52 protein-coding genes and 1 tRNA gene (1 of these 53 cut by a window edge) are annotated in these 54,400 nt (G+C 68.6%); 17 read left to right on the top strand and 36 right to left on the bottom strand.

Translation table 11 applies throughout. The features are described from left to right. The 8 genes from AC0IZJ_RS10720 to AC0IZJ_RS10685 form a co-directional block, all read left to right on the top strand. Positions 1-1,571, top strand: partial view of a TOMM precursor leader peptide-binding protein gene (locus AC0IZJ_RS10720; RefSeq protein ID WP_471849431.1) — the 3' portion only. It extends 388 nt beyond the left edge of the window; only the last 1,571 of its 1,959 coding nucleotides appear in the window; its start codon lies off the left edge, out of view; its stop codon occupies positions 1,569-1,571. Further along, complete coding sequence (locus AC0IZJ_RS10715) at positions 1,568-3,058, top strand: nitroreductase family protein (RefSeq protein ID WP_471849429.1); 1,491 nt, start codon at positions 1,568-1,570, stop codon at positions 3,056-3,058. The genes AC0IZJ_RS10720 and AC0IZJ_RS10715 overlap by 4 nt, the downstream gene beginning before the upstream one ends. A 10-nt stretch (positions 3,059-3,068) precedes the next feature. After that, complete coding sequence (locus tag AC0IZJ_RS10710; protein ID WP_471849427.1) at positions 3,069-4,085, top strand: lantibiotic dehydratase C-terminal domain-containing protein; 1,017 nt, start codon at positions 3,069-3,071, stop codon at positions 4,083-4,085. A gap of 17 nt (positions 4,086-4,102) precedes the next feature. Beyond that, on the top strand, positions 4,103-5,266 hold the full coding sequence (locus AC0IZJ_RS10705; protein WP_471849425.1) for an ABC transporter permease: 1,164 nt from the start codon (positions 4,103-4,105) through the stop codon (positions 5,264-5,266). A 22-nt stretch (positions 5,267-5,288) separates the two neighbouring features. Beyond that, complete coding sequence (locus AC0IZJ_RS10700; protein ID WP_471849423.1) at positions 5,289-6,485, top strand: ABC transporter permease; 1,197 nt, start codon at positions 5,289-5,291, stop codon at positions 6,483-6,485. Continuing rightward, positions 6,482-7,564 (top strand): efflux RND transporter periplasmic adaptor subunit, encoded by a 1,083-nt coding sequence (locus AC0IZJ_RS10695; protein WP_471849421.1) that lies wholly within the window; start codon positions 6,482-6,484, stop codon positions 7,562-7,564. The genes AC0IZJ_RS10700 and AC0IZJ_RS10695 overlap by 4 nt, the downstream gene beginning before the upstream one ends. A 22-nt stretch (positions 7,565-7,586) precedes the next feature. After that, a complete protein-coding gene (locus AC0IZJ_RS10690) occupies positions 7,587-8,330 on the top strand; it encodes an ABC transporter ATP-binding protein (protein WP_471849419.1) in 744 nt (247 codons plus the stop codon). 355 nt (positions 8,331-8,685) lie between these two features. Further along, on the top strand, positions 8,686-9,399 hold the full coding sequence (locus tag AC0IZJ_RS10685; RefSeq protein ID WP_471849417.1) for an autoinducer binding domain-containing protein: 714 nt from the start codon (positions 8,686-8,688) through the stop codon (positions 9,397-9,399). Positions 9,400-9,429: 30 nt separating this feature from the next. Here the strand turns inward: AC0IZJ_RS10685 and AC0IZJ_RS10680 are convergent, their stop codons facing one another. Both AC0IZJ_RS10680 and AC0IZJ_RS10675 read right to left on the bottom strand, forming a co-directional pair. Next, entirely contained in the window at positions 9,430-9,840 is a 411-nt protein-coding gene (locus AC0IZJ_RS10680) for a DUF4902 domain-containing protein (RefSeq protein WP_471849415.1), read from the bottom strand. A gap of 105 nt (positions 9,841-9,945) precedes the next feature. After that, complete coding sequence (locus AC0IZJ_RS10675; protein ID WP_471849413.1) at positions 9,946-10,686, bottom strand: acyl-homoserine-lactone synthase; 741 nt, start codon at positions 10,684-10,686, stop codon at positions 9,946-9,948. Positions 10,687-10,908: 222 nt separating this feature from the next. Here AC0IZJ_RS10675 and AC0IZJ_RS10670 point away from each other — a divergent pair, with 222 nt between their 5' ends. Further along, entirely contained in the window at positions 10,909-11,355 is a 447-nt protein-coding gene (locus AC0IZJ_RS10670; protein WP_471849411.1) for a DUF2141 domain-containing protein, read from the top strand. 85 nt (positions 11,356-11,440) lie between these two features. On the opposite strand, the gene AC0IZJ_RS10665 is transcribed toward AC0IZJ_RS10670, so the two are convergent. The 6 genes from AC0IZJ_RS10665 to petA all read right to left on the bottom strand — a co-directional run bounded on the left by AC0IZJ_RS10665 (position 11,441) and on the right by petA (position 15,612). Next, positions 11,441-11,516: transfer RNA gene (locus AC0IZJ_RS10665), tRNA-Thr, on the bottom strand. A gap of 27 nt (positions 11,517-11,543) precedes the next feature. After that, on the bottom strand, positions 11,544-12,050 hold the full coding sequence (locus AC0IZJ_RS10660) for a ClpXP protease specificity-enhancing factor (protein ID WP_471849409.1): 507 nt from the start codon (positions 12,048-12,050) through the stop codon (positions 11,544-11,546). Continuing rightward, positions 12,050-12,667 carry a glutathione S-transferase N-terminal domain-containing protein gene (locus AC0IZJ_RS10655; protein WP_056192820.1) on the bottom strand — a complete coding sequence of 206 codons (618 nt, stop codon included), beginning with the start codon at positions 12,665-12,667 and terminating at the stop codon, positions 12,050-12,052. The genes AC0IZJ_RS10660 and AC0IZJ_RS10655 overlap by 1 nt, the downstream gene beginning before the upstream one ends. A gap of 138 nt (positions 12,668-12,805) precedes the next feature. After that, positions 12,806-13,576 carry a cytochrome c1 gene (locus tag AC0IZJ_RS10650; protein WP_471849407.1) on the bottom strand — a complete coding sequence of 257 codons (771 nt, stop codon included), beginning with the start codon at positions 13,574-13,576 and terminating at the stop codon, positions 12,806-12,808. Between the two features lie 24 nt (positions 13,577-13,600). Beyond that, a complete protein-coding gene (locus AC0IZJ_RS10645) occupies positions 13,601-15,007 on the bottom strand; it encodes a cytochrome b (RefSeq protein ID WP_471849405.1) in 1,407 nt (468 codons plus the stop codon). Between the two features lie 8 nt (positions 15,008-15,015). Beyond that, positions 15,016-15,612: a ubiquinol-cytochrome c reductase iron-sulfur subunit gene (gene petA / locus AC0IZJ_RS10640; protein WP_471849403.1), complete on the bottom strand. Its 597-nt coding sequence runs from the start codon at positions 15,610-15,612 to the stop codon at positions 15,016-15,018. Between the two features lie 177 nt (positions 15,613-15,789). Here petA and mscL point away from each other — a divergent pair, with 177 nt between their 5' ends. Together mscL and AC0IZJ_RS10630 are read left to right on the top strand one after the other, a co-directional pair. Beyond that, positions 15,790-16,209 (top strand): large conductance mechanosensitive channel protein MscL, encoded by a 420-nt coding sequence (gene mscL, locus AC0IZJ_RS10635; RefSeq protein ID WP_471849401.1) that lies wholly within the window; start codon positions 15,790-15,792, stop codon positions 16,207-16,209. Positions 16,210-16,337: 128 nt separating this feature from the next. Then, complete coding sequence (locus AC0IZJ_RS10630; protein ID WP_471849400.1) at positions 16,338-18,767, top strand: DUF1631 family protein; 2,430 nt, start codon at positions 16,338-16,340, stop codon at positions 18,765-18,767. Positions 18,768-18,998: 231 nt separating this feature from the next. Here AC0IZJ_RS10630 and pdxA read toward each other — a convergent pair whose 3' ends face one another. Further along, positions 18,999-20,018, bottom strand: coding sequence for a 4-hydroxythreonine-4-phosphate dehydrogenase PdxA (gene pdxA, locus AC0IZJ_RS10625; RefSeq protein WP_471849398.1), 1,020 nt, complete (start codon positions 20,016-20,018; stop codon positions 18,999-19,001). Between the two features lie 69 nt (positions 20,019-20,087). Here pdxA and AC0IZJ_RS10620 point away from each other — a divergent pair, with 69 nt between their 5' ends. Next, positions 20,088-21,008: a M14 family metallopeptidase gene (locus AC0IZJ_RS10620; RefSeq protein ID WP_471849396.1), complete on the top strand. Its 921-nt coding sequence runs from the start codon at positions 20,088-20,090 to the stop codon at positions 21,006-21,008. Here AC0IZJ_RS10620 and AC0IZJ_RS10615 read toward each other — a convergent pair. Then, positions 21,005-21,751 carry a Nif3-like dinuclear metal center hexameric protein gene (locus AC0IZJ_RS10615; protein ID WP_471849394.1) on the bottom strand — a complete coding sequence of 249 codons (747 nt, stop codon included), beginning with the start codon at positions 21,749-21,751 and terminating at the stop codon, positions 21,005-21,007. The genes AC0IZJ_RS10620 and AC0IZJ_RS10615 overlap by 4 nt on opposite strands. Positions 21,752-21,773: 22 nt before the next feature. Between AC0IZJ_RS10615 and AC0IZJ_RS10610 the strand changes: the two genes are divergently transcribed. Continuing rightward, a complete protein-coding gene (locus AC0IZJ_RS10610) occupies positions 21,774-22,961 on the top strand; it encodes a S1C family serine protease (protein WP_471849392.1) in 1,188 nt (395 codons plus the stop codon). On the opposite strand, the gene tatC is transcribed toward AC0IZJ_RS10610, so the two are convergent. From tatC to argB, 12 genes are all read right to left on the bottom strand, one after another. Then, positions 22,937-23,740 (bottom strand): twin-arginine translocase subunit TatC, encoded by an 804-nt coding sequence (tatC, locus tag AC0IZJ_RS10605; RefSeq protein ID WP_471849390.1) that lies wholly within the window; start codon positions 23,738-23,740, stop codon positions 22,937-22,939. The genes AC0IZJ_RS10610 and tatC overlap by 25 nt on opposite strands. Then, a complete protein-coding gene (gene tatB / locus AC0IZJ_RS10600) occupies positions 23,740-24,219 on the bottom strand; it encodes a Sec-independent protein translocase protein TatB (protein ID WP_471849388.1) in 480 nt (159 codons plus the stop codon). Before tatB ends, tatC begins: the two co-directional genes overlap by 1 nt. A 15-nt stretch (positions 24,220-24,234) precedes the next feature. Beyond that, the gene (gene tatA / locus AC0IZJ_RS10595) at positions 24,235-24,471 is read right to left on the bottom strand and encodes a Sec-independent protein translocase subunit TatA (protein WP_471849386.1); all 237 of its coding nucleotides are present in this window, start codon (positions 24,469-24,471) and stop codon (positions 24,235-24,237) included. A gap of 122 nt (positions 24,472-24,593) precedes the next feature. Continuing rightward, complete coding sequence (locus AC0IZJ_RS10590) at positions 24,594-24,941, bottom strand: histidine triad nucleotide-binding protein (RefSeq protein ID WP_471849384.1); 348 nt, start codon at positions 24,939-24,941, stop codon at positions 24,594-24,596. Beyond that, complete coding sequence (locus AC0IZJ_RS10585; RefSeq protein WP_471849382.1) at positions 24,938-25,267, bottom strand: phosphoribosyl-ATP diphosphatase; 330 nt, start codon at positions 25,265-25,267, stop codon at positions 24,938-24,940. The genes AC0IZJ_RS10590 and AC0IZJ_RS10585 overlap by 4 nt, the downstream gene beginning before the upstream one ends. After that, positions 25,260-25,649: a phosphoribosyl-AMP cyclohydrolase gene (hisI, locus tag AC0IZJ_RS10580; RefSeq protein WP_471849380.1), complete on the bottom strand. Its 390-nt coding sequence runs from the start codon at positions 25,647-25,649 to the stop codon at positions 25,260-25,262. Before hisI ends, AC0IZJ_RS10585 begins: the two co-directional genes overlap by 8 nt. 4 nt (positions 25,650-25,653) lie before the next feature. Beyond that, the gene (locus tag AC0IZJ_RS10575) at positions 25,654-26,079 is read right to left on the bottom strand and encodes an NUDIX domain-containing protein (protein ID WP_471849378.1); all 426 of its coding nucleotides are present in this window, start codon (positions 26,077-26,079) and stop codon (positions 25,654-25,656) included. Further along, positions 26,076-26,942: an ATP-binding protein gene (locus AC0IZJ_RS10570; protein WP_471849376.1), complete on the bottom strand. Its 867-nt coding sequence runs from the start codon at positions 26,940-26,942 to the stop codon at positions 26,076-26,078. Before AC0IZJ_RS10570 ends, AC0IZJ_RS10575 begins: the two co-directional genes overlap by 4 nt. A gap of 23 nt (positions 26,943-26,965) precedes the next feature. Beyond that, entirely contained in the window at positions 26,966-27,589 is a 624-nt protein-coding gene (gene slmA, locus AC0IZJ_RS10565; RefSeq protein WP_471849374.1) for a nucleoid occlusion factor SlmA, read from the bottom strand. Between the two features lie 10 nt (positions 27,590-27,599). Continuing rightward, entirely contained in the window at positions 27,600-28,286 is a 687-nt protein-coding gene (locus AC0IZJ_RS10560) for a response regulator (RefSeq protein ID WP_457421402.1), read from the bottom strand. Between the two features lie 65 nt (positions 28,287-28,351). Next, positions 28,352-29,047: a pyrimidine 5'-nucleotidase gene (locus AC0IZJ_RS10555; protein ID WP_471849372.1), complete on the bottom strand. Its 696-nt coding sequence runs from the start codon at positions 29,045-29,047 to the stop codon at positions 28,352-28,354. Then, the gene (argB, locus tag AC0IZJ_RS10550) at positions 29,044-29,949 is read right to left on the bottom strand and encodes an acetylglutamate kinase (protein WP_471849370.1); all 906 of its coding nucleotides are present in this window, start codon (positions 29,947-29,949) and stop codon (positions 29,044-29,046) included. The genes AC0IZJ_RS10555 and argB overlap by 4 nt, the downstream gene beginning before the upstream one ends. A 65-nt stretch (positions 29,950-30,014) precedes the next feature. Between argB and AC0IZJ_RS10545 the strand changes: the two genes are divergently transcribed. Genes AC0IZJ_RS10545 through AC0IZJ_RS10535 form a run of 3 tightly spaced genes read left to right on the top strand, consistent with a single transcriptional unit; the run spans position 30,015 to position 33,213 of the window. Next, a complete protein-coding gene (locus AC0IZJ_RS10545) occupies positions 30,015-30,908 on the top strand; it encodes a cation diffusion facilitator family transporter (protein ID WP_471849368.1) in 894 nt (297 codons plus the stop codon). Beyond that, the gene (gene dtd, locus AC0IZJ_RS10540) at positions 30,905-31,345 is read left to right on the top strand and encodes a D-aminoacyl-tRNA deacylase (RefSeq protein ID WP_471849366.1); all 441 of its coding nucleotides are present in this window, start codon (positions 30,905-30,907) and stop codon (positions 31,343-31,345) included. The genes AC0IZJ_RS10545 and dtd overlap by 4 nt, the downstream gene beginning before the upstream one ends. Further along, positions 31,345-33,213 carry a sensor histidine kinase gene (locus AC0IZJ_RS10535; RefSeq protein ID WP_471849364.1) on the top strand — a complete coding sequence of 623 codons (1,869 nt, stop codon included), beginning with the start codon at positions 31,345-31,347 and terminating at the stop codon, positions 33,211-33,213. The genes dtd and AC0IZJ_RS10535 overlap by 1 nt, the downstream gene beginning before the upstream one ends. Here AC0IZJ_RS10535 and AC0IZJ_RS10530 read toward each other — a convergent pair. The 10 genes from AC0IZJ_RS10530 to AC0IZJ_RS10485 form a co-directional block, all read right to left on the bottom strand. Beyond that, the gene (locus tag AC0IZJ_RS10530; protein WP_471849362.1) at positions 33,203-33,883 is read right to left on the bottom strand and encodes a response regulator transcription factor; all 681 of its coding nucleotides are present in this window, start codon (positions 33,881-33,883) and stop codon (positions 33,203-33,205) included. The genes AC0IZJ_RS10535 and AC0IZJ_RS10530 overlap by 11 nt on opposite strands. Before the next feature lie 65 nt (positions 33,884-33,948). Further along, on the bottom strand, positions 33,949-37,245 hold the full coding sequence (locus AC0IZJ_RS10525; protein ID WP_471849360.1) for a hypothetical protein: 3,297 nt from the start codon (positions 37,243-37,245) through the stop codon (positions 33,949-33,951). 2 nt (positions 37,246-37,247) lie between these two features. Continuing rightward, positions 37,248-37,982, bottom strand: coding sequence for a carboxylesterase family protein (locus AC0IZJ_RS10520; protein ID WP_471849358.1), 735 nt, complete (start codon positions 37,980-37,982; stop codon positions 37,248-37,250). Then, positions 37,979-40,951 (bottom strand): glucosidase family protein, encoded by a 2,973-nt coding sequence (locus tag AC0IZJ_RS10515; RefSeq protein ID WP_471849356.1) that lies wholly within the window; start codon positions 40,949-40,951, stop codon positions 37,979-37,981. The genes AC0IZJ_RS10520 and AC0IZJ_RS10515 overlap by 4 nt, the downstream gene beginning before the upstream one ends. Before the next feature lie 614 nt (positions 40,952-41,565). Continuing rightward, entirely contained in the window at positions 41,566-42,378 is an 813-nt protein-coding gene (locus tag AC0IZJ_RS10510; protein ID WP_471849354.1) for a carbohydrate ABC transporter permease, read from the bottom strand. Further along, entirely contained in the window at positions 42,375-43,271 is an 897-nt protein-coding gene (locus AC0IZJ_RS10505; RefSeq protein ID WP_471849352.1) for a carbohydrate ABC transporter permease, read from the bottom strand. The genes AC0IZJ_RS10510 and AC0IZJ_RS10505 overlap by 4 nt, the downstream gene beginning before the upstream one ends. After that, the gene (locus AC0IZJ_RS10500; RefSeq protein ID WP_471849350.1) at positions 43,268-44,548 is read right to left on the bottom strand and encodes a sugar ABC transporter substrate-binding protein; all 1,281 of its coding nucleotides are present in this window, start codon (positions 44,546-44,548) and stop codon (positions 43,268-43,270) included. The genes AC0IZJ_RS10505 and AC0IZJ_RS10500 overlap by 4 nt, the downstream gene beginning before the upstream one ends. Positions 44,549-44,555: 7 nt before the next feature. Continuing rightward, the gene (locus tag AC0IZJ_RS10495; RefSeq protein ID WP_471849348.1) at positions 44,556-45,980 is read right to left on the bottom strand and encodes a glucoamylase family protein; all 1,425 of its coding nucleotides are present in this window, start codon (positions 45,978-45,980) and stop codon (positions 44,556-44,558) included. 51 nt (positions 45,981-46,031) lie between these two features. After that, positions 46,032-48,971 carry a TonB-dependent receptor gene (locus AC0IZJ_RS10490; protein ID WP_471849346.1) on the bottom strand — a complete coding sequence of 980 codons (2,940 nt, stop codon included), beginning with the start codon at positions 48,969-48,971 and terminating at the stop codon, positions 46,032-46,034. 41 nt (positions 48,972-49,012) lie between these two features. Beyond that, entirely contained in the window at positions 49,013-50,020 is a 1,008-nt protein-coding gene (locus AC0IZJ_RS10485; protein WP_471849344.1) for a LacI family DNA-binding transcriptional regulator, read from the bottom strand. 367 nt (positions 50,021-50,387) lie between these two features. Between AC0IZJ_RS10485 and AC0IZJ_RS10480 the strand changes: the two genes are divergently transcribed. Further along, a complete protein-coding gene (locus AC0IZJ_RS10480) occupies positions 50,388-50,891 on the top strand; it encodes a VOC family protein (protein WP_471849342.1) in 504 nt (167 codons plus the stop codon). A 71-nt stretch (positions 50,892-50,962) separates the two neighbouring features. Here AC0IZJ_RS10480 and AC0IZJ_RS10475 read toward each other — a convergent pair whose 3' ends face one another. The 4 genes from AC0IZJ_RS10475 to AC0IZJ_RS10460 are packed head-to-tail and all read right to left on the bottom strand — an operon-like array spanning position 50,963 to position 54,282. Next, positions 50,963-51,931 (bottom strand): tripartite tricarboxylate transporter substrate-binding protein, encoded by a 969-nt coding sequence (locus AC0IZJ_RS10475; RefSeq protein WP_471849340.1) that lies wholly within the window; start codon positions 51,929-51,931, stop codon positions 50,963-50,965. A gap of 16 nt (positions 51,932-51,947) precedes the next feature. After that, entirely contained in the window at positions 51,948-53,120 is a 1,173-nt protein-coding gene (locus AC0IZJ_RS10470; protein WP_471850009.1) for a phenylacetate--CoA ligase family protein, read from the bottom strand. A 59-nt stretch (positions 53,121-53,179) separates the two neighbouring features. Beyond that, positions 53,180-53,479 carry a hypothetical protein gene (locus AC0IZJ_RS10465; RefSeq protein WP_471849338.1) on the bottom strand — a complete coding sequence of 100 codons (300 nt, stop codon included), beginning with the start codon at positions 53,477-53,479 and terminating at the stop codon, positions 53,180-53,182. After that, positions 53,476-54,282 carry an ABC transporter ATP-binding protein gene (locus AC0IZJ_RS10460; protein WP_471849336.1) on the bottom strand — a complete coding sequence of 269 codons (807 nt, stop codon included), beginning with the start codon at positions 54,280-54,282 and terminating at the stop codon, positions 53,476-53,478. Before AC0IZJ_RS10460 ends, AC0IZJ_RS10465 begins: the two co-directional genes overlap by 4 nt. Between the last annotated feature and the right edge of the window lie 118 nt (positions 54,283-54,400).

Raw genomic sequence — 54,400 nt, 5'->3', positions numbered from 1 at the left:
AGTCACAGGCGCCGCTCAGCCCCGCCGGCCGCGCCACCTTCACGCGGCTGCTGGGCCAGGCGCTGGCCGAGCCCGATCAGCTGCGCGGCCGCGTGCTGCGTCTGAACTGGGAGCGCCTGGCCACCGACAGCCACCGCCTGCACCGCCATCCGCACTGCCCCGATTGCCAACCCCTGCCGGCCGACCACGCCGAGCTGGCGCGCGTGGACCTGCAAGCGCGCCCGCTGGCCGGCAGCAGCCGTGGCCGCGTGCCCAACCCCAAGCTCAACGTGGCGGCGCTGCGCGAGAACTTCCTCGACCACCGCACCGGCGTCATCAAGCACCTCTTCCACGACCTCAGCTCCGAGCTGATGCCCATGGTGGTGGCCGAGATGAGCTTGCCCGGTTCGACGGTGGCCGAAAGCGGCTACGGCCGCACCGAGAGCCGCGAGGGCTCGGAGCTTGTGGCCATGCTGGAAGCGCTGGAGCGCTTCTGCGGCCACGAGCCGCGCCGCCACGGCGCGTCGGTGCGCGGCAGCTTCGACAGCCTGCGCGCGCAGTACGGCGACGCGGTGGTCGACCCGCGCGATTTCGTGCTGCACGAGGCCGAGCAGATGGCCCAGCCCAGCTTCACCCACGAGCCCTACAGCGACGCCCTCACCTTCAACTGGAGCTGGGGCTGGTCCATGCGCAAGAGCCAGCCGGTGCTGGTGCCGCAGCAGATGGTCTATTACCGCCTCGGCGACGCGCCGGGCCAGCCGCTCAACCGCTTCGTGTACGAGACCTCCAGCGGTTGCGCACTCGGCGGCTGCGTCGAGGAAGCCGCGCTCTACGGTCTGATGGAAGTGCTGGAGCGCGATGCCTACCTGACGGCCTGGTACGGCCGCATCGCCCCGCGCGAGCTGCTGCTGGACGACGTGCAGGACGACCGCGTCGCGGCACTCGTCGTTCGCGCCCGCGCCCAGGGCTACGAGGTGCATGCCTTCGACATGCGGCTGGACATCGACGTGCCGCTGGTCTGGGCGCTGATCGTCGACCCGCGCGCGGATGCGCCGGTGAAGAGCTACTGCGCCTCGGCCGGGCACGCGCAATGGGAGCAGGCGCTGTTCGCCGCGCTGGTGGAGGTGACCACCTCGATGGGCGTCTACCAGGTCACGATGCCGGCCCTGCGCGAACGCGCGCTGGCCATGGCCGACGACCCCTGGCTGGTGCGCGGCATGGCCGACCATGTGCTGCTCTACAGCCTACCCGAGACCTACCCGCGGCTGGATTTCCTGTTCGACGGCCCTCCCGCCCAACCGCTGCCCGCGCCAGCGCCCGCCGCCACCGACCTGCGCGACGAACTGCTGCGCCGCGTGCAGCAGACGCTGGCCGTGGCCAGTGACGTGATCCTGGTGAACCAGAGCTGGGCGCCGATGGAGGCGCTCAACCTGCACTGCGTCAAAGTGCTGGCGCCGGGGCTGACGCCGGTCACCTTCGGCCACCAGCACCGCCGCTGCGCGCTGCCACGGCTGAACTCGGCCCGCCATGCACGCGGCCTCGCGCCGATGACGCAGGGCGACATCAACCCTGAACCGCACAACTTCCCATGAGCATGTTGGCGCTTCAGGCATGCCCGCTGCTGCCACTGCCCCAGGCCTGGTGGCTGGGCACGCATAGGCGAATGGACTTGCTGGACGTGCCGTCGTTTGGGTCGGTCCGTCCGGCAGCGCCGACGCTGGCCTCGCGCGTGACCGTGCAGCGTCGCCTGCACCGCCTGCCCAGCCGCCTGCCGGCCGAGTTGATGAGCCTGGGCGACCACCTGCAAGGCCGTGCGCCGGCGGTGGCGCTGGACGCGCTAACGGCGCTGTCGCTGCTGCTGCGTCACCTCGCGGCGCCCATCAGCTACCAGGCCGACAACCCCTACGCCATCCACCGCGCCGTGCCCTCGCCTCGCTGCGCCTACCCCTGCCGCGTGTTCGTCATCGAGCGTCACGACACGGGCGTGCGCCAGTGGATCTACGAGGGCGATCACCACGCACTCGCCCAGGCCCCCGGCCCCTGCGACACGCAGGCGCTGCTGGGCGAACACGAGCTGGCCGTCATCGGCGTGGCGCGGCACTGGATGCTGGCAGACAAATACGGCGACTTCGCGCCCTTCAACGCCATGCTGGAAGCCGGCATGGCCCAGTCGCAGCTGCAACACCTGGCCCAGGCCCTGGGCTGGGCGGGCGAGCCGCTGGAAGGCCACCCCGCAGCGCTGCGCGCCGCCAGCCGGCTGTGCGAGCACCCGCTGGAGACGGTGGCCTATGGCCTGCGGATGAGCCCGGCTACGGGCCAGCGCTGGGTGCCGTCGTGGCCCGGTGATGCCGTCGAGACGGACGTGGCCGGCCACGCGCCCTCGCCGCTTCTCGCCGAGCAGTTCGACCTGCTGCCCAGCCTGGCCGCACAGTTCGCGGCCATCGGCCCGGCGTGCGCTTCACTCCCGCCCATAGCGCAATCACCTGTTCACGCGCCGGAGACGGGCCTGCTGCAACTGATGCGCGCCCGCAGCTCGGGCAGCGACCGCAGCGGCCTGGCCCCGCGCCTGGCACCGCTGCCGGCCGGCACGCGCGACCGGCTGCTGGCCCTGTGGCGCAAGCTGGCCGCGCGCCGCCAAACCCTGCCGGGTGAGGCCGAGTTGCAGCCGCTGCTGGCCTGGCTCGACGACGCCGCTGGCGAGTCCGGCCTGTTCACGCCTGCAGGCGATCAGTTCAGCGCGCTGCCCGCCACCCAGCTCAAGGCCTTGCTTCAGGACGCCCTGCCCCACCCCGGCGTGCCGCACAACTTGCTGGGCCTGAAGTGCCACGCGCTGTGGTGCGCCGACCTGGACGCCGCCCAGGCCCGCCACGGCAGCGCCGCGCTGCGCCGCCTGCACCTGGCGGCCGGCGCGCAGGCACAGGACTTCAGCCTCGCCGCCACCGCCTTCGGCTTGTTTGCCCGGCCGCTTCGCATGATGCGCGAGGCGGTGCTCGAAGGCGGCCTGGCCCTGCCCGGCCCGCTCGTCTACCAGGTGATGTGCGGCCTGAACCGCAGCACCAACACCCGCTGGGAACTCTAGGAGCCCCGTCATGACCGACCGAAACGCAAACGCACAGGTCCACGCCAACGACTGGTTCGCGCTGCACATCTTCCTGTCCGACGCGGCCGCCGCCGACCGCTTCCTGCTCGACTGGGTCACGCCCCAGGTGCGCCAGCTGATCGGCAGCGGCGCTGCGACGGGCTGGTTCTTCCTGCGCTACTGGGAAGGCGGCCCCCACCTGCGGCTGCGCCTGCGCGGCCTGTCGCCGGCGGGCCGCGCGCAGTTGCTGGCCGACGCCCGCGCCGCCGTACCCGCCTATCTGAGCGCACAGCCGCCAACACGCGAGGCCTATTACCGCAACCACTTCTTCGACGGCCAGCCGCTCGACCTCGCGCAGCTGCCGTGGTTCGACGAAGGCAGCGTGCAGGTGATGCCGTACGAACCGGAATGGCGCCGCTACGGCGGGTCGGCGGGCCTGCCGGTCAACGAAGGCCTGTTCGACCTCGGCAGCACGCTGGCGTTGAGCCTGGTGCGGGCCAGCCCCGGCGACGTGTCGCGCCGCCTGCAGCTGGCGGCCAGCCTGATGCCCTTGTTCGCGCAGGCCTGGCAGCCCGACCTCGCCGGCGTGGCGCGCTTCCTGGACGACTACGTGGCCTACTGGACCATGAGCTCGGCCGAGGTCAAGGCCTTCAACGCGCCGGCCACGCAAGCCCCGGCACCGACGACCGAGCAGTGCCAACGCCTGGCGCAGCAGCTGCGGGCTGCGCGCGATGGCGCCGGTTCACGCAGCCCGGCCGCGCTGCTGATGGCGGGGCTGGATGCTGCGGTGACGCAGTGGGACATCCAGCGCCACCAGGGCCTGCTGATCTCGCCCATCACCAACGCCCCCGTGGCCGACGACGCCCAGCACCGGCTGGCGCTGCAGGCCATGCTGGCCTCGCAGCTGCACATGCTCAACAACCGCCTGGGCCTGGCGCCGCTGCAGGAGGTGGCGCTCGCCCGCATCCTGGCCCGCACCGCGCATGCGCTGGTGCGCGACGCCGCCCCCCAACCCCTGGCCGCCTGAAGCGCTAAGGAGCCGTCATGAAAGAACTCTGGGTCGTCCTCGAACAGCTACGCCACCAGCGGCTGCACACCTTCATCCTGCTGGCCAGCATCGCGCTGACCTTTGCGGCCTACGCCGTACTGGGCTCGTTGCGCTATTCGCTGGACAGCGGCGAAGAGTCGGTCTCGGGCCAGCGGCTCATCATCGCGCCGCAGTCGGGCCTGATGGCGCAGCTGCCGATCGCGCAGAAGGCCCGCATCGAGGCGCTGCCCGGCGTGGCCATGGTGGGCCACGCAACCTGGCTGGGCGCCTACTACCAGGACCAGCGCCAGATGCAGATGGTGTTCGCGGTGCAGCCCCAGGCCTGGCTGGCCCAGCACCCCGACATGATCGTGGCGCCCGGCGTGGCCGAGGCCTTCTTCGCACAGCGCGACGGCATCCTCGTCAGCCGTGGCCTGGCCGACCGCTACGGCTGGAAGGTGGGCGACGTGGTGCCGCTGGGCAGCATCCTGTTCCAGCCGCCGGCCGGCGAGCCCGCATGGCGGCTGCGTGTGGCGGGCACCTTCACCAGCGCGGACAGCGGCGGCGGCCGCAACTTCATCCTGATGCATTACGACACCCTCAACGAGGCGCGCACGCTTTGGCGCGACTCCGTGGGCTCGTTCATGGTGACGGCCAAGCCCGGCGTCTCCGTGCAGGGCCTGGCCAACGAGATCGACGCGGCCTTCGCCACGACGTCCGACCCGACCAACAGCAACACCGACCAGGCCTTCCACAGCGAGTTCTTCGCCCAGTTCGGCAACGTCACCTTCATGATCAAGGCGGTCATCGCGGCAGCTTTCGGTTCGCTGATGCTGGTGGTGGGCAGCACGCTGGCGCTGGCGGTGCGCCAGGGCACGCGGGACATCGGCGTGCTCAAGGTGCTGGGCTGGTCGCACGCCCGCGTGCTGCGGCTGGTGTTCTGGCGCTCCGGCGCGCTGGTGTGGATAGGCTCGGTGATCGGCATCGGCGCGGGCGCGCTGTTCAACCTGCTGGTGACGCGCCGGCTCTCCCAGTTCATGCCCGACGTGGTGCTGCCCTGGGCCGTGGTGGGCGAGGCTGCGCTGATCGCGGCGGTGGTGAGCCTGCTCACGGGCCTGATCCCTGCGCTGCTGGCCCTGCGCATCCGCCCGCTGCAGGCTTTGACAGTCGACAACGGTTGAGCCCACGCGCAACCTCACGGCCATGAACACGAAGCTCTCCTCCCCCTGGCGGCAGTGGCCGCCGCTGATGCAGGTCTCGCTGGCGAGCCTGTGGCGCAACAAGTGGGCCAGCGCCACGGTGGCGCTGTGCGTGATGCTGGTGGTGCTGGTGCTGCTGGGCTTTCTGGCGATGGCCGACGGCTACCAGCGCAGCCAGCGCAACACCGGCTCGACCGAGGTGGCGGTGATGCTCGCCGAGGAGGCCACCAGCGAGCCCGGCAGCCGTCTGACGCGCGAGCAGGTCTCGCTGCTGTCGGCCGGGCCGGGCATCGCTCAGCGCGACGGCCAGCCGCAGGTGTCGGCCGAGTTCAGCATGACGGTGGCGGTGGCGCGCGGCGAGCGTGGCCGCCAGAACTTCAACCTGCGCGGCATGGACGCGCAAGGCCTGGCCCTGCGTGCCGGCCTGCAGATCGTGCAGGGTCGCCTGTTCACGCCGGGGCGCAACGAGATCGTCATCGGCCGTCGACTGGCTGCCCAGGGTGACGAGCTCGGCGTCGGCCGCACGGTGCGCCTGGCCGGCCGCGACTGGCAGGTGGTGGGGCTGTACGCGCTGGACGCCGCCTTGTTCGAGACCGAAGCCTGGGCCGATGTTGGCGCAGTGCAGGCCGCCTATGGGCGCCAGGGGCAGTTCCAGTCGCTGCGTGCACACCTCGCCGGCCCTGATACCGACGCCAGCCTCGCCGCCCTGCAGCAGCACGCCGCGCAGGACAGCCGGCTCAAGCTGAGCGTGCAGACCGAGCGGCAGTTCTTCGAGCAGCAGGCCGCGGGCACCCACAACTTGCTGGTCTACCTGGGCTGGCCGCTGGCGGCGGTGCTCGCGGTGGGCACGGTGGCGGGCACGCTGAACACCTTGTCGATCACCGTGCACGCGCGTCGGCACAGCCTGCGCGTGCTCAACCTGCTGGGCTACAGCAGCCGCGTGGTGGCGCTGTGCGTGCTGGCCGAGGCGCTGATCCTGTCGGCCCTGGGCGCGCTGTGCGGCGCGGTGGTGGGCTGGCTGGCCTTCAACGGCGTGCAGGGCGTGACCGTGGGCGCCGGCTTCTCCAGCGTGCATTTCGATTGGCAGCTGGACGCCGGCAGCGTGCTGGCCGCCCTGCTTCTGGCGCTGGCGGTGGGAGCCCTGGGTGGGCTGCTGCCGGCCTGGCGCGTGTTGAACAGCCGTCAAGGAGCCGCCTCATGAGCGCCCCAACCCTCTCCCTCGATGCCGGCGCGGAGCGCCGCGCGCAACTGATGGCGACGCTGCGCCTGTCGCACCACGGCCAGGCCGGCAGCGAAGCACCTGCGCCCGCACCTGCGGTGAGCGCACCCGCCCCGCGCAGTCGCCGTGTGCCCGCCTGGGCCGTGGCCGCGCTGAGCCTGCAGACGGTTGCCTTGGCCGTGTTGCTGGTCCCCGGCCTGCAGCGCGACGTGGACCTGCCCGGCCTGCCGGCCGCCCAGGCCACCACCGCCCCGCCGCCGACCGTCGCCCCGCCGCGCCCGGCCACCGCAGGCGTGCGCTTCGAGGCGTCGGGCTTCGTGGCCGCCACGCGCACGGCGACCGTCTCGGCGCGCACGCTGGGCCAGGTGTCCGAAGTGCTGGCCGACGAGGGCACGCTGGTCAAGCGCGGCCAGGTGCTGGCGCGCATGGCCGACCAGCAGGCCCGCACCGAATTCGGCCTGGCGCAGGCGCAACTGGCCGCAGCGCGTGCCCGCCAGAGCGCCGCCCAGGCCCAGTTGCACGAGGCCCAGCGCGACCTGGACCGCGAGCAGTCGCTGCGTGACCAGAACTTCACCAGCGAGTCGCGCCTCAGCAAGAGCCGCACGGCGCTGGAGGTGGCGCAGAGCAACCTCGCCAGCGCCAAGGCCGACGTGGCCCTGGGCGAGCTGCAGGTGCAGCGCCAGGCGCAGGCGCTGGACGACTACACCGTGCGCGCGCCCTTCGACGGCGTCATCCTGGCGCGCAACGCCCAGGTCGGCGAGATCGTCGCCCCAGGCGGCGCGGGGGGCGGCTACACCCGCACCGGCATCTACACCATCGTCGACATGCACTCGCTGGAGCTGGTGGTGGACGTCAACGAAGACCTGCTCAGCAAGGTCGAGCCCGGCCGCAAGGTCAGCGCCGAGCTGTACTCGCACAAGGGCTGGCAGATCGCGGGCGAGGTGCTGCGCGTGATGCCCAACGCCGACCGCGCCAAGTCCACCGTGCGCGTGCGCATCAAGCTGCTGGACGCCGACCCGCGCATCCTGCCCGACATGGCCGTCAAGGTCCTGTTCCTCTGATTCGACTGCCCAAGGAACCGCCATGAGCACCGCCCCCGCCCTGTTCTCGCTGCAAGGCGTCGTCAAGCGCTACCAGCGCGGCGACGACGTCGTCTCCATCTTCAACAACCTCGACCTGGACATCCACGCCGGCGACTTCCTCGCCATGATGGGCCCGTCCGGCTCGGGCAAGAGCACGCTGCTCAACCTGCTGGGCGGCATCGACCGCGCGGACGCCGGGCGCATCCTGTTCCGCGGCCAGGCTCTGGAGGCGATGAGCGAGGCCCAGCTCTCGCAGTGGCGCGCAGCGAACGCTGCGTTCATCTTCCAGCAGTACAACCTGCTGCCCATGCTGAGCGTGGCACGCAACGTCGAGCTGCCCCTGATGCTGACGGCCCTGTCGTCCGCCCAGCGGCGCGAGAAGGTGGCCGCTGCGCTGGAGCTGGTGGGCCTGCCTAGCCAGGCCGCACGGCTGCCGTCGCAGCTCTCGGGCGGCCAGCAGCAACGCGTGGCCATTGCGCGCGCCATCGTCTCGGACACGGAAATCATCCTGTGCGACGAGCCCACCGGCAATCTCGACCGGCACACCTCCGACGAGGTGCTGCAGATCCTGTCGCTGCTCAACCGCGAGCTGGGCAAGACCATCGTCATGGTCACCCACGACCCTCAAGCCGCCGCCGTGGCGTCGCGCCGCATGCATCTGGACAAGGGCCAGTTCCTGGCGCTGCCCGACACCGCAGCCAACGCCGCGCGCGTGGCCTCACCGGGCATGGCGCTGGCCGCCTGAAACGCCGACTGCGCCTGTGAAGGCGCGCCGACATCGTGCGGGTCTTCCCGTCACCACGAGCAGTGACGGGCTCATCCCGAGCGCGCCTGCCCGACGGCTCGCCGACGATAGCCATCGGAACCTGGTTGGCCCGGCCGCTCGTCATCGGTTGACGCCGCGGGGCCGCTCGTCACCGGGGTTAGGGGAACGCCCCCTAGCTTCAAGACATTCGGCGTTTTCCAGCAGATTTCCGTCTCGTCGAGTCCTTATCATCGCGCCGCACTGGGAGCGACGAGTCAGACCTCGAAGAGGGTGGCGCACGAGAAACCGAGCTTGGGTTTGCGTGTCGCCCGGTCCACCGCATAGGAGTTCAGCAATGGATTGGCAAGCAGCAGATTTGCTGGATGGCATCGCAGCCCAGGCCACGCCCGAGGCCTGCTTCGTGCTGATCGCCGATCACGCGGCGGACATCGGCTTCGAGTTCTGCACCCACGGCATGCGCCTGCCGGTGCCGATCACGAAACCGCGCACCACCATGCACAGCAACTACCCCTCGGCCTGGCTGCAGCGCTATCACGAGCAGGGTTACATGGAGAGCGACCCGACCGTCGCGCACGGCATGCGCTCGTCATCGCCGGTGATCTGGAACGATGCGTTCTTCTCCAGCACGCCGCAGATGTGGTCCGAGGCCCAGAGCCACGGCCTGCGCCACGGCTGGGCGCAGTCGCGGCGCGACCCCGAAGGCACCTACAGCATGCTGATCATGGCGCGCTCCGAAGGGCCGTTGACCGATGCCGAGCTGGCCCGGCTGACGCCGCGCATGCAGTGGCTGGTGCACACCGGCCACGAGGCGATGAAGGCCAGCGGCCAGGACCCGGCCCGCGACCAGGCCACGGCCGAGTTGACCGACCGCGAGATCGACGTGCTGCGCTGGACGGCCGAAGGCAAGACGTCCGCCGAGGTGGCGGACATCCTGAACATCTCGGAGCGCACCATCAACTTCCACATCAACAGCGTGGTCGCCAAGCTGGGGGCCTGCAACAAGACCAGCGCGGCGGTGCGCGCGGCGATGCTGGGCCTGCTCTGGTAATGCGTTAGAGCGGTGGAGCGCCGCTCAGGTTCAGTGCCGAGAATCGGGCGGCATCGTCAGAGCCAGGTCGAGGCTCTCGGCAATCACCCGCTCCCAGTTCGCCCGGGTCATCAGCCGGGCCACGCACAAGCGCGTGCACTCGACGCCCAGGTCTTCACCCTGGGAGTCGACGACGCGCAGGTTGGTGCGCAGGCTGCTCCACTGCGCCTGCAGGCGCTGGGTCTCGGGGCTGTAGGTCCAGTCCCAGCTGAAGCTCAGGGCCGGTTGGCGGTTGGCGCTGGCCCATTCCGTATAGCCCGAAACGGTGCCGGCTTTGGCACCAGGATCGAGCGGGTTGCCGTCCAGCTCCGAGTACAGGTGGACATGCTGCAACTCGAGCAGGTCCTCGGTTCGCAGGCGGATCAGCGGGTCAATCATCGTGGCGGGCGTGGAAGCAAACATGGCTGTCACCGATGGGTTCTCGGTCGGAGCACTCGACGCGCAGCATAGCCGCGCGAATCAGGCCCTCATCTGGGGCGGCTCCGGGCCGAAGGTCAAGGGGCGGAGTCAGTGGATGGTGGTGGGTGAAGAGTCGGAGCTGACCGGGGCCAGCGCCTCGGGCCGCGCAGCGACACCCAGTTGCTCGAATGCCAGGGCTTGCAGCTCCTGCAGCACATGCAGGCCTTCGCCGCGGGCCGCGCGGACCGGGGCCTCTTCGGCCAATGCCGCTGCTTCGATGCGGGCCAGTGCCGCGATGGAGGCGTCGCTCACCGCGATGACGAAGGCGATCACCGGCTTGCCGCCGCACATCTCTGGCGGGCCCAGACGCTGGCACTCGACACCGGCGCGTTGCAGCAGCCGCTCCACCGGCGGCGTCGAGACCGCCAGCAGATGGGTCACGCCGCGTTGGGCGCAGAACCGCAGCGCCTGCAGCAGCACGCGCTCGGCCATGTAGTCGGGCGCGGTGGGTGCCTCGGCACCATTCACCGGCATGGCGGCAAAGCGCGACAGCTCCCAGATCTGCGGGCTGCGCGGCGTCGGCAGGCCGTTGAGCAAACGCGGGAAAACTTGTTCGAGCAGGTAGGGGCCGGTGGTGGGCAGCAGGCGGCCGCAGCCGACGATGCCGCCGTCGAGCCGGCGGGCGACGACGTGAACGGTTTCTGCGTGATCGAACTGGTCCTGCTCGTAGCCGGGCTGCGAGGGCAGCTCCCAACCCAGGCGCTGAACGAACACCTCGTAGCGGTAGGCAGCGAGCGAGTCATAGAGGGCCTGGGGAATTTCTGCGGCGGGTGCACAAACGAAATTCATTGGGGTGGCTCCGTGGATCAGCGCGAATTGCGTGGAACGGATGTTTGTCCAACGCGCCCCGGCGCCCAACTGTCAAAGTCTGCAAAACGGCTTGTCAGAGGGGGTACCTGTCAAATCCTGCAATCGGCTTGCGGCCTGTCAGAACTGGCAGTAGAGCCGCCCGGCGGGCCTTCCTAGACTGCTTCGCAAGCGGGCATGGGGCCCGACGATTCGGAGCCAAGCATGACCATTTCCAGAACCCAGTCCCTCCTCACGACCGTCCTGTTAGCAAGCGGCAGCCTGGCCCACGGCGCGGAGGCCAGTGCCGAGTTTGTCGTGATGGGCGCCAACAGCAGCCAGGGCACGATGCGCGCGATGCTGTGTGCCGAGAACGAGCGCTTTCCCAACGGCTGCAAGCTGACGGCCCGCGTGCCGGCGCGGGTGGAGGGCACGAGCCTCGTCTTCGGCAAGCTGCCGCCCGGCCGCTATGCCTTCTCGGTGGTGCACGACGAAGACAACTCGGGGCGCCTGGGCGTCTCCAGCGTCAGCGGCAAGCCCAAGGGCATCGGCTTCAGCAACAACGTCACGGGGCCAGGGGGCGTTCCGACCTTCAATCTGGCCGCAGTCAACGTCAAGGACGCGGGGTTCAAGCAGGTGGTCACATTGCGCGGGTTTGGCGCCCGGCGCTGATGCGCGGTCACCATGAAAAAGACCCCCAAGTCGGCGAACGACTTGGGGGTCTTGATGCTGCGCGAGCCGTTGTGACTCGGGAAATTGGTGCCGGCTATCGGATTCGAACTGATGACCTACCGCTTACAAGGCGGTTGCTCTACCAACTGAGCTAAGCCGGCGAAAAACAGAAGGCGGATTCTAAACCGTCACTTCACCCGCTTGAGCGAAGGCCGTGGGCCACCGCTCGGTGCATCGGGAGGGGTGTCATCGCCCTCGTCGTCACCGGTCTCGCTGGCGAGACGCAAGCCGCTGCGGCGCGGTTCCGCAGGCGCTGCCGTGACCGGTGTCGGCGGCATGCCTTCGGCCGGGGCCTCTGGCGCCGGGAAGGCCATGCCCTGGCCGTTCTCGCGCGCGTAGATGGCGACGACATGGTCCACCGGCACGATGATCTCGCGCGCAACGCCGCCGAAGCGCGCCTTGAACTGGATGAACTCGTTGCCGAGGTCCAGCCCGCTGGTCGCATCGAAGCCGACGTTCAGCACGATCTCGTTGTTGGACACGTACTCCATCGGCACCTGCACCGAACGGTCGACGTGGACCGCGACGTAGGGTGTGAAGCCGTTGTCCGTGCACCAGTCGTGCAGGGCGCGGATCAGGTAGGGGCGGGTGGACGTGCCATTGCCCGCACCGCCGGGAGCGGGGGTCTGGTCCATCAGCGGCGCATGACCTTTTCAGAGGGCGTCAGCGCCTCGATGTAGGCCGGGCGGCTGAAGATGCGTTCGGCGTACTTGAGCAGCGGCAGCGCGTTCTTGGACATGTCGATGCCGTAGTAGTCCAGGCGCCACAGCAGCGGCGCGATGGCCACGTCGAGCATCGAGAAGTCGTCGCCCAGCATGTACTTGTTCTTCAGGAAGATCGGCGCAAGCTGGGTCAGGCGGTCGCGGATCTGCGAGCGGGCCTTTTCGAGCTGCTTGTCGGTCGCCTTGGTCGTCGTGCCGCGGCCTTCGAGGATGTTCACGTGGGCGAACAGTTCCTTTTCGAAGTTCAGCAGGAACAGGCGCACGCGGGCGCGGGCCACCGGGTCACCGGGCATCAGCTGCGGGTGCGGGAAGCGCTCGTCGATGTACTCGTTGATGATGTGCGATTCGTACAGGATGAGGTCGCGCTCGACGAGGATGGGCACCTCGTTGTACGGGTTCATCAGGGCGATGTCTTCAGGCTTCGCGAACAGGTCAACGTCACGGATTTCGAAGTCCATGCCTTTCTCGAACAGCACGAAGCGGCAGCGGTGCGAGTAGGGGTCGGTGGTGCCGGAGTAAAGGACCATCATGGCTTGGGCTCCCGAGGGGTCAGTCAATCAAAAAAGCGCAGCGGTGTAGCCGCGCTGAAAAGCAAACGCAGTGGGTGGCCGTAGCGCGCCCCACTGCGTGGTTCGGCACCGCCGTGAGGCGGCACCGGGACTTGGCTGTTACTTCACGTCCTTCCAGTACGAGGCGTTGAGGCGCCAGGCAAAGATGGTCAGGAAGCCGAGGAAGATCAGCACGATGACGCCGAGCTGGAAGCGCTGCGCCTGTGCCGGCTCGCCCATCCATTGCAGGTAGGCGACCAGATCGGCCGTGGCTTCGTCGTATTGGCGCTCGGTCAGCGTGCCGGGCGTCAGTTGCTCGTAACCGGCGAAGACGTGAATCTTCTTGGCATGGTCGTGCGGGTCGGCGACCTCTTCAAACCGGGCGGCGCGCTGGCCTTGCAGCTCCCACATCACATGCGGCATCGCGACGCTGGGAAAGGCCAGGTTGTTCCAGCCCGTCGCCTTGGTGTCGTCGCGGTAGAAGTTCCGCATGTAGGTGTAGAGGTAGTCGGCCCCCGAACCCTTGGCGCCGTCGGCCCGCGAGCGGGCGATGACGGTCAGGTCAGGCGGGTTGGCGCCGAAGAATGCCTTGGCGTCCTTCGCATCCAGGCTGACCTTCATGGTCTCGCCGACCTTGTCGGCCGCGAACAGCAGGTTGTTCTTGATGTCGGCTTCGCTCAGGCCGATGTCGCGCATGCGGTTGTAGCGCATGTAGGCGGCCGAGTGGCAGTTCAGGCAGTAGTTGACGAACAGCTTGGCGCCGTTCTGCAACGCTGCCATGTCCGACATCTTTTCCTTGGGGAACTTGTCCCATTCGATGCCGCCGCCGGAGGCGTGCGCGGCACCGGCCAGGCTCAACGAGGCCAGCAGGATGGCAATCAGCTTTTTCATAGGTGTTCTTGCTCCGTGGCTCAATCAGTGGGACTGGAAGGTCACACGGTCGGGCACCGGCTTGGGCGTGCCCAGGCGGCTCCACCACGGCATCAGCAGGAAGAAGCCGAAATAGAACAAGGTGCCGACCTGTGCCACCAGCGTGCCGATGTCGCTCGGCGGCTGAATGCCGAGGTAGCCCAGCCAGACGAAGAGCACCACGAAGACGGTGTAGAGGACCTTGTGCCAGTCGGGGCGGTAGCGGATGGACTTGACCGGGCTGTGATCCAGCCAGGGCAGGAAGAACAGGATGACGACGGCGCCGCCCATGACGACCACGCCCCAGAACTTCGCGTCGAAGACCTTCAGCAGGAAGATCGCGACGGCTGCCAGCACCAGCAGAGCCACCTTGGCCGTTCCGCCAAACTTGCCCTTCAGGAAACTCACGACGGCAGCGATGCCGATCAGCACGCAGAGCACGTTGACCATGGTGTCGGTCGTCGCACGCAGCATCGAGTAGTAAGGCGTGAAGTACCAGACCGGGGCGATGTGCGCCGGCGTCTTCAGCGGGTCGGCCGGGATGAAGTTGTTGTACTCCAGGAAGTAGCCGCCCATTTCAGGTGCGAAGAAGATGATGGCGGTGAAGGCCATCAGGAACAGGCAGACGCCGTACAGGTCGTGCACCGAGTAGAACGGGTGGAAAGGCACGCCGTCCAGCGGCTTGCCGTTCGCGTCCTTGGGACCCTTCTTGATCTCGACGCCATCCGGGTTGTTGGAACCCACATCGTGCAGCGCCAGCAAGTGCGCCACCACCAGGCCCAGCAGCACCAGCGGCACCGCGATGACGTGGAAGCTGAAGAAGCGGTTCAGCGTCGCGTCGCCGACGACGTAGTCGCCGCGGATCATCAGCGCCAGGTCCGGGCCGACGAAAGGCACGGCGGCGAACAGGTTGACGATGACCTGGGCGCCCCAGTAGGACATCTGGCCCCAGGGCAGCAGATAGCCCATGAAGGCTTCGGCCATCAGGCACAGGAAGATCGCGCAGCCGAAGATCCAGACCAGCTCACGCGGCTTGCGGTAGCTGCCGTAGATCAGGCCGCGAAACATGTGCAGGTAGACGACCACGAAGAAGGCCGAGGCGCCCGTGCTGTGCATATAGCGGATCAGCCAGCCCCACGGCACGTCGCGCATGATGTACTCGACCGACGCGAAGGCAAGGTTCGCATCCGGCTTGTAGTGCATCACCAGGAAAATGCCGGTGACGATCTGGATCACCAGCACCAGCAGCGCCAGCGAGCCGAAGATGTACCACCAGTTGAAGTTCTTCGGCGCGTAGTACTCCGACATGTGGACCTTGTAGGCGTCGAACGCGGTCGGGAACCGGTTCTCCAGCCAGGTCATGGTCTTCACGCCTGCCGAGGCGCCTGCGGGAGCTTCCTTGAATTCAGCCATGATCGTCCTTATGCCTTCTTGTCTTCGCCGATCAACAGGCGGGAGTCGGTCAGGTACATGTAGGGCGGCACCTCGAGGTTGTCAGGTGCGGGCTTGTTCTTGAAGACGCGGCCGGCCATGTCGAAGGTCGAGCCGTGGCAGGGGCAGAGGAAGCCGCCCGGCCAGTCATCCGGCAGCGACGGCTGGGCGCCGGGCGCGAACTTGTCGCTGGGCGAGCAGCCGAGGTGCGAGCAGATGCCGACGGCGACAAAGTATTCGGGCTTGATCGAGCGGTACTCGTTCTTGGCGTAGTCCGGCGTCGGAAAAGCCTTGCGGTCAGAATTCGGGTCGGCCAGCTGACCATCGACCTTCTTGAGCGCTTCCAGCTGCTCGGGCGTGCGGCGCACGATCCAGACGGGCTTGCCGCGCCACTCGACGGTGAGCTTTTCGCCCGGCTTGATGCCGGAGATGTCGACCTCGACAGGCGCACCGGCGGCCTTGGCTCGCTCGCTGGGTGCAAAGGTGCCGACGAAGGGCACGGCAGTCGCGACGCCGCCCACGGCGCCGGCACAACCGGTTGCAATCAACCAGGTGCGTTTGCCTTGGTCCACTTGCTGGTCACTCATGAGGGTCCTCTAAGGAGACTTCTGATCAGGGGCAGCCCAGGATTCTAGCGGACGCTTCCGAACGCTCCAGCCGGGCTGGCGTCGGGACGAACGCAGGTTTACCCGGCTACTGACCCCGCCACGTTGGCGACAACAATCGCGCCACCTTTTCCCAACGCCCCAGGCAGGACCCAGCGCATGAGTTTCATCTCCGAATTCAGGGAGTTCGCCGTCAAGGGCAACGTCATCGACTTGGCGGTCGGCGTCATCATTGGCGGCGCCTTCGGCAAGATCGTCGACTCACTGGTCGGCGACGTCATCATGCCGGTCGTCAGCAAGATTTTTGGCGGCCTGGACTTCAGCAACTACTTCATCCCGCTGGCCGGTCAGACGGCCACGACGCTGGCCGACGCGAAGAAGGAAGGCGCCGTGCTGGCCTACGGCAGCTTCATCACCGTCTCGCTGAATTTCATGATCCTGGCCTTCGTCATCTTCCTGATGATCAAGCAGATCAACCGCCTCAAGCGCGACGAACCCGCTGCGGCGCCGGCCGAGCCGCCCGCCACGCCGGAAGACATCCAGCTGCTGCGCGAGATCCGCGATTCGTTGAAGCGTTAGTCGTTTTCAGACATCGCGCCCGGTAAGCAATGGTTACCGGGCTTTTTTTTGCCACGGATTTGACGACTCGCTGAAAACCCCAGACTGTTGCAGGCGCGATACTTTCGGCGGACTTGTGCCAATTTGTGATGAACGCGCCCGAGATACGCCTGAATCCGCACCTTGAAGCTTCGCTGACCCGCATCCGCCTTGCCGGCGAGCAGGCGGCCGAGCGCTGCGCGGAAGGGCTGGGCCTGTCAGCGCTGTCAGCCGGGCAGATCAAGAAGCGCGATGCGCTGCTCGCAGCTCAATTCGTTTTCCGTCAGCAGCAGGGCATCTTTTCGCAACGATTCGTGCAAAGCCTGCGCAAGCAGGTCTCGGCTGAACAGAACGATGCCAAGCCGGTGGCGGCGCCCACCGCCAAGAAGAATTGGGGCGAGCTCTCGCTGATGGACGACGACCAGGTCAACAACCTCGTCGCCGCCGACCGCATCGGCCTGGCCATCGGCCACCACAGCGAATGGGAGCTGCGCGAAGTCGAGTCCTACGTCTCCGGCATCCAGCTCGGCGAGCGAAACCCGCTGCGGCCGGAGCTCGTCGGGCAGGCGCTGCTGGACGCCGTGCAATCCATCACCGACGACCCGGTGACCCGCCAGACGCTGACCGACGAGCTGACGCGCTCGCTGGCCCAGGAGATGCGCGGCTGCTATGCCGACATCGCCGAGCTGCTGCGCTCGCGCGGCCTGCGGCCTCAAGACCTGCGCGTGCGCGGCGCAGCGGACGCCGGCGCGTCACGCCATGGCGCCTTGGGTGGCCCCAGCCAGCAGGGCGAGCTCGATTCCGCGCATGGCGGCATGTCGACACGAGGCGGCGGCTATGGCGGCTCCGGCCACGGCGGCCTCAGCCAGGCCGGCGGCCGTGGCGGCCCAGGTGGTTCGGGCTTCGGTGGCGGCGGTGGTGGCAGCTATGGCGGCCGCGGGGGTGGCGGCGGTGGCGGCGGTGGCGGCGGCATCGGCCGCGTCGACCCGCAGATGATGGATCTGCTGCGCCGCCTCGCCCAGGCGCCCGCGGCCTACGACAGCTATGACAGCGGCCATTCCAGCCGCATGGGGCTGGACACGCTCTCCGGCGAGCCCAGCGCCTGGGGCCAGTTGCCGATACCGACCAACCTGATCCACCAGCACCGCGACGAGCTGCGCCAGGCCTCCACGGGCCGGCTGGACCACATGGTCATCGACGTCGTCAGCAGCCTGTTCGACCAGATCCTGTCCGACCCCAAGGTGCCGCCGCAGATGGCGCGCCTGCTGGCCCGCCTGCAGCTGCCGGTGCTGCGCGCGGCGCTGGGCGACGAGACCTTCTTCTCGTCGCGCCGCCACCCGGTGCGCCAGTTCGTCAACCGCCTGGCGTCGCTGGCCTGTGCCTTCGACGATTTCAGCGACGACCCGGGCCGCTCCTTCCTGGCCCATGTGCGCGACCTCGTCCAGGACGTGGCCCAGGGCGACTTCGATCGCATGGACGTCTACACGGCCAAGCTGGACACGCTCGAAACCTTCATCGCCGAGCAGACCCGCAGCGCGTTGAAGGCCTCGGGCGACGCCGCCGCCGTCGTCGAGCGCCGTGAGACCGACCTGCGCCTGCAACAGCGCTACGCCCTGCAGTTGCAGCAGTCGTTGGCCAAGGTGCCGATGCAGGAGTTCCTGCGCAGCTTCCTGGCCGGTGTGTGGAGCCAGGCCATCGTGCTGGCATCACGCGAAGGCGCGCCGGAGCGCGCGCTGCGCCTGCGCACCCTGGGCCGCAGCCTGGTGATGAGCGTGCAGCCCAAGGCCGGCACGGCGGCGCGCTCGGACTTCCTGCGCGAGCTGCCCAACCTGATGCGCACCCTCAACGAGGGGCTGGACCTGATCCGCTGGCCCGATGGCCCGCGCAAGGACTTCTTCGGCGCGTTGCTGCCGGCACACGCCGAATCGCTCAAGGGCCAGGCGCCGAGCGCGCTCGACACCAACCTGCTCATCAAGCAGCTCGACCAGATCTTCGGCACCGCGCCGCCGGCCGAGGCCGACCTCGCCAAGCCCATGGCCGGCGAGACGCTGCCGGCCGACCTGGACGCCAGCCAGCGCCTGACACCGGCCGAGGCCAAGAGCCTGGGCCTGGTCGAGGAATCCGGCGTCGACTGGGACGGCAAACTGGACCTGGACCTGTCCGGCAACGACGCCGCCGCAGCGGCCTCGCCTTTGCAGGCTGTCGACATCTCCATCGATGGCCTGCCCGCCTCCGACGGCGCGGCCGAACCCAGCAGCGGCGCGCTGCTGATGGACAACATGCAGCTCGGCTTTGCCTACCAGATGCACACCGGCGAGGAGTGGCAGAAGATGCGCCTCGCCCACATCAGCGCCGGTCGCAGCTTCTTCATCTTCACGCACGGCAGCCGCCAGCAGCGGACGGTGACCATGACCGCCCGCATGCTGAAAAAACTTTGCGAGGCGGACCGGATGCGCGCCTACGAGCAGGCCTACCTGCTGGAGCGTGCCACGGCCCGCGCCCGCGCGCAGCTGGCGGCGCTGTCTACGCCGGCACGCTGAGTTGGAGTCTGTGCGGCAGTGGGCGTGGCCCGCGCCGGGGCAAGTTGCCGAGCCAGGCCAGGCGCCGGCGAGGCGTGCGTGGGGCACCCACAACGAGCCGGCAACGCCGCATGGCTCGGCAAATCGCCCCGGCCCTTTGGGTTGAGTCTGGCAAGGGCGCATGCGGCGTTGCTCGTCGTTGCGGGCACGAGCCCGCGGCCTCCTCGCGCCTTGCCTGCGCCCTTGCCAGACTCAACGCGGGCTACGCCCACTGCCGCACAGACTCCTGGCCATCGCGAGAGCGGCGCTGAGGCTGGCCGGGTCGGCAATGCCGCGGCCGGCGATGTCAAAGGCGGTGCCGTGGTCGGGGCTGGTGCGCACGAAGGGCAGGCCCAGCGTCACATTGACACCCTGCTCCACGCCCAGGTATTTCACCGGGATCAGGCCGTGGTCGTGCGTCATTGCCACGACGACGTCGAACTCGCCGCGGCGGGCGCGCATGAAGACGGTGTCGGGCGCGTAGGGACCGGTGGCGTCCAGGCCTTCGGCGCGCGCGTCGGCGATGGCCGGCGCGATGTGCTGAATCTCTTCATCGCCGAACAGGCCGCCCTCGCCGGCATGCGGGTTCAACCCGGCCACGGCGATGCGCGGCGCGGTGACGCCCATCGACCGCAATGCCGCGTCGGTGACGCGCAAGGTCTCCAGCACGTGGGTTCGCGTGACGCGCGCGATGGCGTCACGCAGCGAGCAGTGGATGGTGACCAGCACGGTCCGCAACTCCTCGTTGGCCAGCATCATGCGCACCGGCCCGCCACCCGCCAGGGCCTGCAGCATCTCCGTGTGGCCTGGGTAGGGTGAGCCCGCCGCGTGCAGGGCCTCCTTGTGGATGGGCGCGGTGATGAGGGCGCGCGCCTGGCCTGACTGGATCAACCGCACCGCCGCCTCGATGCACAACGCAGCCGCGGCGCCGGCGCGAGCATCGACCTGGCCCAACGGCGCGTCAGCGAGGCCGGCAGGCAGGCCCTCGGGTTGCCAGATCGGCAGACAGTTCGGGGGCACGCGAGCCAGCTCGCCGGGCGATTGCAAGTGCGCGACCGCCAGCCCGCCGCACGTGGCCGCGACGGCCCGCCGCAGCACACCCACATCGCCGACCACCACCGCATCGCGCGGCGCCTCGGTTCGCCACAGGCTGGCGATGATCTCTGGGCCGATGCCGCAGGCGTCCCCCATGGTGATGACGTGGGGCTGCGCTGGAGAGTTGTCCGGGGTCATGCGGCATTCTTTCATCACGCCCGGCGCGGCACTGGCAGACTGCGCGCCATCACGACCCGGACTCTTGACATGAATCAACCGTCTCCCTACCCCGTCGGCACACCCGGCCACGCCTGGGGCGCGTCGGAGGTCCTAGCCTGGCGCGCAAGGGTCGTCAAGCAGCGCAGTCATGCCGAAGACGTGCTGAGCGCCGTCGAGTCGCTGCGTGGAGACTTCGACGTCAGCGAATACGGTGCGCTGGACTACGACGGCGAGCACTTCCCGCTCGTCGCTCTGCGTAGCCAAGGCTGGCGCGACGAGTTGCCAACACTCGTCGTCACCGGCGGCGTACACGGCTACGAGACCAGCGGCGTGTTCGGCGCGCTGCAGTTCCTGCGCGACCACGGGCTGGAACAGGCCGGCCGCGCCAACCTGCTCGTGGTGCCATGCGTGAGCCCCTGGGCGTATGAGCGCATTCAACGCTGGAACCACGACGCGCTGGACCCCAATCGCAACTTCCGCGCCGGCAGCCCGGCCGGTGAATCGGCTGCGCTGGTGGACCTGCTGGCGCCGCTACACGGCCGCGTGCTGATGCACATCGATCTGCATGAAACGACGGACAGCGACGAATCGGAGTTCCGCCCGGCGCTGGCCGCGCGCGACGGCGAGGCCTTCGTGCCCGACGTCGTGCCCGATGGCTTCTATCTCGTCGACGACTCCGAGCACCCGCAGCCCGAATTCCAACGCGCCGTCATCGACGCCGTGGCTCAGGTCACGCACATCGCGCCGGCGGACGCCAACGGTCACATCATTGGCTGCCCATTGCAATCACCCGGCGTCATCAGCTTCGCCGTGGCGAAGAAAGGCTTGTGCGCCGCGATTACAGCGGCTCGCTTCAGCACCACGACCGAGGTTTACCCAGACAGCCCGCGCACGACGCCGCAGCAATGCGTCGCGGCACAGGTCACCGCCGTTCGCGCGGCCATCGCCTACGCGTTGGCCCACGCCTAGGCCGGGTTCGGCACGTCGATGAAGCTGTAAGCCACGCCCAGTTCAGCAGCGACACGCTCGCCCACGCCCTGCACACCGTAACGCTCGGTCGCATGGTGGCCGGCGGCAATGAAGGCGACGCCGGTTTCGCGGGCGTAATGGGCCTGGGGCTCGGAGATCTCGCCGGTCACGAAGACATCGGCACCCGCCGCTATGGCCGCCTCGAAGTAGCCCTGTGCACCGCCCGTGCACCATGCAACGCGGCGCAGCGGCCGGCCATCGCCCACGACCAACACGGGCTCGCGGCCGGTCAACGCAGTCAGCTGCGCCGCCAGCGTGTCCAGCGTCGTCGGCGCGGTGGTGGCGATGAAGCCCAGGTCCTGCTCGCCGAAGCGCGCGTCCGCTGTCCAGCCCAGGCGCCTGCCGAGCTGGGCGTTGTTGCCGAGTTCGGGATGGGCATCCAGCGGCAGGTGATAGGCGAATAGGTTGATGTCATGCTGGATGAGCCGTGCCAGGCGCTGCTTCATCCAGCCGGTCACGCGGCCGTCCTGGCCGCGCCAGAACAGGCCGTGGTGGACGAGGATGGCATCCGCGCCTGCAGCGATGGCGGCGTCGATCAGCGCCAGGCTGGCAGTGACCCCGCAGACGAGCCGGTTGACCTCGGCGCGGCCCTCGACCTGCAGGCCGTTCGGCCCATAATCTTTGAACCGTGCGGGCTCCAGCCATTGGTTGAGCTGGCGTTCCAGCGCGGCGCGATCGGTCATGGGCTTGTGAGGTGAATGGGTGTTGAAGCGGCTCTGGCTGATTTTCGCGCAGGCGGTCACGGTGGCGCTGGCCGCCCTCTTCGTCGTCTCGACACTGAAGCCGCAGTGGCTGCAGCAGGACCGCTGGCGGAAAGCGCCGAATGCGGTGACGGCCCAGACCGCCCGGCAAATCGCCCTGCCCCCGACGCCGCCTGCCTCGGTCGTGCGCACCGGCTTCGCCCAGGCAGCGCGGGCCGCGTCGCCGGCCGTCGTCAGCATCACGGCCAGCAAGGCGCCGCAGTCCGCGCGGTCGCGCGATCCGGTCTTCGGCTTCCCAGGGTTTCCTTTCGGCCCGCGCCAGCCGCGTGGCAATCCGCAGCTCGGCCTGGGTTCGGGCGTCATCATCTCCGGTGACGGCGTGCTGCTGACGAACAACCATGTCGTCGAGGGCGCGTCTGACATCGAGGTGCAGCTCAGCGACGGCCGCCAGGCGCGCGCCAAGCTGCTCGGCACCGACCCCGAGACCGACATCGCGGTGCTGAAGATCGAACTGCCCGACCTGCCCGCCATCGCGCTAGGCGACGCGGCCAACCTGCAGGTCGGCGACGTGGTACTGGCCATCGGCAACCCCTTCAACGTCGGCCAGACGGTCACCTCGGGCATCGTCTCGGCGCTGGGCCGCAACCAGCTCGGCATCAACACCTTCGAGAACTTCATCCAGACCGACGCGGCCATCAATCCTGGCAACTCGGGCGGCGCATTGGTCGATGCGGACGGCCGGCTCATCGGCATCAACACGGCCATCTTCTCGCGCACCGGTGGCAGCCTGGGCATCGGCTTCGCAATCCCCGTCGACGTGGCGCGCCAAGTCGCCACGGCCATCCTGAAGGACGGCTCCGTAGCGCGCGGCTTTATCGGCGTCACGACACGCGAACTGACACCCGAACTGGCTGAAGCCCTCAACGTGGGCGACGCCAAGGGGGTGCTGGTTGGCGGCGTCAGCAACGACGGGCCGGCCGCCAAGGCTGGCATCAAGCCGGGCGACGTGGTGACCCGCGTGGGCGAGCATGCCGTGACCACACCGGCCGAGCTGCTGGCCAGCATCGCGGCGCTCAAGCCGCGCAGTCAGGTAGAAGTCGGCGTGCAGCGCGCCGGCAAGGCAATGACCTTCTCGGTCACGCTGGCCCAGCGCGAGCGGCTCAAGCCTCAGCGAGCGTCCGAAGAGGACTGATCCGTACTTTCTTCGGGCGCCGCGGTGTGCCTGACGAAGTAGGTGGCCGCGAACAGCCCCACCTCGTAGAGCAGGCACATCGGGATGGCCAGCGCGAGCTGCGAGACGACGTCGGGCGGCGTGATGACGGCCGCGATGATGAAGGCGACGACGATGAAGTAGCCGCGCCATTCGCGCAGTTTCTCGACGCTCACGATGCCCATGCGCGCCAGCACGACGACGATGACCGGCACCTCGAAAGCCGCGCCGAAGGCGATGAACATGTTCATGACGAAGCCGAGATAGGCCTCGATGTCAGGCGCCGCCGTGATGCTCTTGGGCGCAAAGCTCTGGATGAACTTGAAGACCTGGCCGAAGACGAAGAAATAGCAGAAGGCCACGCCCGAGAAGAACAGCAGCGTGCTGGACACGACCAGTGGCATCACCAGGCGCTTCTCGTGCGAGTACAGGCCCGGCGCGACGAAGGACCAGGCCTGGTAGAGCACGATGGGCAGGGCCAGCATGAAGCCGGCCAGCATCGTGATCTTGATGGGCACGAAGAAGGGCGCGATGACGTTGGTCGCGATCATCTTGGTGCCTTCGGGCAGGTTGGCCACCAGCGGCGCGGCCAGCCAGTCATAGAGCTGGCTGGGGCCAGGAAAGAGGCACAGCGCGCCGAAGCACACGGCAATGGCCAGGACGGCGCGCAGCAGCCGGTCGCGCAACTCCATCAGGTGGGCGACGAAGGGCTGCTCGGTGCCGGTCAGTTCGTCGTGGTCGGGCTTCTGGAAGGAACTCATCAACGGATACCGGGTGGCCTGAAGCGCGCCACGCGGGCTGCGCCGGACTGCGTATGGCGGCGCACGCCGGCCTTCTGCTTGAACCACATCGGCGTGCTACCGCGCTTGAGGCGCCAGTTCTTCTTCGGGTGGCGGTACTCGGGCGGCGGCGGGGCGATGCTGTGGTGCTCGTAGCTGCCGCTGCCATCGCTGGTGACGTCGCTCCAGGTCTGGTTGAACGCGCTGGTGGCGCTGTCCACTTCCTGACGCACGCTCTGAGTCACGTCGCTCACTGCCGTCTGGAACTGGGACTTCATCTTCTGAAGCTCCTCCAGCTCGATGGAACGGTTGACCTCGGCCTTGACGTCCGCGACATAGCGCTGCGCCTTGCCGAGCAGGGCACCCACCGTGCGGGCAACGCGCGGCAGCTTCTCGGGGCCGATGACGATCAGCGCCACCGCGCCGATCAGCGCGATCTTGTCAAAACCGAAGTCAAGCACTCGTCAGGCTCGACATCACGACTTGGTCTTGGCGTCGACGTCCACGGTGTTCGGGTCGTTGACCTTGGTGGCCGTGACCTGCTGCTGCGGCTTGGCCAGGTCTTCGGACGTCGTGCCGTCTTTCACACCGTCCTTGAAGCCCTTGACGGCAGCGCCGAGGTCCGAGCCGACGTTGCGCAGCTTCTTCGTGCCGAAGATGGCGATGACGACGACCAAGACGATCAGCCAGTGCCAAATGCTGAATGAACCCATGATGCTTACTCCTTGAGGACTGGCTCAAATTCTAGGTGAGGGATGACCCTAGCCTTAGGGGTCATTTTGCGGCCGTGGGCCTTGAGGTGGCGTAGTGCGCAGGCGCTACGTTTGGTCGCAAATCAGCCTTTCAACCACGGGCGCGGCCCCCCCATCACATGCAGATGCAGGTGATACACCTCCTGGCCGCCGTCAGGACCGGTGTTGATGACATGGCGGAAGCCGTTGGTCACACCCAGCTCCTTCATGAGCTTCGGGCCGAGCGCGACCATGTGGCCCAGCAGGCCGGCCTCGGCCGCAGTCACTTGGGCCATGGAGGCGATGTGGCGCTTGGGAATGATCAGGACATGCACCGGCGCCCAGGGATGGATGTCGTGGAAGGCGAAAACCTGGTCGTCTTCATAGACCTTCTTGCTCGGAATCTGGCCGGCGACGATCTTGCAGAAGAGGCAGTTGGGGTCGGCAGTCATGGCTTGTTGACTCCTCGTTGGGCGAATTCCGTCAGGCCGGACAGGCCTTCTCGCCGGGCCAGCTCATTGAGCACGTCCTCCGGCTTGAGGCCGAAATGCGCCAGCGCCACCAAGCTGTGAAACCACAGGTCTGCCACCTCGTAGACGACCTTCTGCGGGTCGCCGTCCTTGGCCGCCATCACCGTCTCGGTGGCTTCCTCGCCGACCTTCTTCAGGATGGCGTCCAGGCCCTTGTCGAAGAGCTTGGCGACGTAGCTTGTCGACGGATCAGCGCCCTTGCGCGACTCGATGACCGCGCCGACGCGGGAAAGGATGTCGTCACTCATAGATCTTGCTCGGGTCTTTCAGCACCGGCTCGGTGGCACCCCAGACGCCGTTCTCCAGCTTCTGGAAGAAGCAGCTGTGGCGGCCCGTGTGGCAGGCGATGCCCGGCTCGTGGCCAAGCTGGGTGATGGTCAGCAGCACCACGTCGTTGTCGCAGTCCATGCGGATGCCGTGCACCTGCTGAAAGTGGCCGCTCTCCTCGCCTTTATGCCAAAGCTTGGCGCGCGAACGGCTCCAGTAGACGGCCTGGCCGCGCTCGGCCGTCAGCGCCAGCGCGTCGCGGTTCATCCACGCGAACATCAACACGTCGCCCGTGCCCTGCTCCTGGGCGATGACGGGCACCAGGCCCTTGTCGTCCCATTTCACTTCGTCTAGCCAGCTCATGTTTTCAGTCTAGGTGAGTCGGTCCGGCATGGCTGCGCTCTTGCGCAAACCAGTTCAACACGGGGATGGTGCCGGGCAGCACGGGCTTGACTTGCACCGGCAGGCTGGCCCAGGCCATTTGCTGGCCTTCCAGCATCTGGAAGTCGCCGGTCCAGTCGAACACCTTGCAGAAGTTCAGTCGCACCCGGGCGTGGGGGTAGTCCATGACCAGCGTCTGCCAAGGGTGCGCCGCGCCGATCTCGATGCCCAGCTCCTCGCGCAGTTCGCGCGCCAGCGCCTGCTCGATGCTCTCGCCGGCCTCCACCTTGCCGCCCGGGAACTCCCAGTAGCCGGCGTAGACCTTGCCCTCGGGGCGCGAGGTCAGCAGGAACTGGCCGTCAGGCGCGACGAGCACGCCGACGGCGACCTCGGTGATCTCACGCTCGCTCATTCAACCCGCCCCGCCATGTCACGCGCGAACTGGTAGGCGACCCGGCCCGAGCGCGAGCCGCGCTCCAGCGCCCAGATCAAGGCCTGCTGGCGCGCGCCGCTGATGGCCGCCTCGTCCAGCCCGAAGTGCCGCAGCCACTGGCCGACGATGGCCAGGTATTCGTTCTGACTGAAGGGGTAGAAGCTGATCCACAGGCCGAAGCGCTCGGACAGGGAAATCTTCTCCTCGACCGCCTCGCCGGGATGGATCTCGCCATGCTCGCCGTGCTTGCCTGCGAGGTTGTCGACCATCTTCTCGGGCAGCAGGTGGCGCCGGTTGCTGGTGGCGTAGATCAGCACGTTGTCGGTGGCTGCGGCCACAGAGCCATCGAGCACGCTCTTCAGCGCCTTGTAGCTGGCCTCGCCTTCGTCAAAGCTGAGGTCGTCGCAGAAAACCACGAAGCGCTCGGAGCGGGCAGCGACCTGCTCGACGAGGTCCGGCAGGTCGACGAGGTCGGCCTTGTCGACCTCGATGAGGCGCAGGCCCTGGGCCGAGAACTCGTTCAGCACCGCCTTGATGAGCGAACTCTTGCCCGTGCCCTTGGCGCCCGTCAGCAGCACGTTGTTGGCCGGCCGACCGGCGACGAACTGCGCCGTGTTGCGCAGCAGGCGTTCCTTCTGTGGCTCAACCTCCTGGAGGTCGGACAGGCGGATGCGGCTGACGGCGCGCACCGGCTCCAGCACCAGGGCGCCATGGCGTCGGCGGGCGCGGAAGGCGGTGGATGCGGCCCAGTCGGGCGGCATGGCGGCGTGGGGCAGGACCGCCTCGAGGCGGGTCAGCAGACCCTCGGCGCGGTTGAGAAAGGATTCCAGAGCGGCAGACATGCTGCCAGTTTAGGCGGGCGACCTCAGCCGATCGCCTTGAGCGACGCTTCCAGCTGCTCCGTCGGCAGCCGCTTGAAGCCCGAGCGCGCATAGCGCTGCAGCCGGCCGATGATGAAGCTGACCCACACCGACGCCTGCACGTTGGCCTGCACGGTGGGCGTGAGCGAGCCCTGGGCCTCGGCGGCCGTGCGCAGCACCTGGCGCAGCGACGACTCGATGCGGTCGAAGAACTGGTTGATGCGGGCCGTCAGCCGCTCGTTTTCGTAGACCAGCGCGTCGCCCACCATCACGCGGGCCATGCCGGGGTTCTTCTCGCCGAACTGCAGGACGAGGCTGGCGATGCGCCCGGCCGCGCCCGGGGGCGGCAAGGGATGAGGCCCGTCGACGATCTGATGGACGAGGCCGAAGACGCTGCTCTCGATGAAGTCGATGAGCGCCTCGAACATCTGCGCCTTGCTGGCGAAGTGGCGGTAGAGGGCCGCCTCGCTGACGTCCAGCTTCGCGGCCAGCGCCGCCGTCGTGATGCGATCGGCGCCGGGCTGCTCCAGCATGCTGGCCAGCACCTGCAGGATCTGCGTGCGGCGCTCGCCGGGTTTGGGGCGCTTCTTGGGGGTGGTGGGTGCGGCGGCGGGCTGGTCAGCGTCCATGCCGCAGATGCTAATCGCGCAGCCAGCCCAGGCGACGCGCTTCGTAGATGGCTTCGACCTTGGAGCGGACGTGCAGCTTGCGGTACACGCGCTTCACATAGGTCATCACCGTGTGCGGAGAGACCTGCATGAACTGCGCGATCTCGTCGAAGGTGAAGCCCTTGGCCGCCAGGTGCAGCACGCGTGATTCCTGCTCGGACAGCGCAACGACTTCCTCGTCGGCCATCGTCGCGGCCATGGCCTCGGGCGAGGGGCCGGTCGAGCCCTGTGCACCGGGCGCCAGGCGCACCAGCAGGCGGCGGGCAATGATGGGGCTGATGGGGCTGCCGCCAGCCCGCAGTGAGCGCAGTTGGCCGGGCAGGTCCAGCGCCAGGCTGTCCTTGAGCAGATAGCCCGTGGCACCGGCCTCGATGCTTGCCACGACATGCTGCTCGTCGCCGAACACGGAGATGACCATGACCTCGCACTGCGGGCGGGTCTGGGCGGCATGGCGGATCAGCTCGATGCCGCTGCCGCCGGGCAGGTCCAGGTCGACGAGCAGCACATCGGGTTGCAGCTGGTCGAACATGCGCCGGCCCTGGGGCAGATCGGGGGCGATGCCCAGCAGTTCGATGTCGGGCACGCTGCCCAGGGCGTGAGTGAAGGCCTCCCGGAAACGGGCCTGGTCTTCAACGATAAGGACCGAGAACGGGGTCATTGACTCTGCTGCTTCTTCAAAGGCGGTAAGGCGACATTGTCGCGGTCAGGACAAACCTTGCCCATTCATGTCTTCCTGCAGAACTGGGGGGAACGGGCCAGTGCGGCCAGCGAGCGCACGCGCCGGCTCACATAGGCGGGGCGGTGCTGCAGGCGCCGGCCATCGGCGGCCTTGCGCAGCCAGCGCTGCATCCAGACGGTTGCCATGCCGAGGCTGCGGGCCGCTTTCTGGTGGATCAGCGTGTCCTCCACCAGCACGCAGCGCGACGCCGGGACGCCCAGCCTGGCCAGCACGACGCGGAACATGCGCGTATCCGGCTTGGGCCGCGACTGGCCGAAGCAGGCCATGTCCTCGATGCAGATCAGCTTCTCGAAGACGCCACGCAGCCCGATGACGGCCAGCACGCGCTCGGCATAGGCGCGCGGCGCGTTCGTCAACAGGAACTTGCGCCCCGGCAGACGGCGCAGCGCGGCCAGATCGTGAGCGTGGCCATGCAGCTCGGCTTCCAGCCCGGGCAGCAGATGCGTCTCCCGCAGGAAATGCGCGGCCTTGACGCCGTGATGCCGCTGCAGACCCGTGAGCGTGGCGCCGTAGCGGGCGAAGTAGCCGTGCCGCAGCGCGACGGCGGCGTCCGTCGTCAGGCCGAGGTGGGTCTCGATATAGGCCGTCATCGACGCATTCAGCAACGGGAAGGCGCGGTGCGAGGCGTTGTGCAGCGTGTCGTCGAGGTCGAAGAGCCAGACGCGGTCGCGTGAACTCATCGAGAAGAAATCATGGTGCCGTAAGCCTGGTCCGTCAGCACCTCCAGCAGCATCGCGTGCGGCACGCGGCCGTCGATGATGTGGACGGCGTTGACGCCGCTCTTGGCCGCGTCGATGGCGCCGGCGATCTTGGGGATCATGCCGCCGCTGATGGTGCCGTCTTCCACCAGCTCGTCAATGCGCCGCGGCGTCAGCTCGGTCAGCAGCTCGCCGTTCTTGTCCAGCACGCCGCGGATGTTGGTGAGCATCAGCAGCTTCTCGGCCTGCAGCACCGTGGCCAGCTTGGCAGCGACGACGTCGGCATTGATGTTGTAGCTCTCGTTGTGCTCGCCGAAACCGATGGGGCTGACGACGGGGATGAACTGGTCGTCCTGCAGCGCTTTCACGACGCTGGGGTCGATGGAGACGATGTCGCCGACCTGACCGACATCGTGTTCCTTGCTGGGGTCGTCCTTGTCCACCATCCTGAGTTTGCGCGCGCGGATCATGCCGCCGTCGCGGCCTGTCAGGCCCACGGCCTTTCCGCCGGCGGCGTTGATGAGGCCGACGATGTCCTGCTGCACCTGCCCGGCCAGCACCCACTCGACGACTTCCATCGTTTCCTCATCCGTGACGCGCATGCCCTGGATGAACTCGCCCTTCTTGCCCAGACGGCTCAAGGCGCCCTCGATCTGCGGCCCGCCGCCGTGCACGACGACCGGGTTCAGGCCCACCAGCTTGAGCAGCACGACGTCCTCGGCGAAGTCCTGCTGCAGGCCCGGGTCGGTCATGGCGTTGCCGCCGTACTTGATGACGATGGTCTTGCCGTGGAAGCGGCGGATGTAGGGCAGGGCTTGCGACAGGATCTCGGCCTTCTCGCGCGGGGCGATGTGGGAGACGTCGGTGGTGTGGGGGGTGGTCATGCGCGGACTCCGATAACTTGCGCGGCATTCTAGGAAGCCGGGGCGAGTTGCGGAGAATGCCGCCCATGCAAGCCAGCGCCTACCTCAAGCTCTCGGTCGCGACGGCCCTGGTGACCATCGCGCTGAAGACGGCCGCCTGGTGGTGGACGGGCTCGGTCAGCCTGGGGGCCGACGCCCTGGAGTCGCTGGTCAATCTGGCGGGTGCGGTGTTCGCGCTGGCCATGGTCACGCTGGCCGCGCAGCCGCCGGACGCCGAGCATCCCTACGGTCATCACAAGGCCGAGTACTTCTCCAGCGGCTTCGAAGGCATCCTCATCATCGCGGCGGCGCTGGGCATCTTCTGGGGCGCGGCGGACCGCTGGCGCCACCCCGAGCCATTGAACGCCATCGGCCTGGGCGTCACCCTCGCGGTCGTCAGCTCGGCGCTGAACGGCGCGCTCGCCTGGGCCATGCTGCGCAAGGCGCGCGAGCTGCGGTCGGTGGCGCTGGCCGCCGACGCGCGCCACCTGATCACCGACGTGTGGACATCGGCCGGCGTCGTGGCCGGTCTGCTGGGCGTCATGGCCACGGGCTGGCACTGGCTGGACCCGCTGCTGGCCATCGTCGTGGCGCTGAACATCCTGCGCGAGGGGGTGCATCTGATCCGCGAGTCCACCCGCGGGCTGATGGACGAGGCGCTGGACGCCGAGTCGCTCGCCCAGGTTCAGCTTGTGCTGGACCGCTTCAGCCAGCCGCAAGCCGTGCGCTTCGACCACCTCGTCAGCCGCACCGCCGGCCAGCGCCGTTTCGTGGACCTGCACATGCACATGCCCGCCAGCTGGACGCTGGGCCGCGCGGCCGCCCTGCGCGGCGACTTGGAACTGGCGCTGATGAAAGCCGTGCCGGGCCTGCGTGTCAGCATCCAGTTGCTGCCACAAGGCGTGGAAGCCCACACGCTCGACGAGGAGGACCTGACTTGATCGCTGTGCTGCAACGGGTGCGCGAGGCGCGCGTGGAAGTGGGCGGGGCCGTCATCGGCGCCATCGGCCCAGGCTTCCTCATGCTGGTCTGCGCCGAGCCGACCGACACCGAGGCCATTGCCGAGAAGCTCATCGCCAAGGTGCTGAAGCTGCGCGTCTTCAGCGACGACGCCGGCAAGATGAACCGCAGCCTGCAGGACGTCGGCGGCGGCCTGCTCATCGTCAGCCAGTTCACGCTGGCGGCGGATGTGAGTGCAGGCAACCGGCCGAGCTTCACCGGCGCCGCACCTGCTGAGCAAGGCCGACGGCTCTACGAGCACGCACTGGCGTTTGCGCGCCGCCAGCACCCGGTGGTCGCCAACGGCGAGTTCGGCGCCGACATGCAGGTGCACCTGGTCAACGACGGCCCCGTCACCATCCCGATGCGGATGAGCTGATGTCGACCACACGCCAGTGGCTGACACTGTGCGCCGCCGCGCTGCTGCCGCTGCTGGCCATGCTGGCGGTGCAGGCCGTGCAGAAGCCCGACCCCGCCAGCCTGGGCGTTCGGGTGCTGCGCGAGGCGCGCGTGCTGGTGTCCGACGCCGCCACGCCGCCGGCCGTGCTGGCCAGCGCGCCGCTGCGCCGGCTGCCGCTGACGCGCGGGGCCGACGAGGCCTCGGCGCTGTGGCTGGCCATCCCGCTGCCGACGGCCAGCGGTCGGCCAGAGAGCCTGGCGCTGAGCTACCGGCCCGGGCTGACCGCCTATCTCGACGGCGTCGCCCTGGCCGCCGGGCCGGGTGACGCGGCCGGCACCGGCGAGCGCTTCGTGCTGGGCCACCAGCGCTGGGTGCTGGAGCTGCTGCCGGGCCTGCATCGCCAGCAGCCGACCCAGGTGCTGCAGCTGCGCCTGGCCACGCCCGGCCCGACCGGCGCCGGCCTGGACGCACCGCTGCTCGGCCCGCCCGAGGCCGTGCGGGCGCTGGACAGCGGCCGCCGCCACTGGCAGCTGCTGCGCGCCGCGACGGCCCTGGGCGGCGTGCTGGTCGCCGCCTTCCTGGCCCTGGTGGCGCGCACGAGGCGCGACGAACCCCTCTACGCGCTCAGCGCCCTGCACGTCGCCCTGCTGGCCCTGCTGCTCAGCCCCTATGTGCTGCCCGACCAGCCCCTGCCCTCACCCTGGTGGCGCATGCTGCTGGACGCGGCCGACCTGGCGGCCAAGCTGCTGCTGGTCGCCATCTGCGCCCGCCTGGCCCAGGCCTGGACACCCTGGCTGCGCCGGCTGCTCTGGGCAGTGGCCCTCGTCGGCCTGCCGCTGGACCTGCTGGCGGCGGCGCTGGGCTGGTCCTGGGGCCGCTTCGACCAGCCCTGGCCTTGGTGGGCCCTGGGGTCGCGCACCCTGCTGTTCGGTCTGGCCTGGAGCCTGGCGCTGCGCGCCCTGCGCGAGCGCGCCACGCCATCCACCTGGGGCACGGCGCTGCTGGTGGGTTTTTCGGCGGCCACCTGGGCCTGGGTCAGCCTCAGCGTGCTGGTGCTGGAGCGGCCCGTCGTGGACGCCAACGCGCTGGCCCACGCGGGCTGGGTGGCCTGGGTCGCGCTGCTGCTGCAACGCCACTTCAATGACGGCGCAAGGCGCGAACGCCAGCTGCGCGAACACCTCTGCCTGGAGCTGGCGCAGCGCCGCCGCGAGCTGGAAGCGGTGTTCGCGGCCCATGCCCAGGCCGAACGCGAGCGCGCCGCCAGCGAGCAGCGCCGCCGCCTGCTGCAGGACCTGCACGACGGCCTCGGCGCCCGCCTGCTGAGCGTGCGCCTGCGCGCCCCTGACCTGGACGCCGCCGCCCTGGCCGAGGCGCTGGACGACTGCCTGCTGGAGATGCGCCTGTCCGTCGACACGCTGGCCCAGGACGATGGCGACCTCGGCGTGCTGCTGGGCAGCTGGCGCCAGCGCATCGAGCCCGTGCTGCGCAGCGGCAGCTGCGTGATGGACTGGCGCGTGGCCCATGCGCCCCACCTGCCCTGCCTGGCCGGCGGCGGCGCGCTGGAGCTGGTGCGCGGCCTGCAGGAGCTGACGAGCAACGCGCTGCGCCACGGCGGCGCGCGCCGCCTCATCGTCGCGACCGAGGCGGACGATCAGGCGGTGACGGTCTGGGTGGTGGACGACGGCGGCGGCATGGCGGCCGACGCGCGTGTGGGCCAGGGCCGGCGCAGCGTCATGCAGCGCGCCGAGCGCCTGGGCGGCGCCGTCAGCTGGCATTCGCCGGTGCCGGCGCGCTGGGAATTGGCCAACGCCGGCACGGCAGTCGCCTGGCGAATTCTCAACCGATGAGGCCCAGACGGCGGGCCTGCGCCAGGGCCTGGACCTTGGAATGCGCCTGCAGCTTGCGGTAGCAGCGCTTGACGTGGGTGGACACGGTATTGAGGCTGATGGCCAGCTGGACGGCAATTTCGTCGTATTGATAGCCGCGCGCCACGGCCTCCAGGATCTGGGCTTCGCGCGCCGACAGGCTGACCTCGGACACCGCCGGCAGTGGCAGCACGGGCCGCGCGGGTACTGTGGGCGGGGCAAGGGGCGTGAGCCGCCGCAGCAGCTGGCGCGCGAGCACGGGGCTGAGCGGCGCGCCACCTTCGCGCAGGCTCTGCAGTTGCTCGACGAGGCGGCTCGCCTGGCCCTGCTTGAGCAGATAGCCACCGGCACCGGCCGCCAGCGCCGCCAGCACGCTGTCCTCGTCGCCCAGCGTCGTGATGACAACCACCTCGGTCTTCGGCAGCTCGGCCGTGGCGGCCTCGATGAGGCGCAGGCCGCTGCCCGAGGGCAACTGAAGGTCGACGAGCAGCAGGTCGGGTCGCACGCGGCGCAGCAGCTGCAACCCGTCCGGCAGGTCGGCCGCCGTGCCGACCAGCTCGAAGCCGTCGGCCTGCATGACCGCAGAGGCCAGCGCACCTCGGAAGGCGGCCTCGTCCTCGATCAGGGCAGTGCGGAGCGGAGCAGTCGACATGCAACGGATTGTGAAGCGCAGCCTGCGGTGGCGCCGCCCGCTTCACCTGAATGGGTGACGGCCTTTCAACCCAGTTCGATGGTCCAGCGGTTGACGCTACCCGGCGCCGGCCGAGCCAGCGCCAGCGCGCCGATGCGGTAGGCATGAGGGCGGCGTTGTGCCACCAGTTCCTGCCCGCTCTCGCCGCGAACGCGCTCAACGCCATGGCCGCGCGGCCCGACGCGGTACGTCAGCTCGAAGCGCAGGTCGGCCAGCGTGAGCTGCACCGTCAGCCCGTCCAGCACGGCCGGCATGACGGGGTCGACAACCAGTTCCTCATGCTCAAGCCGCAGACCCAGCAGCGAGCCGATCACCAGGCCCAGCGCGATGCCCGGTCCGCTGGAGTAGATGCGCCAGCCGCCGTCCAGCGCCACTTCGCCGGCCAGCGCGCGGCCGTATTCGGCCTGGGCGACATAACGGTCTGCAAAAGCGGCATCGGAGCTGGAGTAGTAGCAGTTGGCCTGGCGCGCGCTGGCACTCGGCACGCGCTCCGCGAGCGCGATCGGGTGGGCCAGCGTGAGGGCCTGCAGGAAGGCTTCGGCATGCCCCAGGTGGGCCAGCATCTGCGCGTAACGCAGATGGGCGTGCATGTACATGATGCCGATCTCGCGGCCGAAGAAGCTGCTGGTCTCGGCGCGCTGGAAGAAGCGCGACGGCCCACCGCGATAGGGCAGCGGCGCGTCGAAGAGGCGGGCACCGTCCGGGCCCTTGAGGTGTTGCTCGATCAGCTCGGCCTGGAGCCGCGCCTGCTCGGGCGTGAACAGGCTGTCCAGCACGGCGTGCATCATCGGCAGCAGGCTGTAGCGCAGGCCGGTGCGGGTGTCGCGCGGGTGGATCCACAGCTCGCGCTCGCCCTGCTCCGGAAACAACGCGTAGCCGGCGACCACGTCGTCCTGCACCAGCAGGCGCTGGAACTCGGCGCGCACGCCGGCCGCCTCGGCCACCAGGCCGGCGGCCTGCGCGGTGCGGCCGATGCGGCCAAAGGCGGTGGCCAGCGTGTGCAGCGTCTGGTGGTGAAGCGTGACCGTCCAGGCGCTGCACATGCGCTCGCGCAGCGCCGGGTCGGCGGGCTGCAGGGAGTCGTTCCAGTCGCCATGCCAGTAGGCGGCAAGGCCCGTGCCGGGCACGACGCGCCGGCGGATCAGCGCCAGGGCCTGCTCGACGTGGGCGGAGAGCAGAACCGCCTCGCCGTCGTGAAAGCTCAGCACCTCGTCGAGCAGGCTGGCGTCGCCCGAGGCGATCAGGTATTGCGCCAGGCCCAGCAGGGGCCAGAAGACGATGTCGCCATGCGAGTCGCCGGCGCGGATGTAGCGCTCGCGCTCGAAGAACATGAACCACTGCGGCCAGTCGCCGTCGGGATTCTGGGCCGCGAAGACGCGCAGCAGCAGGTCGCGCACGGGGGCGGGCTGGCCCAGCGCCAGCAGCATTTCCAGCGGCCCCTGGCAGACGTCGCGCGTGCCCCAGCCGCCGCCGGAGTACTGCTCCAGGCCGCGCGGCGAGAGGTAGTGCACCAGGGCGTTGTGGGCATACCAGGGCAGGATGTCGCGCAGCTGGGCCAAGGCCGGGTGGTCCAGCTGCCACTGCGGAAGCGCCAGCGGCTGGGCTGCTGCCAGCTGGGGCGGCACGGCGTGCAGCAGCTCGCCGCGCAGCGTCATGGCGATGGCGGTGGCCGGTGCGAAGTCGAGCACCAGGAGCGGTTCGCCGCGGCTGACGCCGTCGTCGTAGAGCCGGCCGTCGTCGCCGACGATGGCCAGACCGGGTGCATCGATGACGAAGGCGCCGTCGGGGAAGCGCTCGGCCAGGCCGCTGCCCTCGGGCGGCGTGATGCGGAGCTGGTCGCCGCTGTGCACCCAGGCGGGCTTGAGCGGCTCGGCGCCGTCGTCACCGCCCAGCGCGAGGTTGAGGCTGGCGCGCACGCGCAGCGGGCCGCCTTGCAGCACGTTCAGCGCGAAGCCCATCGTGTCGGGCGCGGCGCCGGCCTCGGCGACCACCTCGATGAGGCCGGCCGCATGGGCATAGAGCCAGCGGCAGCGCTGGGGCTGCATCTCGAAGGCCGACGGCAGGCCGAGCAGCTGCCAGTCGGCGCCGTCCTGCTGGACGAACAGGCGCAGGCCGGCCGTGCGGAACAGCCCGAGCAGGCTGCGCTGCGTGGACAGCAGCCGGTTGATGCTGACGTGGCCCTGGGTCAGCATGGAGTGGAAGACGCCGCCCATCCAGCAGGTGGACGTCAGCGCGCCTTCATCGGGCAGCAGGTGATCGCCGCTGCGCAGGATGTGGCCGTGCGGGCGCTGCACCAGCAGCTCCTTGGCGCGCAGCACGACGTGGGACGAGTCGCCCGCAAAGAAGCTCAGCAGCCGGCCGTCCAGCCATTCCTCGTGGCGGCGCTCGCCGGCGAAAAGCTGGCGGCGCGCCTCGGCGTCGAGGTCCAGGCTGGCGAGCTGCGGCGCGCTGGCGAACAGGCTGGCGGCCGGCGGCAGGCCGGGCATGTCGACCGGATCTGCGGCCTGGGCTTCGGGCAGGGCGAGCAGCGCAGGCAGGCAGGCGAGATCGGCGTCGCCGCTGGCCTCGGGGTGGTGGGCCTGCAGCGCCAGGAAGAAGCCGGCCACGGCACTGGCGCCGGGCGCGAGGGCGAGGGGTTCGTCCTGAAGTGCGACGACGGCGTGCTCCTGCTGCAGGCGCTGGCCGGGCAGGCCGGCGGTGAGCGCCGGCGGCGCCAGGCCTTCACGGGCGGCGTGGCCCCAGACATGGGCGGCGTCGGTGGCAAAGCTCTCGGCGCGGCGCAGCGAGCCGGCCAGCAGCCAGGGGTGCCGGCCTTGCTGCGCCTGGTTCTGGCGCGCGGCCAGCAGCACGCCATGGGTCGCGTCGTGGAGCGGCTGCAGGTCGAGGTAGTGGCTGACGTAGAACTCGTTGGTGCGCACCGCGCCGTAGTCGGCCAGGCCCAGGTCGTGCACGAGAACGGGAGCGATCTCGCAGGCGGCAGCGCTGTGGTTCTCGGCCAGCAGATGCCAGAACAGCGTGGCCTCGTCGGCGGCCAGGCGCAGCTGCAGGCGCAGGGCCAGGCCTTGCCATTCGCCACGCATCTCGAAGGCGCCCTGCTCCGCATGCACGCTCAGCGGCGACTGCGGGCCGAGCAGCGGCACGGCCTGCCAGGCGTCGCCGTCATTGCGCCGCCGCAGCCAGACATTGGCCGGCCCGCCTTCAAGCTCGTTGCCCGGGAAGAGGTTGAGCATCAGGCCCGGCGCCAACATCAGGCGGCGCAGCGCGCCGTGGGACAGCAGCTCGGCTTCGAGGCCGGCCTGGTTGCGGATCAGGTGCACAGTCATCGTCAGGTCTGTCGTTGGGCGAGCAGCCACGGCAGCAGTTCGGGATCGTTGTAGGCGGGCGTCCAGGAGTCGTGGCCCACGCCGGGGTAGATGGTCAACGAGGCCTTGCCGCCGGCCGCGCGCAGCGCTTCGACGCAGGCCACATGGGGCGCCAGCGGCACGGCCTTGTCCTGGTCGCCGTGGTAGGCGCGCACCGGCACGTCGCGCATGGCGGCAACCTTGGTCACGTCGCCGAAGCCGCACACCGGCGCGATGGCCGCGAGGTCGCGCGGATAGGTGCAGGCCCAGTTCCACATGCCGTAGCCGCCGAGCGACAGGCCCGTGCCCACGCAGCGCTGCGGGTCGATGTGCAGCCGGGCCTTCAGCGCACCGAGCAGCCGATGCAGGCGTTCGGGGTCCCAGCGAAGACCGTCTTCCAGCTGGGGGCTGACGAGGATGGCGGGGTAGGCCTGGCCCTGCGCGACCAGCTTGGGTGGGCCGTGGACCTTGACCTTCTCCAGGTCGGTGCCGCGCTCGCCCGAGCCATGCAGGAAGACCACCAGCGGCCAGCGCTCGCTGCGCTCTTTGTACTCGCGCGGCAGCCAGACCCAGAAGCGCTGGCCCTCCAGCTCCCAGGTGCGCTGCTCGCCGGCGGCAAGCCCGTCCGGCACGGTGGGTGGCAAGGCCGCGCAGGCCGCCAGGAAGGCGGACGAGAGTACAGGCGTCGTCACCAGAAGCTGGCGGCGGTTGATCGTCATGGTGTGGGCTCCAGTTGAACGGTGGTTGCGCCGGCGGGCAGAGGCAGCTCGCGGCCCTGCCAGGCCAGTACGCGGGTGTCGACGTTAGCGCGCGGCAGCGGCCCCGCGACCGGCCATGCCAGGCGGAGTTCACCGTGCAGGCGGTCGGGGCGGCGGTCGATGTGCAGCGTCCAGCCGCCGCCCTCGCGCCTGAGCAAGCGGTAGTCGAGGCGGCCCCAGGCAGTGGACAGGCCGGTCACGCCGATGTCGCCCGCAGCCCGCCATGCGGGCGACAGGCCGGCGCCGAGCACGACGCTGCCGCTGCTTTCGCGCTCATAGGCCAGCAGGTCCAGCGCGGCGCGCAGGTAGTCGGACGAGATCCAGGCATGCGGCATGTCGCCCAGGAACTGCACCTGGCGCGCATCGGGCAGCACCACCTCCGCCCACTGGTGCCAACCGGCCGGGCGCTGGTGGGTGAAGAACCAGGCCAGCAGCCGGTGGGCGTCGTCCACACGGCCCAGCCGAGCGAGCGCGCTGACGTTGCGCAGCTCGTAGGGCGTGTAGTCCTTCCAGGCCTTCGCACCTGTGATTCGGGCATCGGCCTCGGCCACGTAGCGGTCGAAGGTGGCGCGCAGCAGGTCGGGCGGCAGCTTGCCTTCGGCCTGCGCGGGGTTGAGGGCCATGGTCGTGGACGTGGCGTCGAAGTCGCCGCGGTCGGCGGCGCCGGCGATGTGGTCGAGCTTGTAGTGCGCGGCGGTCGCGGCGATCGAGGCGGCGAGGTCGGACTCGAACTCGTCTCGTGAGACGGCCCAGCGGACAGCGTTGACGGTGTCGCCGAGGGCCTGCGCGATCTGCACGGCGTCCTTGTAGCCACGCAGGGCCCAGAAGTCGTCCCAGTAGGAGTAGGCCGGCTTGTCGCTGTAGCCCTCGTGGCTGATGGACGGCGGCATCAGCCCTCTGAAGCGAGGGTCGGCGCCGGGCTTGCGCTCGCTCTGCCTCAGCACCTCCATCCACGCCACCACCTTCTGCACCTGGGGCCAGTGGCGCTCCAGCAGCGCGCGGTCCTGTGTGTGGCGCCACAGCTCGGCGACGGCGAAGAGGTACTGGCCGTGGCTGTCATTCTCCGCGACGGGGTCCGCACCGCGCTGGTCCACACAGCAGGGCACCTTGCCGGAGTCGAAGATGAAGCCGCCGTACCAGTCGACGAATTCGCGCGCGGCCTGCACTTCGCCCATGCGCACGAGGCCGGCCACCATCATGGCGCCGTCGCGTATCCACGAGCGTGCGTAAGAGCGTGTGCCGGGGCGCAGCGCGGGGCCGTCGCGGGAGACCAGGATCTGCGCGAGGGCGCTGCGCATGGTGTCGGCAACGGGCTGGGCTTGCGGGGGCAGAGCCAGCTGCAGCACGCCGAGGCGGTCGCGCCACTGGGCGGCGGCAACGGCCAGGCGGGTGTCGAGGGCGGTGGCATCGCCGCCAGACACCCAGCCGAAGCTGCGCGCCTCGCCGGGGGCCAGTTCGGCGTCGAAACGCATCAGCGCCGAGGGCAGCTGTTCGTTGTCCGTCAGCTGGGTCAGCGGCGGGGCCTGCAACAGCGTCACGAGCCCGGCGCCGGCGCTCCAGGGCGCTGCGCGCACTTCGGCGGGCGTCTCGCGCGGCTTGATGTTCAGGCCAGCAGCGGTGAGCTGGCCCTGGCCCCAAGCCAGCGCTGGCAATGGGCTGACGCCACCCGGCGTCGACAGGAACTGCTGCGGCGGGTTGACCTGCCAGGGGCGCAGTGCCAGCAGCAGCGAGTAGCGCTGCGGCTTGCTCGTCGGGTTGCGCAGCGTGTAGCGGGTCAGCAGTTGCGGGGCCTTGGCCGGCCCATCGGCAGCGGCTTCAACGCGCAACTCGACGTCCGCATGGCGCCATTGCACGACCGGCAGTGCGTGCTCGACGAGGCTGTGTTCGCTGCGTACCTGGGCCCAGGTGACGAGGCGGCCGTCGGCCAGCCGCACGGCCGGCTCGATGCTCGGACCGCCGCGCGTCAACTCGATGGCGCCGTCTTCGCTGATGAGGCCGGAGCGTTGCGCGCCGCCGTCCACGCCGACGACGGTCCAGTAGTTCTGCTCACCAATGAAGGCGCGCGGCAGCTCGCCGCGCGGCAGCGACCGGGCGACCTCAGTGACGGCGGCATTGCGGTCGGGCCATTGGGCGGCGTCGCGCAGTTCGACCTCGGGCGGGGCCTTGCCTTCATGGCGAACGCGCAGCCAGCGCCATTCCTGCTCGCCGAGAAAGAGGGCGCGGCCGGGGCGCGAGGAGAGCAGCTTCCAGCGCCGGTTGTCGTCCGACGCCTCGATGCGCGTGGCCGCGCCGCTGGCGAACCACAGGCCGTTGAATTCGCGCAGGCGAAGGAAGTCGAACGTCACCTCGCCGCCGCCAAGCTTGCGTTTCGGCTGGGGCCAGGTCCTGGGCGCGGGCTCGCGCGGCTCCAGGCTGAGTGCGCCGACGCACAAGGCTCCCGTCCCGCCACCGCCTTGCTGGCCGGCAACGACGACGAACTCGATGAACTGGCTGCGCTTGAGGACGCGGTCGTCGGTGGGGCCCCAGGCGAAGGTGATGTGGCGGCGCTTGAAGCTGTGTTCGGTCAGCGTGTCGGGCAGCGCGAACGCCGGCCGGTTGACCCACCAGACGTTGTCGCCGGTGGCGTCGACGAGCTTGATCTGGACGTCGTTGTTCTTGCTTGTCCCTTTGATCTGCGTCGTCAGGGCGAAGTTAGTCGGCCAGTCGAGTGGCAGTTCGCGGCGCAGGACGGCGTAGCCGGAGACGCCGGAGAAGTCGTAGTCGAGGCAGAGGCTGTCGTCCTTGGCGTCACGGCGGACGGTCGCCTTCACCTGGTCGGAGGCGGTGGCTTGCCAGGGGGTGGCGTCCTTCATGTCGTCGAGGACGGCGGCGTGTGCCACGGCGCATGCGATGCCAGTGCAAGCGATCAGGAAGTTATGGATTACCTTCATGGCGATGGCTTAATGGCGAGGCCCATGCCGGGATTTCGCCCCGGCGGGCGAGTCACTTTCTGGTCCGCCAGAAAGTAACCAAAGAGCTCCCCCCGACCGCACCGCCCTTCGCTTCGCTGCGGGTGCCCTGCGCTGCTCAGAGCTTGAGGGCCCGCCCGGAACTCGCGCCGCTACGCTCTGCTCAAACAACCGTGCGGAGTCAGTTCTCGAAGTGCGCTTCGCGCACGCCCTCAAGCTCTTGCGCTGCTCGGCGGTGCTAAAGGGGGTAAGAGGAATACCTCGTGGCGAACGGCTTTTGGGCTTGGCTGTTGGCTGTTGGGGCAGTTCGGGAACCTCCCCTTCTAAACCGCCGAGAAGCGCAGAAGCCCGGGGCGCGAGCGCAGCGAGCTTCGACATCTGACTTCGCACCCCTTTGTCTGAACGGAGCGTAGCGAAGTGAGTTGGGTGCGGCCCCGGGCTTCGAGCATCGCAGGGGACCCGCCCGCCTTTGGGGTGGGCGGTTTCGCAGGGGAGAGCTTTTTGCTTACTTTTTGGCGGCGCAAAAAGTGAGTCGGCTGCCGGGACGAAATCCCGGCTGGGCCTGGCCACAAAGCCGCACCACAGAGAAGCGCTCCTCACTTCACGCTCCCCATCAACAACCCCTGCATGTAATACCGCTGCAACGCCACAAACAACACCAGCACCGGCAGCACCGTGATCACCGCCCCCGCCATCATCAATTCACTGTCCTGCACATGCTCCCTCGACAACGCGGCAAGGGCTACCGGCAAGGTATGCATCTCCCCATCCGTCAGCACGATCAACGGCCACATGAAGTCGTTCCAGCTGCCTAGAAACGCGAACACCGCCAAAGTAACGAGCACCGGCTTCAACGTCGGCAACACGATGTTCCAGAAGATGCGCCACTCCCCGGCGCCATCCAGCCGCGCCGCCTCCAACAGCTCATCCGGCACCCCCCGCGCGTACTGCCGAACCAGGAAGATGCCAAAGATCCCCGCCATGCTGGGAATCAGCACGCCCATCCACGTGTTCACCAGCCCCATGCCCTTGAGCATCAGGAACAGCGGCAGCATCGCCACCTGCCCGGGGATGACGAGCGCCGCGATCAGCAGCCCGAACAGCCGCTCGCGATGCCGGAAGCGCAGCTTGGCGAACGAATAGCCCGCCAGCGTGTTGAAGCTCACCGACATCAGTGTGCTCACCACGGCCAGCCCAAGGCTGTTGACGAAGGCGCGCTTCAGGCCGCCATCACCGAGCAGGGCGCGGTAATGCACCAGGGTCGGATCGTGCGGCAGCAGCGGCGGCGGCAGAGTGGACGCACTGCCTGCCGGCATCAGCGACACGCAAACCATCCAAACCAGCGGGAACACCGCCAGCGCCGCAAAAGCCCACAGCATCGCGTTGACGAGAACGGCCTTGGGCTTCATGCGCCCTCCCCCGTCGCGCGCCGCTGCAGCGCGATCAAACCCTTGCTGACCACCACGATGATGAGGAAGAGCACGAAGGCGACGGCCGAGGCCAGGCCCAGGTTCCACCACTTGAAGCCTTCGTCGTACATCAGATAGAGCACGCTCACCGTGCTCTGCAGCGGGCCGCCCTGCGTCATCACATAGGGCTCGGCAAAGAGCTGGAAATAGCCCGCCGTCGTCAGGATGGCGACCATCAGCAGCGTCGGCGCGATGTTGGGCACGGTGATGTGCCGGAACTGCGCCCACGAGCGCGCGCCGTCCAGCCGCGCGGCCTCATACAAGTCGTGCGGCACGGCCTGCAAGGCGGCAATGAAGATGATCATGTTGCCGCCAAAGTTCTTCCACGCGGCGAAGCCAATGATGGTGGGCATCGACCAGTGCGGATCACCCAACCAATCGATGGGGTCGACACCGAAGTGCTGCAACGTGTAGTTCACGAGGCCGTACTTCACATGGAAGAGATAACGCCAGATCACCGCGACCGCCACCAGCGTGGTGACGACGGGGGCGAAGAGCGCGGTGCGCAGCAGCGGCTTGAAGCGGACAAGCTTGGACTGCAGCAGCACGGCGGCGGCAAGAGACAGCGCGATGGACAGCGGTACGCCCAACACGACGAAATAGGCGGTGTTGCCCAGGGCCTGCCAGAACAGCGGCAGGCTCAGCACATGGACATAGTTGTTCCAACCCTGCCAGCGCAGGTTGCGCAGGTCGGCCAGGGCGTAGATGTCGAAGTCGGTGAGGCTCAGCGCCAGGCCGGCGAAGACGGGCACGCCGAAGAACAGCGCGATGACGATCAGCGCCGGAGCGGCGAAAGCCCAGGCGGCGAGGGATTCGCGATTGCTGGCTCTCATGCCTTGGCTTTGTCCAGCATCCAACGGCGCTTCTCGAGAATGCCGTCTACGCGCGAATCCAAGCCGCGCACGGCGACATCGATGCTGTCCCGCCCGCCGACGACACGCGCCGCGGCCAGTTGCATCTCGTTGGCGATGCGCTCCCACTCGGGCACGGCCGGCGTGGGGCGCACGCGCTCCAGCTGGCGATGGAATGCCGCCGCGTGACGGTCCTGCGCCAACGTGCCGCCACCTTGAGAACCGGGCAGCGGCATGGCCCAGGTACTGCGGCGCGGCGGCAGGTCGCCGGTCAGGCGGTAGAAAGCCAGCTGCACGTCGGGCCGGCTCAGGTAGCTGATGAGCGCCCAGGCCTCGGGCTTGTGGCGCGAGCGCTTGAACATGGCCAGGCTGGCGCCGCCGGCTATGGACGCGCCGACACCGTTCGGGCCGGGCAGCTCGGCGGTGGTCCACGCATCGCTCAGTTCGGTTGGCAGACGGCGCTTGAATTCGCCGATGTTCCAGGGGCCGGAAATGTAGAAGGCGAAGGTGCCGCGTCCGAACTCCTGCCAGACGTTGGCGACCTGGTTGTTCGTCAGGCCCGGCGCGTCGCCAAGCTGGAAGCGCTCGGCGTAAAAGCCCAGCGCGCGGCGGAAGTCGTCCGAGGAGAAATTGCCGAAACGCCCGCCCTCGCGGAGCACCTCCGAGGGCTGCTGCAGGGCCAGCGCCAGCAGGGGCTCGAACTCGTTGGTGGGCAGCAGCAAGGGCGTGGCCATGCCGTGTTCGCGCAGCCGGGCAAGCGCCGTGCGCCAGGCGGCCCAGTCCTGCGGAATCTGCGCGATGCCGGCTTTGGCGAGCAGGTCCTGCCGCACGAAGAGCAGCCGCGTGTCGACATACCAGGGCAGCCCCACGCGCTGGCCGCCCGGCGCGTTGGTGGCCCAGATGCCCCTGAAATAGTCGGCCGCCTGCAGCATCGGCGTGCGGTCTATCCAGGGCTGCAGCGGTTCCAGCGCGCCCAGGGCCTGCATCTCGGGCAACCAGGTGTTGCCGACCTGGGCGAGGTCGGGCGTGGCGTCGCCAGCAAAGGCGGTCAGCAGCTTCTCGTGGGCGGCCGTCCAGGGCAGTTGCTCGACCTTCACGCGCACCTTGGGGTTCTCGCGCTCGAAGCCGGCGATCAGCTCGGCCGCCACCTCGCTCTCGCGGCCCATGGCCCAGAAGCGCAGCGTGGTGACGTTGCTGTCGCGTGCGCAGCCGGCCAGCGAGACGGCGCCTGCGGCGGTGAGCAAAGTTCGACGGTGCATGAACGAATCAGCCGAGCCAACCACCTGTGAAGCCCGCACGCTTGAGGCCGCGCACCAGATGCGCGTTCTTGCGCATCACGCTCCACACCAACTCACCACGGTGGTTGCCCATCATGGCCAGCATGGGGCCCTGGTCGATGCCCAGCATGTCGGTGTCCACCCAACCACGGCCGGGCTCGATGCGGCCATGCGTGAGGCGCACATCGGGGAAGGTGAAGCTCGGGTTGAAGGCGTCCCAGAAACCGTAGCGGCCAAAGGTGTGCGGGTAACGCTGCTTGATGGCCATCAGCGCGGGGATGACGATCTCGGGCGCGAAGGCGATGGAACTGCCCGCCGCGTAAGGCGCGAGCGTGCCGTCGTCGACCTCGCCCATGCCGCGGCCCGCGTAGCTGATGAAGCGGCGCTTCTCGACCTTGCCGGAGGCGGTCTTGTACGGCAGCGTGATGTCCGCCGGGCCGTCGCTGGCGCTGACGCCCCAGACCTCGGCGCTGTAGCCCTGCCAGCCCAGCGGGTTGGCGGCGGCGTAGGCCTGCTGCGCGTAGGTGGCGCGGCGCGAGTTCTCGAAGTAATCCAGGCCCTTGTCGCGCATGTACGAATCGTGGATGCCCCGGAAGTCGACCCAGCAGTGGGTGAACTGGTGGCCGAAAAGCGGCGCAAAGCGCAGCAGGCTCTGGCCGTGGGTCAGCCCCTCGATTGGGCCCCAGCTGCGGTCGTAGGTGCTGAGCCAGGCTTCATAGGCGTCGGGCGCAACCGGCCGCGTGGGCGAGCCGAGTGCCAGCAGATAGACCATCATGGCCTCGTTGTAGCCCTTCCAGTCCGATGGGATGAAGCCCTTCTCCGGAAACCAGCCATGGCTGATGGACGGCGGGCGCACCTGGGCCCAGGCCCAGTCGACGCGGCCGTAGATCTCGTCGACCAGCTTGCGGATGGTGGCCTCTTTGGCGTGCTCGCCATCGAAGAAGCTCTGCGCATGCAGGGCGCCCATCAACAGCAGCGCGGTGTCGACGGTGGACAGCTCGCAGCGGCCGAAGCGCAGGCCCTCCTTCATGTCGAGGAAGTGATAGAAAAAACCTTTGTGGCCAGCCACGCCCGTCTTGCCGGGGCCTTGCGGCAGGCCGGCGAAGAAGCGCAGTGTCGTCAGGGTGCGTTCCCGCGCCTGGGCTCGCGTGATGTAGCCGCGCGCCACGCCCACCGGGTAGGCGCTGAGCGCGAAGCCGACGGCCGCGATGCTGGCGAACGAAGGCGTGGGCCAGCGGTCGGGCGCCAGGCCGGTGCGGGCGTCCGTCGTCTCCCAGAAGAAGTCGAAGGTGCGGCGCTCAAGGTCGGGGAGGAAGGCCTCGCCGGCGGGTGCTTCCGACCAGGTGGGCAGTGCAGCTGCGAGCGCGAGTCCAGCGCCTTGCGCGAGCAAGGCACGTCGGGTGAGGAGGTCCATGGTGGGGGCGATTGTGGGAGCCGACACGAGCCGGCTCCCGTACTGCAGGGATCAGAACGAGTAGCTGGCACCCAGCTTGAATTGCCGCATCAAACCGCGCACCCCGGTGCGCGTATCGAAGTCGGGGTTGTCGCCGCCCAGCGCGTTCTTCGGCGGGGTGGAGGGACCACCGACCCAGTCGTTGTAGTAGCCCCAGTTGGCGGTGTTGAACAGGTTCAGCACATCAAGGCGGACCTGCAGGTCGCCGCCATACACCTTGAAGTTCTTGGCCAGCGCCATGTCGAGCTGCTTGAAGGTGTCGGAGCCGCGCGCCACGGCCTTGCAGCCGGTAGGGCCGGGGAAGCCGGTGTGGCAGTCGGGCACGCGCCGCGGCTGGCCGTCGCCGACGGTCAGCTTGCCGGACAGCTGCAGGCCCCAGGGCAGCTTGTCCATCAGGCCGCCCACCACGAGGCGGTGCTTCTCGGCGTCCTTGCTGGGGTTGAAGCCGTAGGTAGACTTGCCATAGGCCCAGTCGAAGATGTCGTCCGACCATTCATGGTTGGTGGTCTTGGCGTCGGTGTAGGTGTAGGCCACCGTCATGCTCCAGCCGCTGGCGGGCGTGTAGGGCTTCTCCAGCGACAGGAAGAGGCTGGTCGCCTTGTTCTCGCCGGCGAAGGTGCCCAGCACGAGCGCACCGTAGTCGCGCGGCGCGCCGCCCCACAGGGGGTCCAACGCATTGGTGTTGCCGAAGCCGCCGTTGGGGTCGCGGTTGCCGAGGAACCAGATGAACTGGTTCTTGGCATGGATGTTGGACACGGCGATGTCCGCATTCCATGAGCCCAGCGCCTGGCGCAGGCCCAGGCTCATCTGATCGGCGAACGGCATCTTGAAGTCGTTCTTGATCATCCACGTCTCGCCGTTGGGCGCGGCGTTCTTCTGCAGTTCGTCCAGCGCGTTGTTAGCCATCTTGCGGTCATAGCTGCGGCCCCAGCCGCCGTAGACGACGCTCGCCTTGTTGCCGAACAGGTCGTAGGACGCACCCACGCGCGGCGCAAAGGCGCCCTTGAAGGCTTTGCGCGAGCTGCCGGTGGAGATGTAGTCGGCGATGTTGATGCCGGCCTTGGCCAGCGTCTGCGCATAGGTCTGGCCGGCGGGGGCGGTGATGCCGTCGACGGTGCGGCCGTCCAGCGCGTTCAGCATGGCGATGCGGTCGGCCGGCGTCACATAGCTGTTGTTCAGCATGCTGTCTTCATAGTCCCAGCGCGCGCCGAGGTTCACCTCAAGCTGCTTGGTCAGCTTCCAGTCGTCCTGCAGGTAGATGCCGTACTGGTTGTTCTTGAAATTGGCCGACGCGGTGGGGATGGCGAGCCTGATGTTGCACTGGTCGCTGGACAGGCCGTTGCTGTTGACGTTGGTGCCCGTGCAGGCGAGGCCGTTGTAGTAGGGCTGGCCGGTCGTGGTGTTCAGCACGGTCTCGATGGTGGGCACACGGAAGGCGGTGCCGCTGAGGTCGTACTTCATCGCCTTGAACTGCACGCCGGCCTTGATGACGTGGCCGCTGATCGCGGTGTAGGTGAAGTCGTCCTTCAGGTAGACGCCGCTCTGGCGCCGGTCCTGCGCGTTGGGCGAGCCGCCGACGAAGAAGATGTCCTGGACGTTGTTGATGCGGTCGGTGGGCGAGTACTTGTAGCGGACCTGCGGGTCGACGGAATCCGACTGCGGGTTCCACTTGGTGCTCTCCCAGCCGATGCGCGCCTCGTTGAGCCAGCGGTCGGCCGCGTACTCATGCTTGAGGTCGACGCGGGATTCCTTGTTGTTGTTGTTGATCGCCGTGTTCGGCGCGAAGCGGTCGCCGTCCACCGAGTAGCTCGTTTCCCTGCGCAGCGTCATGGAGAGGTCCAGGCGCTGGCGATCATCGATCTCCGCAGACAGCTTGCCGAATACCAGGTGCTCCTTGAACTGCCCCTTGAAGGCCGCCTGCTGCGCCGCGATCCCGGGGATCAGGCCCGGGCTGCCGGGGTATTTGTCCAGGTTCATCGCCGTGAGCTGGCGCGGCTTCTCCAACTGCTTGCCGTCGTAGGCCAGGAAGTAGTGCAGCGTGTCCTTCTTGATGGCACCGCCGATGCTGAAGCCGCCTTCGACCTGCTTGTACGTGGGTGGCTGGACGCCGTTGGCCTTGTCACGTTCCTGAATGGGGCTCAGCGAGGTCCAGTTGCTGCCTGTGCGATTGAAGTAAACGTTTCCATGCGTTTCATTGGTGCCGGATTTGGTGACCGCAGCAATGGCCACGCTGGACACCTGGTCGAACTCGGCCTTGTAGTTCTGCGTCAGCACCCGGTACTCGGCAATTGCCGCTTGCGGGAAGGGGTTGCCCTGGCTGGTGTCCTGGCCACTGACGCCGCCACGCAGGATGTTGTTCTTGCGGCCGACGCCGTCGATGAAGACGTTGACCGAGTCGATGTTCTGCGACCCGCCGCGCAGCCGCGTGTTGCCGCCGGCATCGGTGTCGAAGCGCACGCCGGGCGCAAAGTCGGCAGCCGACAGGAAGTTGCGCGAAGCCTGGGGGATGGCTTCGATCATGCGGTTGGACACGGTCGTGCCGACCTGCGAGTCGATGACGCCCTGGCGTTGCGAATTGCCTTCGACGACGACAGTGCCCAGTTGGTTGGTGGCACCGCCGCTGGCGAGGTCCACCGTGGCGTTCTGGCCGACCGACAACGTGACGAGGCTGCCTGTCGTGGCGCCGCCGACGCGGACCTCGTAGGTGCCCGGTGCCAAGCCGACCAGCACATAGCTGCCATCCGGCAGCGTCTTGGCCCGGTAGGTGTTGCCATTGGCCTTGTTGACGGCGACCACATCAGTGCCCGCTGGTACTGTGGCACCAGCCGTGGTGATGGTGCCGCGCATGGTGGCGTTGGAGGTCTGCGCAACTGCAGCACCGGCCAGCGCGAAACAGACGGCGGTAGCCAGCGCGTTGCGCCGCCAAGCCTTGCGATTCGTTTCCTTGCTCATGTCCATGTCTCCTGTGTTGTGTGTGTGGTTTCGGACGGGATTCAGGTCTGGGCGGCGCCGCAGGAGCGGCGCACGACGAGTTGCACCGGCATCACGGTGGTGCTGACATCGTTGCTGTCTTTCTCGAGAGCGTCGGCCAGGGCATCGAGCGCCTGGCTGCCCAGTGCCGCGATGGGCACGTGCATGGTGGTCAGAGCGGGGCTGACGTAGCGCGCAACGGGGATGTCGTCGAAGCCGGCCAGGGCGATGTCCTCAGGCACGCGAACCCCGGCGGCCTGCAGCGCGCCGAGCAGGCCGATGGCCATGATGTCGTTGGCCGCGAAGACGGCGTCGGGCCGGGCGCTGGGGTGCAGGCCCAGCAGCGAGGCAGCGGCCCGCTGGCCGCCCACCTCGAAGAAGTCGCCCTCCAGCAGCCAGGGCTGCATGCCCTCGGGCAGGCCGGCACGGTAGCCGCGCTCGCGCTCGCGGGCCTCGAAGTTGGCGGCGGGGCCGCCGAGGAAGGCGATGCGGCGGCGGCCACTGCGGACGAGGTGCTCGGTCATTTGGCGCGCGCCGCCGAAGTTGTCGACGGCGAAGACGCGCTGGGTCGGTTCGCTGACGCCGGAGTTCAACAGCACGGCCGGCAGGCTGACCGGCAGGTTCTGCGACAGGAAGTCGTCATCGGCATGCGGGGACATGACGATGAGGCCGTCGACACGGCCGTTCATCGCCCGCAGCGCGGCGGCGGCCTCGTTGGCGTCGTCGTGCGAGCTGGACAGCAGCAGGTGCAGGCCGCGCGCACGGGCGGCCTGGTCGATGCCGCGGATGAGCTCGGAGAAGAACTCGCCGTGCAGGTCGGGCAGCAGCGCGCCAATGGTGTCGGTGCGGCGGGTGATGAGGCTGCGCGCGGCGCCGGAGGGGCTGTAGCGCAGCTCGCGCGCCGCGTCGACGATGCGCTGGCGGGTGTCGGGCAGCACGTTCTCGGCCCCATTGAGCGCCCGCGACACAGTGGCCACCGACACGCCGGCGACACGGGCAACGTCCTTGATGGTGGCGGGCGATGGGCTCATGCGTCAGGGGTTACCAGTGACGTGGGTCGCTGCTGCCGCGCAGCCCGGCGTGCACACAAAGTTGCGCCAGCAGCCCACCCCGTGGACATCGCCGAGGAGTGAAGCGTCGATCAGGGCGGAAGAATTCGCAGGGCTCCAAGCGAAGCCAGGCGGAACCGGTTGTCTCATCCGTGTGATCGGCTTGGCTTGCGCCTGCCGATGTCATGTAAACGTTTACACACGATTCTGTCGGCCGGCCGCACGCGAGTCAACAGCGTGTTTACCCGCCGCCCATGGTTAGGGATGGCGCGACCCGATGGGCACGCGCGGTCTTGTCAATGGACCGCGAAGGCGGCGTTAGCATGCGCGCCCTCACCCACGCCACCGGATGAAAGAGATGCTGGAAGAACCCGTCGGACATGTTTTTGAAACAGGCGCCCGCGACGCGCTCGCGCCGAGCCAGCGACTGCACCTGATCCTGCTCGGTGTGGAAAGCGTCGAGCGGTCGACCGTCTTCTACGAGGCGCTGGGCTGGGCTCGGTCAGCCACCAGCAATGCCGGCTTCGTGAAGTTTGATCTCGGGGGCTATGCGCTGTGCCTGATCTCGCGGGCCGACTTCGCGAAGGACGCGCAGTTCGACTCACCGCAGGGCAGCGGCTTTTCGGGCGTCGGCCTGATTCACCTGGCCCGCTCGCCGGGCGATGTGGCGCGCATCCTCGCCAAGGCCGTCACAGCCGGCGGGCGGCTGGTGAAACCGGCAACGCGCACGCACTGGGGCATTGCCGGCTACTTCACCGACCCGGACGGGCATCTCTTCGAAGTGGACTACGAGGACGTCTGGGCGCTTGATGACGACCACCGGCTGGTGGTCGACCAGGTCAACGCCGCCTGACGGACGAAGGGCCCGCCACGCAAAACGTGGCAGGCCCTTGTCAGGCGTCGCGGCGCAGGCGCTCTGCCGGATCAGTCGGCGTACACCCCGGCTGCCTTGATGACAGGCCCGAGCTTGTTGATCTCGGCCTCAACGAACTTCTTGTGCTCGGCCGGTGCCAGGCGGGCGTCGTTGACGATGACGGCGCCCAGGGCTTCCTGGCGCTTGTGGAAGTCGGCGTCTTTCAGCGCGGCACGCAGCGCCGTGTTGATCTTGTCGACCACCGCCTTGGGCGTGCCCTTGGGCGCGTACAGCCCGTGCCAGACAGCCAGGTTGAAGCCCTTGAGCCCCGATTCGTCGGCCGTCGGCAGCTTGGCCAGCGGGCCGCTGGGGAGGCGCTTGGACGACATGACGGCGAAGGCCTTGACCTTGCCGGACTCGATCTGGCCGGTGGTGTTGGTGGTCTGGTCGCACATGATGTCGACCTGGCCGCCAAGCAGGTCGTTCATGGCCGGCGCGGTGCCCTTGTAGGGCACCGTCGTCATGTCGAGCTTGATGGCCTGCTGGAACAGCAGACCGCACAGGTGCGAGGCCGAACCCACGCCCGCGTTGGCCAGGTTGATGGTGCCCTTGTTGGCCTCCAGCCACTTGCTGAGCTCACCGTAGTTCGTGGCCGGCAGCGTGGAGCGGCCGATCAGCGTCATCGGCACTTCGTTGACGAGGCCGAGGTATTCGAAGTCTTCCAGCGTCTTGTAGGGCAGCGTGCGGTAAAGCGCGGGCGCGCTGGCAATGCCGATGTGGTGCAGCAGCAGCGTGTAGCCATCGGGCGCGGCCTTTGCAACCTTGTTGGCGCCCAGCGTGCCGCCGACGCCGCCCACGTTTTCGATGATGACGTTGCCGCCCAGCGGCTTGCGCAGCGCCTCAGCGAGGTCGCGGCCGACCTTGTCGGTCGGGCCGCCCGCGGTGAAGGGCACGATGAGGGTGATGGGCTTGTCGGGATAGTCGGCAAGGGCGGGCAGGCAGGCCATCAGGCCTGCGGCGAGCAACAGCGTACGGCGCATCGGGTGTCTCCAACGGTTAGCGACGGTCTTCGATGAGTTTGCCGTCGTTGGGCAGGCTGCCGGTTGGCAGCAGATCTACCTCGACCCGCAGTTTGGTCAGGTCTCGGACAGTCAGCATCAGGCTTTCCACGAGGCCCGGCGTTGTGGGTTCCCACATTTCGGCTTGCAGAACGACCTGGTCCTGCGCCAGTTCGCCGCTGATGACGAGGCGGGCACGGCGCAATTCCGGGTGGCGCCTGACGACGTCGGCGACCTGGCCGGCATGCACGAACATGCCGCGCACCTTGGCGGACTGGTCGGCCCGGCCCAGCCAGCCGCGCAGGCGCTGGTTGCTGCGGCCGGTCGGGCATGTACCGGGCAGCACGGCCGACAGGTCGCCGGTGGCGAAGCGGATCAGCGGGTAGCCGGGGCTGAGCGTCGTCACGACGACCTCGCCCACCTCGCCTTCAGGCAGAGGCTCGCCCGAGCCGGGGCGCACGATTTCGACGATGACGCCTTCGGCGACGACCAGGCCCTCACGCGCTTCGGTCTCGTAGGCGATGAGGCCGAGGTCGGCGGTGGCATAGCACTGGTAGGCGGCCACGCCGCGCTCGGCAAACCAGGCCACCAGTGCCGGCGGGCAGGCCTCGCCGCTGACGAGGGCGCGCTGCAGCCAGGGCAGCGAATGCCCGCCCTCGGCCGCCTTGTCGAGCAGGATGCGCAGGAAGCTGGGCGTGCCGGCATAGGCCTCGGGTCGCAGGTCCAGCACGGCCTGCAATTGCAGCTCCGTGTTGCCGACGCCGCCGGGGAAGCTCGCTGCGCCCAGCGCGCGCAAACCGGCTTCCATCATGGCGCCAGCGGGTGTGAGGTGATAGCTGAAGCTGACATGCGCCAGCTGCCCCGCGCGGATGCCGGCCGCATGCAAGGCTCGAGCGACGCGCCAGGGGTCGGCACCGTCGGCATCGGGCTCGGGCTCGTAGAGCGGGCCGGGCGATTGGAAGATGCGCTGCGGCAGCCCCGTCGCGTAGCCGCCTAGGCGCAGCGCGCGCCGCGCGGCCTGGGCAGCGGCGAGGCTGCTCTTGCGCGTCAGCGGCAACGTGGCCAGCGCGGTGCGCGAGCTGATGTCGGCTGCGGCTATGCCGGCGAGCAGTTCGGCGTAGGCCGGGCTGTTGGACTGAGCATGGGCGATCAGCGCGGGCAGCGCGGCCATCAACGCCGCCTCTCGCTCGGCCGGGTCGCGCGCCTCCAGCACGTCGTAGAACGACGTGGTCACGCGGTGTCCTTCCAGCGCAGCAATCGGCGCTTGATCTCGTCCTGCAGCTTGCGCGAATCGGGGGCGGACTTCAGCGTGAAGCTGTCCCACTCAGGCGTGCTTGCCGGCCGCTTGGCGAGCTGGGCCTTGACCGTTGCGCCGTCGACGCTGAGCTTCATCACGACGTTGCCGCCCAGGGTCCAGCCCTCGGTTCGTTCAGTCAGCGCGTGCTGGTCGCGAATGAAACGCTTCAACGCCAGCAGCGTCGACTCCGCGTTGAACGGCGGCAGCGCGATTTCCCAAGACTCATCACTCATGCCAACCACCTTTTCCTTCGCTTGTAGCTCTTCACTTCCTTGAAGCTGCGCCGCCCTTCCCCGCCCACGCCGAGGTAGAACTCCTTGACGTCCTCGTTCTCGCGCAGCTCGGCGGCGGCGCCGTCCATGACGATGCGGCCGTTCTCCAAGATGTAGCCGTAGTCGGCATAGCGCAGCGCCATGCTGGTGTTCTGCTCGGCGAGCAGGAAGGTCGTGCCCTCGCGTGTGTTGAGGTCGCGCACGATCTCGAACACCTCCTCGACGATCTGCGGCGCGAGGCCCATGGACGGCTCATCCAGCAGCACCATCTTCGGGTTGGCCATCAGCGCGCGGCCGATGGCGCACATCTGCTGCTCGCCGCCCGACGTGTAGGCGGCCTGGCTACCGCGGCGGGTCTTGAGGCGCGGGAAGTAGGCGTAGACCTTGTCCAGCGTCGCCGCTATTGCCGCGCGGCCGTCCTTGCGCGTGTAGGCGCCGGTCATCAGGTTCTCTTCGATGGTGAGGTGGGCGAAGCAGTGGCGGCCTTCCATGACCTGCACGACGCCTCGTTCGACCATGGCCGATGTCGAGAGCTTTTCGATGCGTTCGCCGCGGAGTTCGATGCTGCCTTTTGTCACCTCGCCGCGTTCGCCTTCGAGGAGGTTTGACACGGCTCTGAGCGTTGTCGTCTTGCCGGCGCCGTTGCCGCCGAGCAGGGCGACTATCCCGCCTTCGGGGACCTGGAGGGACACGCCCTTGAGGACGAGGATGACGTGGTTGTAGATGACTTCGATGCCGTTGACATTGAGAAATGGCTGGGTCATCGCTGGGCCTCTCTGGAAGCTTTTGCGGTGGAGCGGCGTCCGCTCGGTGCATTGCCGGGAGTCCGTCCCGGCGGCCGGGTAACTTTCTTCTGCGGGGCCAGAAGAAAGTCACCAAAGA

It is taken from the genome of Roseateles sp. AC306 (assembly GCF_979253795.1).
The sequence above is the reverse complement of the archived record's forward strand: the minus strand, read 5'-3'. Positions and strand labels throughout refer to the sequence as shown.

What these genes read in the sequence shown, in the direction of transcription:
- AC0IZJ_RS10715 (WP_471849429.1), top strand. Translation starts at nt 1,568, where the DNA reads ATGAGCATGTTGGCGCTTCAGGCATGCCCGCTGCTGCCACTGCCCCAG.
- AC0IZJ_RS10710 (WP_471849427.1), top strand. Translation starts at nt 3,069, where the DNA reads ATGACCGACCGAAACGCAAACGCACAGGTCCACGCCAACGACTGGTTC.
- AC0IZJ_RS10705 (WP_471849425.1), top strand. Translation starts at nt 4,103, where the DNA reads ATGAAAGAACTCTGGGTCGTCCTCGAACAGCTACGCCACCAGCGGCTG.
- AC0IZJ_RS10700 (WP_471849423.1), top strand. Translation starts at nt 5,289, where the DNA reads ATGAACACGAAGCTCTCCTCCCCCTGGCGGCAGTGGCCGCCGCTGATG.
- AC0IZJ_RS10695 (WP_471849421.1), top strand. Translation starts at nt 6,482, where the DNA reads ATGAGCGCCCCAACCCTCTCCCTCGATGCCGGCGCGGAGCGCCGCGCG.
- AC0IZJ_RS10690 (WP_471849419.1), top strand. Translation starts at nt 7,587, where the DNA reads ATGAGCACCGCCCCCGCCCTGTTCTCGCTGCAAGGCGTCGTCAAGCGC.
- AC0IZJ_RS10685 (WP_471849417.1), top strand. Translation starts at nt 8,686, where the DNA reads ATGGATTGGCAAGCAGCAGATTTGCTGGATGGCATCGCAGCCCAGGCC.
- AC0IZJ_RS10680 (WP_471849415.1), bottom strand. Translation starts at nt 9,840, where the DNA reads ATGTTTGCTTCCACGCCCGCCACGATGATTGACCCGCTGATCCGCCTG.
- AC0IZJ_RS10675 (WP_471849413.1), bottom strand. Translation starts at nt 10,686, where the DNA reads ATGAATTTCGTTTGTGCACCCGCCGCAGAAATTCCCCAGGCCCTCTAT.
- AC0IZJ_RS10670 (WP_471849411.1), top strand. Translation starts at nt 10,909, where the DNA reads ATGACCATTTCCAGAACCCAGTCCCTCCTCACGACCGTCCTGTTAGCA.
- AC0IZJ_RS10660 (WP_471849409.1), bottom strand. Translation starts at nt 12,050, where the DNA reads ATGGACCAGACCCCCGCTCCCGGCGGTGCGGGCAATGGCACGTCCACC.
- AC0IZJ_RS10655 (WP_056192820.1), bottom strand. Translation starts at nt 12,667, where the DNA reads ATGATGGTCCTTTACTCCGGCACCACCGACCCCTACTCGCACCGCTGC.
- AC0IZJ_RS10650 (WP_471849407.1), bottom strand. Translation starts at nt 13,576, where the DNA reads ATGAAAAAGCTGATTGCCATCCTGCTGGCCTCGTTGAGCCTGGCCGGT.
- AC0IZJ_RS10645 (WP_471849405.1), bottom strand. Translation starts at nt 15,007, where the DNA reads ATGGCTGAATTCAAGGAAGCTCCCGCAGGCGCCTCGGCAGGCGTGAAG.
- petA (WP_471849403.1), bottom strand. Translation starts at nt 15,612, where the DNA reads ATGAGTGACCAGCAAGTGGACCAAGGCAAACGCACCTGGTTGATTGCA.
- mscL (WP_471849401.1), top strand. Translation starts at nt 15,790, where the DNA reads ATGAGTTTCATCTCCGAATTCAGGGAGTTCGCCGTCAAGGGCAACGTC.
- AC0IZJ_RS10630 (WP_471849400.1), top strand. Translation starts at nt 16,338, where the DNA reads ATGAACGCGCCCGAGATACGCCTGAATCCGCACCTTGAAGCTTCGCTG.
- pdxA (WP_471849398.1), bottom strand. Translation starts at nt 20,018, where the DNA reads ATGACCCCGGACAACTCTCCAGCGCAGCCCCACGTCATCACCATGGGG.
- AC0IZJ_RS10620 (WP_471849396.1), top strand. Translation starts at nt 20,088, where the DNA reads ATGAATCAACCGTCTCCCTACCCCGTCGGCACACCCGGCCACGCCTGG.
- AC0IZJ_RS10615 (WP_471849394.1), bottom strand. Translation starts at nt 21,751, where the DNA reads ATGACCGATCGCGCCGCGCTGGAACGCCAGCTCAACCAATGGCTGGAG.
- tatC (WP_471849390.1), bottom strand. Translation starts at nt 23,740, where the DNA reads ATGAGTTCCTTCCAGAAGCCCGACCACGACGAACTGACCGGCACCGAG.
- tatA (WP_471849386.1), bottom strand. Translation starts at nt 24,471, where the DNA reads ATGGGTTCATTCAGCATTTGGCACTGGCTGATCGTCTTGGTCGTCGTC.
- AC0IZJ_RS10590 (WP_471849384.1), bottom strand. Translation starts at nt 24,941, where the DNA reads ATGACTGCCGACCCCAACTGCCTCTTCTGCAAGATCGTCGCCGGCCAG.
- AC0IZJ_RS10585 (WP_471849382.1), bottom strand. Translation starts at nt 25,267, where the DNA reads ATGAGTGACGACATCCTTTCCCGCGTCGGCGCGGTCATCGAGTCGCGC.
- hisI (WP_471849380.1), bottom strand. Translation starts at nt 25,649, where the DNA reads ATGAGCTGGCTAGACGAAGTGAAATGGGACGACAAGGGCCTGGTGCCC.
- AC0IZJ_RS10575 (WP_471849378.1), bottom strand. Translation starts at nt 26,079, where the DNA reads ATGAGCGAGCGTGAGATCACCGAGGTCGCCGTCGGCGTGCTCGTCGCG.
- AC0IZJ_RS10570 (WP_471849376.1), bottom strand. Translation starts at nt 26,942, where the DNA reads ATGTCTGCCGCTCTGGAATCCTTTCTCAACCGCGCCGAGGGTCTGCTG.
- slmA (WP_471849374.1), bottom strand. Translation starts at nt 27,589, where the DNA reads ATGGACGCTGACCAGCCCGCCGCCGCACCCACCACCCCCAAGAAGCGC.
- AC0IZJ_RS10560 (WP_457421402.1), bottom strand. Translation starts at nt 28,286, where the DNA reads ATGACCCCGTTCTCGGTCCTTATCGTTGAAGACCAGGCCCGTTTCCGG.
- AC0IZJ_RS10555 (WP_471849372.1), bottom strand. Translation starts at nt 29,047, where the DNA reads ATGAGTTCACGCGACCGCGTCTGGCTCTTCGACCTCGACGACACGCTG.
- argB (WP_471849370.1), bottom strand. Translation starts at nt 29,949, where the DNA reads ATGACCACCCCCCACACCACCGACGTCTCCCACATCGCCCCGCGCGAG.
- AC0IZJ_RS10545 (WP_471849368.1), top strand. Translation starts at nt 30,015, where the DNA reads ATGCAAGCCAGCGCCTACCTCAAGCTCTCGGTCGCGACGGCCCTGGTG.
- AC0IZJ_RS10535 (WP_471849364.1), top strand. Translation starts at nt 31,345, where the DNA reads ATGTCGACCACACGCCAGTGGCTGACACTGTGCGCCGCCGCGCTGCTG.
- AC0IZJ_RS10530 (WP_471849362.1), bottom strand. Translation starts at nt 33,883, where the DNA reads ATGTCGACTGCTCCGCTCCGCACTGCCCTGATCGAGGACGAGGCCGCC.
- AC0IZJ_RS10525 (WP_471849360.1), bottom strand. Translation starts at nt 37,245, where the DNA reads ATGACTGTGCACCTGATCCGCAACCAGGCCGGCCTCGAAGCCGAGCTG.
- AC0IZJ_RS10520 (WP_471849358.1), bottom strand. Translation starts at nt 37,982, where the DNA reads ATGACGATCAACCGCCGCCAGCTTCTGGTGACGACGCCTGTACTCTCG.
- AC0IZJ_RS10515 (WP_471849356.1), bottom strand. Translation starts at nt 40,951, where the DNA reads ATGAAGGTAATCCATAACTTCCTGATCGCTTGCACTGGCATCGCATGC.
- AC0IZJ_RS10510 (WP_471849354.1), bottom strand. Translation starts at nt 42,378, where the DNA reads ATGAAGCCCAAGGCCGTTCTCGTCAACGCGATGCTGTGGGCTTTTGCG.
- AC0IZJ_RS10505 (WP_471849352.1), bottom strand. Translation starts at nt 43,271, where the DNA reads ATGAGAGCCAGCAATCGCGAATCCCTCGCCGCCTGGGCTTTCGCCGCT.
- AC0IZJ_RS10500 (WP_471849350.1), bottom strand. Translation starts at nt 44,548, where the DNA reads ATGCACCGTCGAACTTTGCTCACCGCCGCAGGCGCCGTCTCGCTGGCC.
- AC0IZJ_RS10495 (WP_471849348.1), bottom strand. Translation starts at nt 45,980, where the DNA reads ATGGACCTCCTCACCCGACGTGCCTTGCTCGCGCAAGGCGCTGGACTC.
- AC0IZJ_RS10490 (WP_471849346.1), bottom strand. Translation starts at nt 48,971, where the DNA reads ATGAGCAAGGAAACGAATCGCAAGGCTTGGCGGCGCAACGCGCTGGCT.
- AC0IZJ_RS10485 (WP_471849344.1), bottom strand. Translation starts at nt 50,020, where the DNA reads ATGAGCCCATCGCCCGCCACCATCAAGGACGTTGCCCGTGTCGCCGGC.
- AC0IZJ_RS10480 (WP_471849342.1), top strand. Translation starts at nt 50,388, where the DNA reads ATGAAAGAGATGCTGGAAGAACCCGTCGGACATGTTTTTGAAACAGGC.
- AC0IZJ_RS10475 (WP_471849340.1), bottom strand. Translation starts at nt 51,931, where the DNA reads ATGCGCCGTACGCTGTTGCTCGCCGCAGGCCTGATGGCCTGCCTGCCC.
- AC0IZJ_RS10470 (WP_471850009.1), bottom strand. Translation starts at nt 53,120, where the DNA reads ATGGCCGCGCTGCCCGCGCTGATCGCCCATGCTCAGTCCAACAGCCCG.
- AC0IZJ_RS10465 (WP_471849338.1), bottom strand. Translation starts at nt 53,479, where the DNA reads ATGAGTGATGAGTCTTGGGAAATCGCGCTGCCGCCGTTCAACGCGGAG.
- AC0IZJ_RS10460 (WP_471849336.1), bottom strand. Translation starts at nt 54,282, where the DNA reads ATGACCCAGCCATTTCTCAATGTCAACGGCATCGAAGTCATCTACAAC.